Source organism: Mesorhizobium tianshanense, assembly GCF_007830515.1.
GTDB lineage: Bacteria > Pseudomonadota > Alphaproteobacteria > Rhizobiales > Rhizobiaceae > Mesorhizobium > Mesorhizobium tianshanense.
In genome coordinates this window covers 1-41,464 of record NZ_VLKT01000058.1, presented here as the reverse complement: position 1 = coordinate 41,464, position 41,464 = coordinate 1, and the positions used below count along the sequence as shown (strand labels likewise).

Annotated in this window: 35 protein-coding genes and 1 pseudogene; 16 read left to right on the top strand and 20 right to left on the bottom strand. The window is 63.3% G+C overall.

Annotation, left to right across the window (positions count from 1 at the left end; genetic code table 11):
• The 3 genes from IQ26_RS31900 to IQ26_RS31890 all read left to right on the top strand — a co-directional run.
• Positions 1-273, top strand: a 273-nt coding sequence (locus IQ26_RS31900) for an IS66 family transposase (RefSeq protein ID WP_145722359.1), incomplete at its 5' end; no start/stop codon positions are given.
• A gap of 259 nt (positions 274-532) precedes the next feature.
• The gene (locus tag IQ26_RS41145) at positions 533-667 is read left to right on the top strand and encodes a hypothetical protein (RefSeq protein WP_123152082.1); all 135 of its coding nucleotides are present in this window, start codon (positions 533-535) and stop codon (positions 665-667) included.
• Between the two features lie 291 nt (positions 668-958).
• Positions 959-1,960, top strand: coding sequence for a GlxA family transcriptional regulator (locus tag IQ26_RS31890; RefSeq protein WP_145722358.1), 1,002 nt, complete (start codon positions 959-961; stop codon positions 1,958-1,960).
• A gap of 146 nt (positions 1,961-2,106) precedes the next feature.
• On the opposite strand, the gene IQ26_RS31885 is transcribed toward IQ26_RS31890, so the two are convergent.
• From IQ26_RS31885 to IQ26_RS31840, 10 genes are all read right to left on the bottom strand, one after another.
• Positions 2,107-2,955, bottom strand: coding sequence for a DUF1194 domain-containing protein (locus tag IQ26_RS31885; RefSeq protein WP_145722357.1), 849 nt, complete (start codon positions 2,953-2,955; stop codon positions 2,107-2,109).
• 129 nt (positions 2,956-3,084) lie between these two features.
• Positions 3,085-5,646, bottom strand: a complete 2,562-nt coding sequence (locus IQ26_RS31880; protein ID WP_145722356.1) for a GcvT family protein — start codon at positions 5,644-5,646, stop codon at positions 3,085-3,087.
• A 230-nt stretch (positions 5,647-5,876) separates the two neighbouring features.
• Positions 5,877-7,112, bottom strand: a complete 1,236-nt coding sequence (locus IQ26_RS31875) for a hypothetical protein (protein WP_145722355.1) — start codon at positions 7,110-7,112, stop codon at positions 5,877-5,879.
• A gap of 40 nt (positions 7,113-7,152) precedes the next feature.
• On the bottom strand, positions 7,153-8,625 hold the full coding sequence (locus tag IQ26_RS31870) for an aspartate aminotransferase family protein (protein WP_145722354.1): 1,473 nt from the start codon (positions 8,623-8,625) through the stop codon (positions 7,153-7,155).
• Positions 8,626-8,665: 40 nt separating this feature from the next.
• Positions 8,666-9,673, bottom strand: coding sequence for an NAD-dependent epimerase/dehydratase family protein (locus IQ26_RS31865; protein WP_145722353.1), 1,008 nt, complete (start codon positions 9,671-9,673; stop codon positions 8,666-8,668).
• Positions 9,670-10,134: an EamA family transporter gene (locus IQ26_RS31860; RefSeq protein WP_145722352.1), complete on the bottom strand. Its 465-nt coding sequence runs from the start codon at positions 10,132-10,134 to the stop codon at positions 9,670-9,672. Before IQ26_RS31860 ends, IQ26_RS31865 begins: the two co-directional genes overlap by 4 nt.
• A 124-nt stretch (positions 10,135-10,258) precedes the next feature.
• Positions 10,259-11,611: an FAD-binding oxidoreductase gene (locus tag IQ26_RS31855; RefSeq protein ID WP_145722351.1), complete on the bottom strand. Its 1,353-nt coding sequence runs from the start codon at positions 11,609-11,611 to the stop codon at positions 10,259-10,261.
• A gap of 2 nt (positions 11,612-11,613) precedes the next feature.
• Positions 11,614-13,047 (bottom strand): UbiA family prenyltransferase, encoded by a 1,434-nt coding sequence (locus tag IQ26_RS31850; protein WP_145722350.1) that lies wholly within the window; start codon positions 13,045-13,047, stop codon positions 11,614-11,616.
• Between the two features lie 214 nt (positions 13,048-13,261).
• Positions 13,262-13,525, bottom strand: coding sequence for a hypothetical protein (locus tag IQ26_RS31845; protein ID WP_145722349.1), 264 nt, complete (start codon positions 13,523-13,525; stop codon positions 13,262-13,264).
• Positions 13,526-13,652: 127 nt separating this feature from the next.
• Complete coding sequence (locus tag IQ26_RS31840) at positions 13,653-16,142, bottom strand: mechanosensitive ion channel family protein (RefSeq protein WP_145722348.1); 2,490 nt, start codon at positions 16,140-16,142, stop codon at positions 13,653-13,655.
• Positions 16,143-16,340: 198 nt separating this feature from the next.
• On the opposite strand from IQ26_RS31840, the gene IQ26_RS31835 reads away from it, so the two are divergent.
• The 4 genes from IQ26_RS31835 to IQ26_RS31820 all read left to right on the top strand — a co-directional run bounded on the left by IQ26_RS31835 (position 16,341) and on the right by IQ26_RS31820 (position 21,550).
• Positions 16,341-17,600 (top strand): sarcosine oxidase subunit beta, encoded by a 1,260-nt coding sequence (locus IQ26_RS31835; RefSeq protein WP_145722347.1) that lies wholly within the window; start codon positions 16,341-16,343, stop codon positions 17,598-17,600.
• A 68-nt stretch (positions 17,601-17,668) separates the two neighbouring features.
• On the top strand, positions 17,669-17,965 hold the full coding sequence (locus IQ26_RS31830) for a sarcosine oxidase subunit delta (RefSeq protein WP_145722346.1): 297 nt from the start codon (positions 17,669-17,671) through the stop codon (positions 17,963-17,965).
• Positions 17,962-20,970 carry a sarcosine oxidase subunit alpha gene (locus tag IQ26_RS31825; RefSeq protein ID WP_145722345.1) on the top strand — a complete coding sequence of 1,003 codons (3,009 nt, stop codon included), beginning with the start codon at positions 17,962-17,964 and terminating at the stop codon, positions 20,968-20,970. Before IQ26_RS31830 ends, IQ26_RS31825 begins: the two co-directional genes overlap by 4 nt.
• The gene (locus IQ26_RS31820; protein ID WP_145722344.1) at positions 20,963-21,550 is read left to right on the top strand and encodes a sarcosine oxidase subunit gamma; all 588 of its coding nucleotides are present in this window, start codon (positions 20,963-20,965) and stop codon (positions 21,548-21,550) included. The genes IQ26_RS31825 and IQ26_RS31820 overlap by 8 nt, the downstream gene beginning before the upstream one ends.
• Positions 21,551-21,580: 30 nt before the next feature.
• Here IQ26_RS31820 and IQ26_RS31815 read toward each other — a convergent pair whose 3' ends face one another.
• The gene (locus tag IQ26_RS31815; RefSeq protein ID WP_145722343.1) at positions 21,581-22,285 is read right to left on the bottom strand and encodes a nitroreductase; all 705 of its coding nucleotides are present in this window, start codon (positions 22,283-22,285) and stop codon (positions 21,581-21,583) included.
• A gap of 314 nt (positions 22,286-22,599) precedes the next feature.
• Between IQ26_RS31815 and IQ26_RS31810 the strand changes: the two genes are divergently transcribed.
• The 5 genes from IQ26_RS31810 to IQ26_RS31790 are packed head-to-tail and all read left to right on the top strand — an operon-like array spanning position 22,600 to position 30,196.
• On the top strand, positions 22,600-23,193 hold the full coding sequence (locus tag IQ26_RS31810; RefSeq protein ID WP_145722342.1) for a helix-turn-helix domain-containing protein: 594 nt from the start codon (positions 22,600-22,602) through the stop codon (positions 23,191-23,193).
• Between the two features lie 16 nt (positions 23,194-23,209).
• Positions 23,210-25,663, top strand: coding sequence for a GcvT family protein (locus IQ26_RS31805; protein ID WP_145722341.1), 2,454 nt, complete (start codon positions 23,210-23,212; stop codon positions 25,661-25,663).
• Positions 25,660-26,559, top strand: coding sequence for a homocysteine S-methyltransferase family protein (locus IQ26_RS31800; RefSeq protein WP_145722340.1), 900 nt, complete (start codon positions 25,660-25,662; stop codon positions 26,557-26,559). Before IQ26_RS31805 ends, IQ26_RS31800 begins: the two co-directional genes overlap by 4 nt.
• Complete coding sequence (locus IQ26_RS31795) at positions 26,559-27,740, top strand: pyridoxal phosphate-dependent aminotransferase (protein ID WP_145722339.1); 1,182 nt, start codon at positions 26,559-26,561, stop codon at positions 27,738-27,740. Before IQ26_RS31800 ends, IQ26_RS31795 begins: the two co-directional genes overlap by 1 nt.
• Entirely contained in the window at positions 27,737-30,196 is a 2,460-nt protein-coding gene (locus IQ26_RS31790) for a GcvT family protein (RefSeq protein WP_162458129.1), read from the top strand. Before IQ26_RS31795 ends, IQ26_RS31790 begins: the two co-directional genes overlap by 4 nt.
• Before the next feature lie 43 nt (positions 30,197-30,239).
• Here the strand turns inward: IQ26_RS31790 and IQ26_RS31785 are convergent, their stop codons facing one another.
• The 7 genes from IQ26_RS31785 to IQ26_RS31750 form a co-directional block, all read right to left on the bottom strand.
• The gene (locus tag IQ26_RS31785) at positions 30,240-30,827 is read right to left on the bottom strand and encodes an NAD(P)H-dependent oxidoreductase (RefSeq protein ID WP_145722338.1); all 588 of its coding nucleotides are present in this window, start codon (positions 30,825-30,827) and stop codon (positions 30,240-30,242) included.
• The gene (locus IQ26_RS31780; protein ID WP_162458128.1) at positions 30,827-31,408 is read right to left on the bottom strand and encodes an NAD(P)H-dependent oxidoreductase; all 582 of its coding nucleotides are present in this window, start codon (positions 31,406-31,408) and stop codon (positions 30,827-30,829) included. Before IQ26_RS31780 ends, IQ26_RS31785 begins: the two co-directional genes overlap by 1 nt.
• The gene (locus IQ26_RS31775; protein WP_145722336.1) at positions 31,408-32,805 is read right to left on the bottom strand and encodes an FAD-binding oxidoreductase; all 1,398 of its coding nucleotides are present in this window, start codon (positions 32,803-32,805) and stop codon (positions 31,408-31,410) included. Before IQ26_RS31775 ends, IQ26_RS31780 begins: the two co-directional genes overlap by 1 nt.
• Positions 32,805-34,106, bottom strand: coding sequence for a cytosine deaminase (locus IQ26_RS31770; RefSeq protein WP_145722335.1), 1,302 nt, complete (start codon positions 34,104-34,106; stop codon positions 32,805-32,807). The genes IQ26_RS31775 and IQ26_RS31770 overlap by 1 nt, the downstream gene beginning before the upstream one ends.
• Positions 34,107-34,292: 186 nt before the next feature.
• Entirely contained in the window at positions 34,293-35,144 is an 852-nt protein-coding gene (locus IQ26_RS31760; protein WP_145722334.1) for an ABC transporter permease, read from the bottom strand.
• Entirely contained in the window at positions 35,131-35,961 is an 831-nt protein-coding gene (locus tag IQ26_RS31755; RefSeq protein ID WP_145722333.1) for an ABC transporter ATP-binding protein, read from the bottom strand. The genes IQ26_RS31760 and IQ26_RS31755 overlap by 14 nt, the downstream gene beginning before the upstream one ends.
• A 9-nt stretch (positions 35,962-35,970) precedes the next feature.
• Positions 35,971-36,975 carry an ABC transporter substrate-binding protein gene (locus IQ26_RS31750; protein ID WP_145722332.1) on the bottom strand — a complete coding sequence of 335 codons (1,005 nt, stop codon included), beginning with the start codon at positions 36,973-36,975 and terminating at the stop codon, positions 35,971-35,973.
• Between the two features lie 254 nt (positions 36,976-37,229).
• Here IQ26_RS31750 and IQ26_RS31745 point away from each other — a divergent pair, with 254 nt between their 5' ends.
• Positions 37,230-37,613, top strand: a complete 384-nt coding sequence (locus IQ26_RS31745; RefSeq protein ID WP_145722331.1) for a RidA family protein — start codon at positions 37,230-37,232, stop codon at positions 37,611-37,613.
• Positions 37,614-37,701: 88 nt separating this feature from the next.
• Positions 37,702-38,505: a creatininase family protein gene (locus IQ26_RS31740; RefSeq protein ID WP_145722330.1), complete on the top strand. Its 804-nt coding sequence runs from the start codon at positions 37,702-37,704 to the stop codon at positions 38,503-38,505.
• Positions 38,506-38,512: 7 nt separating this feature from the next.
• Here IQ26_RS31740 and IQ26_RS31735 read toward each other — a convergent pair whose 3' ends face one another.
• Together IQ26_RS31735 and cobD are read right to left on the bottom strand one after the other, a co-directional pair.
• Positions 38,513-39,022, bottom strand: a complete 510-nt coding sequence (locus IQ26_RS31735) for a tyrosine phosphatase family protein (RefSeq protein WP_145722329.1) — start codon at positions 39,020-39,022, stop codon at positions 38,513-38,515.
• A gap of 17 nt (positions 39,023-39,039) precedes the next feature.
• Positions 39,040-40,077, bottom strand: a complete 1,038-nt coding sequence (gene cobD / locus IQ26_RS31730; RefSeq protein WP_145722328.1) for a threonine-phosphate decarboxylase CobD — start codon at positions 40,075-40,077, stop codon at positions 39,040-39,042.
• On the opposite strand from cobD, the gene cbiB reads away from it, so the two are divergent.
• Positions 40,076-41,044 (top strand): adenosylcobinamide-phosphate synthase CbiB, encoded by a 969-nt coding sequence (gene cbiB / locus IQ26_RS31725; RefSeq protein ID WP_145722327.1) that lies wholly within the window; start codon positions 40,076-40,078, stop codon positions 41,042-41,044. The genes cobD and cbiB overlap by 2 nt on opposite strands.
• A gap of 257 nt (positions 41,045-41,301) precedes the next feature.
• Positions 41,302-41,464 (top strand): annotated as a pseudogene (locus IQ26_RS31720) (IS5/IS1182 family transposase); the annotation flags it as partial.

Sequence of the window (41,464 nt, the reverse complement as noted above, 5' to 3'; positions counted from 1 at the left end):
ACCGACCGCCAAAGCTTCCTGAAGATCCTCCAACGCCCGGACATTCCGCTCCACACCAATGGCTCGGAGAACGATATCCGCAGCGTGGTGACCCGGCGCAAGATCAGCGGCGGAACCCACAGCAACCAGGGCCGTGCCGCCCGCGACACCATGCTCAGCATGATGAAGACCTGCAACAAGCTCGGTGTCAGCTTCTGGGATTATCTCGGCGACCGCCTCGGCATCCCTGGCAGCAAGATCCTACCGCTTCCCGTTCTCCTCGCCGCGCGCTGAACCCCAACAGCAGATCGACGCGCCCAAACGCCGCCGCTTTTGCCCCGGTTACGACATTTCGAACTAACGCCTTGTAAATAATCGCAAACCTTGGGCAGAGTGCCCAAATTTGTTGCATTCCGTGTCGCTTTTCCTATCAAGTGCTTCGCTTTTGCGATTTAGTTTCCCCTCACGTAAGCCTATATCAACGCCAGCCAACGAGCTGCCCCACTCCATCAAGCGAAGGCGACCCGTCTGAGCAACCGAATGGAGATTGATCGTGAAGCTCTTTGCCCGCCTTTTCGCTCGCCGTGAAATGAACCTGACGACCGCGCTCGAGCGCCAGCGCCTTGCCAACACTATGCCGGGCCAGACCGGCGCAGTGGCCGCCGCGCGTCTCGGCTTCGTCGCCTGATCTGACAAGCTCGCAAGCGGCGCTCCCTGTGGCCGCTTCGTAGTTGATCAAAGCGCCGCTTCGGTCTTGCCGAGGCGGCGCTTTTGTCGTGCACCAACCACATGCGGCATGTTTTGCTCAATCCGGCAGCATGTTGGGTCCGTCACCGTATAACGATTGCCCATTTGCGACCCGTGTCGCAAATAAAGTCTTTCCGTTGCCATCTAGCCAATTGACAGGAAAGGTTTTTCCTGATGTCGCTATGCTGATCGCGACATCCTGTTCGCGCCATTGCAGCGTGAGGGTCTCCCTGTGAACGTCGTAAATCATCCGATCAGGCGATCGTTTGTATTCTTCCTGGTCCCCGATTTCACCATGATCGCTTTTGCAACGGCGCTCGATCCGTTGCGCTCGGCCAACCGGATGCTCGGCTACGAGGCCTACCGTTGGCGGCTCGCCAGCATCGACGGCAAGCCGGTGCGCGCCTCGAACGGCGTCGAATGCGCCGTCAACACCTCGCTGGAGGACGAACGCAAGAAGATGTCCGGCCCCGAACGGCCGAACATGGCGGTCGTCTGCAGCGGCATCAACGTCGAGCGCTACCAGAACAAATCGGCCTTCGCCTGGCTGCGCGAGGAATACAATCGCGGCGTCGCCGTCGGCGGCCTGTGCACTGGCGCACATATACTGGCCGCCGCCGGCCTATTGTCCAACAAGCGCTGCGCCATTCACTGGGAGAACCTGCCGGGCTTTTCCGAGGCGTTCCCGAAGGCCAATGTCTTCGCCGACCTCTTCGAGATCGACCAGAACATCTACACCTGCGCCGGCGGCACCGCGGCGCTCGACATGATGCTGAAGCTGATCGGCGACGACTTCGACGAGAGCCTCGTCAACCGAGTGTGCGAGCAGGTGCTGACCGACCGCGTGCGCAGCCCGACCGATCGCCAGCGCCTGCCGCTGCGCGCGCGCCTTGGCGTGCAGAACTCGAAGGTGCTGACCATCATCGAATTGATGGAAGCAAACCTTTCCGAGCCGCTGTCGCTGATCGAGATCGCCGATCACGTCGACCTGTCGCGCCGCCAGATCGAGCGCCTGTTCCGCACCGAGATGGGCCGATCCCCTGCCCGCTACTATCTGGAAATCCGGCTCGACCGGGCCCGGCACCTGCTGATCCAGTCGTCACTGCCGGTGGTCGAGGTAGCGGTCGCCTGCGGCTTCGTCTCCGCCTCGCATTTTTCCAAATGCTACCGCGAACTCTATGCGCGCTCGCCGCAGCAGGAGCGCGTCGACCGCAAGCAGTTGCTGGTCGCGTAAAGGCGGCACCTCGGATGCATAGCCTCTGGCGCGGAGTACCCGAAATCTAGAGCATCGGACCCAAAAGTGGGTACCGGTTTTGGGAAATCCAATGCTCAAACAAGAAGATAGAGCGGCGGTACGCTTCGATTGGAAAGTCCGCCGCTCTAGCGGCTGTCGTACATCCAGCTCCGGTCGCGCCACATTTTCTCACCGACCTGGCAGTCGGTGGCCGGCTTGTCTTGTGCCAGCACCACCGGCGGATGCGCCGCTTCGTCCGCCGCCCATTGCGGCGAGGCAGGCCCGGCAAGCTCGAGCACCAGCTTGCGCCGGATCGCTTCGGGAAACTGTGTCCACTCATTGACCGGGATCATGAACGCGCCGGGCCCACCGATGACGCAGTCGGTGTAGTAGCGGTCGAGATAATTGACGTCGTAGACACTGGTGAAGCCGCTTCGGGTCATCAGCGGCAGGCCATTGATGGTAATGCCTTGCTTGACCAGCCTGTCACGGGTGATGTCGACAGGAGCACCTTGATTGTTGGGGCCATCGCCTGAAATGTCGATGACGCGCTTCACGCCCTGGAATCCGCTTTCGGCGAAAAGATCGCTGCCGAATCCCAAGGCACCGGAAATCGAGGTGCGCCGGGCGCTATTGGGCGCATGGGCGGAGAGCCGTTCGACCACCCGCTCGGCGTCGGCACGATTGGCGATCACCGTCCACGGCACGATGACACGCTGCCAGGTCGTGCCGGCCCATTCGACGTAAGTGACGGCGATCTTGCCATAGGCCCCGTCGGCGATGGCCTGCAGCACCGTGTCGTGCGTCAGTGCCGCCACATAGCCTTGACGCTGGATTTCGAGTTCGGCCGGCGACATCGAGAGCGAAACGTCGACCGCCAGCACCAGTTCGATATCGACCGGCTCGGCAGCCAGGGATTCCGGCGCCGGCACGAGCATCGGCACCAGCACGGCGGCGCCTGGGAGGAGATGTCTTGCGCGGGCAAAAGCAGACATGCCGCAAGCTAAGCGAGAATTGTTGTTCCACAAAGCGAAAAGCCCGGCGCCGGACCAGGCCGTTGCGTCACATTTTTGCGAGTCCGCCCCTTACCCTCCGTTGTGGGAGGATCGGCAAGCAATCAACGTTCAGCTGCGCGGATTGAGGTTCTCCGGGTCGTAGAGCGGCCTGTAGCCGACAGCGGCCACTTCGACCGGGTACGTCTCGCCGAAATACTCGACAGTCAGCCTTCGGCCCTCCTGGCAATACGCCCAAGGCAAGTAGGCCAGCGCGATGTTCTTGCCGATGGTCGGGCCGTAGGCGACCGAGGTCGTGAAGGACCGACGGCCGAGTTCGTCGACCAGCGTTTCGCCCGTTCCCGGATCCATCACCGGCATCGTGCCGACCGGATAGCGGGAAACGCCCCTCGAATCGACATTGTTGGTCATCACGAGCGTGCAGAGCATGGCCGGCTGATGCGCGCGGGCGCGATATTCCACATGCTTTGCCTTGCCGCTGAAATCAGCCTCCTTGACCTTCGGTCGGGCAAGGTCGGCCTCCAGCAGATTGTACTCGGTCAGGAGATCGGCGTTCTGCAGGCGCAGGCTCTTCTCCATGCGGCGGCTGTTGGCATAGGTCTCGACGCCAAAAGCCATAACGCCGGTCGAACGCAACGCGTCCCAGACGACCAGGCCGTCTTCGTATCGCATATGCAGTTCCCAGCCCTGCTCGCCGACATAGGAGATGCGGAAAGCGGTCACGTCCTTTCCGGCTATCCTGACAGGCTTGATCGCAGCGAACGGAAAATTCTCTGGCGTCAGCCCGTCCGGGTTCTCAACGACCTTCTGCAAGGTCGCTCGCGCGTTCGGACCCCAGATGCCGATGGTCACGTATTTTTCGGTTACATCCGTGACAGTGGCATCGAACCCTTTATCTTGTGCCGTCCTGCGCATGTATTGGAAGTCGCGCGGGCCGGCATCGGCGCCGTCGATGACGCGGCAGCGGTCGGCCATGCGGATCACGGTCAGGTCGGCGCGCACCATGCCCTCGTCGTCGAGGAAGTGGGTATAAATGCCTTTGCCGATGTTGGTATCGCCGCCGATCTTGGCCGCGCACAGCCATTCCATCAGCGCGACATGATCCGGGCCTTCCACCTCGTACATCGCGAAATGTGACAGGTTCACGATGCCGCAATCCTCGCTCATGGCGAGATGCTCGGCATTGGAGACGCGCCAGAAATGGCGGTTGTCCCACTCGTTTTCGCGCACAGGCACCCGGTTGCCGTATTTCTCGAGCAGGTGCTCGTTGGCGGCATAGCCATGCGCGCGCTCCCAGCCGCCCAGTTCCATGAAATAACCGCCGAGTTCCTTCTCGCGCTCCCAGAACGGCGAGCGGCGCACATTGCGGCCTTTTGAGAAGGGCTCGCGCGGATGGACCGCCGGATTGTAGACCTTCATCGCCGTTTCGGTGCAGCGGTCCCAGATGAACTGCTCTTGCGTCTGGTGCGGATAGAAGCGCGAGTAGTCGATGGCGTGGTGGTCGATCGACGTGCGGCCGTCCGTCATCCAGTCGGCGATGAGCTTGCCCATGCCAGGACCATCCTTGACCCAGATCGCGACGGCATACCAGAGGCCCCGCACCTTCTGGCTCTCGCCCATCGAGGGGCCGCCGTCTGCCGTCACCTGCAGAAGCCCGTTGAAGGAATGGCTCTCATTGTAGCCCAGTTCGCCCAGGATCGGCGTCAGTTCCATGGCGCGCTCGAGCGGCGCCAGGATCTGTTCCATGTCGAGGTCGCGCTGCGACGGCGAAAGACGGGCCTGGTTCTTCTCCAGAAGGTCGCGCGGATGGCAAAGGCGCGGATTGGTCTCTTCGTAATAGCCCCACTCGATCTGCCCGCCTTCGGCGGTCTTGGGATCGCCAGTGTCGCGCATGTAGGCCGAATTGCCCTGGTCACGCAGCAGCGGCCAGCCGATCTCCTTGCCGGTGCCGGCGAACTCGGTATACGGCCCGAAGAAGGTGAGCGGGTGGTCGATCGGCATAACCGGCAGGTCCTCGCCCACCATTTCCGCGATCAACCGGCCCCAGATACCCGCGCAAACAATCACGTAGTCGGCTTCGATGGTGCCGCGGTCGGTCACCACGCCCTTGATGCGTCCGTTCTCGACGATAAGCGACTTGGCCGGCGTATTCGCAAAGGCCCTGAGCTTGCCGGCGGCTTCTGCCTGGTCGACCAGCGTGCCGGCGACCGTCTGCGAGCGCGGGATGACGAGACCGGCATCGGGATCCCACAACCCGCCCTGCACCATCTGCTCTTCGATCAGCGGGAACTTCTGCTTGATCTCGGCAGGATCGATCAGGCGCGCACGCGTGCCGAAGGCCTTTGCCGAGGCGATCTTGCGCTTGATCTCCTCCATGCGATCGTCGTCGCCGACGCGGGCGATTTCGAGGCCGCCGATGCGCGCATAATGGCCCATCTTCTCATAGAAATCGATGGAGTAGAGCGTCGTCCAGCAGGACAGGAAATCATGGCTGGTCGTGTAGCAGAAGTCAGAGGCGTGCGCTGTCGAGCCAATATCGGTCGGGATGCCTGATTTGTCGATGCCGACGATATCGTCCCATCCGCGCTCGATCAGGTGATGGGCGACCGACGCGCCGACAATGCCGCCCAGCCCGACGATGACGACCTTCGCCTTTTCCGGAAACCCTGCCATGCCCGCGACTCCAAAAGTGCTGTTGCGGGCGCCGGCGCCCGCTTGACCGGCGCACAATATGCAGGCGACGGCCATCGCGCTACCGCCTGTTTGCGACACGCTGCAGGTGCGCCGCGACCCCGGCGCACGACCCTGAAAAATCGGAACCGATTTTCGCTGGGGATCATCCGCGGAGAAAAGTTCTACAGCGTCCTTGCACGCAAAATGACGCGTGCCAGTTGGGACGGAGCTTATGGTTTATCGCCTGGAACGACGTGCAACGCTGCGGCGCGACGCCCTTTAATGCTCGCTGACGCCCACAGCGCCATGAATGGGCCAGCGAGCAGCAGGAACGGCGGGATCAGATTGGGAAAGTAGATGCGGGTGTCGTGGATCGGGAAGACGGTGAACTTCACCAGCGCGCCGAGCACCAACGCCGCAAACAGGATGCCGGCGCGGCGCTCGAGCTTGAAGCCGGCGCGGCTTGAGGCAAACCACCCCGCCAGCGCCAGCACCGAGACGCCGACCCAGCTGTTCAGACTGACGGCGCGGGCCATGGAGACGGCAAAGGCCCGGAGATAGGCGACAGCCGAGAACGGCGGATCGAAGCCGTCCATATTGTAGTGCTGCTCGATGCTGGAAAACCACAGATGCGGCCACCAGCCGGGATGCTGCGCCCAATGAGAAATGGCGAAATAGGCGGCCAGGGAGGCGGCAAAGCCGGCCAGCGCGCCCCACGCCTTCTGCCGGAAGGCGACCAGCAACACGGCGAAGACGGCAAGGAAGACAATGTTGTCGGGCCGCGCCATGAAGGCGAGGAAGAGCAGGATCGCCGTCGCCACTTCGCGACCGCGCACATAGGCAAAGAGCCCGCCGAGGAACAGGGCCGAGCATAGCAGATCCGGTGCCGCAGCCCGCGCCGCGTCGCCGAAATCGGCCATGATCAGCACCGCGCCGACGACCGGCGCCAGCGCCAGAGCGCCTTCCGACCGCAGCCAAAGCAGCGCGATCGCCCCGAACAACAGCACAGATAAAACAGAGACCGCGCGCATCGCCTCGACCGGCGACATCACGGAACTCATCGTCGAAAGGATCTCGGCGTAGAGGAACTTGATCCGGTACATGCCGAGCAGCGAATGGAAGTCGGCGGCATTCCCCGCCATATGGCTGCGGAAGCCGCCGCCATCGTCCGTCAGCGTCTTGTACTCATCAGCCGACACACCGGCCTTGACGGTGCCATAGGCATAGTCGTGCAGCGCCTGCACATCGGGATACGCGCCCTCCTCGGCGACCGCGAGATAGGGCAGCATGTCCCAATTGGCGTCGGGCATGAACCATGCCATCACGGCGGTCAAAAGGATGTAGAGCGCAAAGGCCGCCGCCCCGATCGGCGCGGCAAGACGCACATAGGTGCCCTCGCCCCATGCCAGGCCGGCCCCGGTGAGCCGGTCGAGCGGGTTCGTCGGAGCAGGAGGCCTGGTCAGCATGGTTTTCGCTTGGCGGACTTTGGCTCGGCGGATCTGGGATTCATCGGACCTGGCTTTTGACGAAATCCTTCACGATCGACACGATGCCGCGCGACAGCAGGCTGTCGAGCGCCTCGACGAAACGGTTGACATGTTCGCGCTGGCAGATCAGCGGCGGTTCGAGACGAATGACATTGCGGTTGTATTCGGTGAAGGCGACGAGCACGTCGTAGTCGCGCAGCAGCAAGGCACCGACGAAGCCCGACAGCGACCCCTTCAGCTTCTCGTCGAGCACGCTGACCACGGGCCGCAGCACCATCGGCAGGGTCTGCGAAAAGTCGTGGAATTCCAGCCCGACCATAAGACCCTTGCCGCGCACGTCCTTGATGATCTTGGGATATTTCTCCTTAAGCGCCTGCAGGCGTTGCAGCAGGTAGTCACCGGTGACAGTGGCGTTGTCGATCAGCCCCTCGTCGTAAAGCACGTTGAGCGCCTCGATCGAGGTGACGCAGGCTTCGCCCATGCCCCCGAACGTGGCCATGGCGTGGATCATCGCCGTCTTCGGCGTGCCATAGGCCTTCATGTAGATCGAGCGCCGGGCGATCATCGCGCCGACAGCCGCCTTGCCGCCGCCGAGTGACTTTGCCAGCGCCGTCACGTCAGGAATGACGCCGTAATGCTCGAAGGCATAGAAGCGGCCGGAGCGGCCATAGCCGCACTGCACTTCGTCGGCCACCCACAGCACGCCATACTGGTCGCAGAGCGCGCGCAGCTTCTGCCAGTATTCGACCGACGCCTGGATGATGCCGCCGCCACCCTGGATGGTTTCGAGCACGATGACGCCGATCTCCGGGTCGGAGCGGAACGCGCGCTCGACCGCTTCGATGTCGGCGAACGGGATGCGCACGACATTATCGGCCACCTTGAAGTCGGCGCGGTAGAGCGAGCCGTCGGTGATGGCCAGCACACCCTTGGTCTTGCCGTGGAAGGAATTCTCGGCATAGACGACCTTCGGCCGCTTCGGACCGGCGGCGCGCTCGGCAAGCTTCACCGCCGCCTCCATCGCTTCCGAGCCGGACGAGCCCAGAAACACCATGTCGAGGTCGCCGGGCGAGCATTTGGCGAGATTGTGCGCCAGCGCCGCCGCATATTGCGACATGAAGGCGATGGCGATCTCCTGCCGCTTCTCCTCCTGGAACTTTTTGCGCGCTTCGAGAAGGCGCGGATGATTGTGCCCGAAGGCCAGCGACCCAAAGCCGCCGAAGAAATCCAGGATCTTGCGGCCGCTCTGGTCGATGTAGAACATGCCTTCGGCACGTTCGATCTTGATCTTGTGGAAGCCGAGCAGCTTCATGAAATGCAGCTGACCGGGGTTGAGATGCGCCTTGAACAGGTCGGTCATGCGCGCCACGTCCATCGCCTTGGCCTGCTCGACGCTGATCAGATCGGGCTTGGCGGTGGTGGCGGGCGAAAGCGCCGGCGCGCTGACCGTGGCACGCGCAGTCGTGTGGTCTGGCTTCGTCATGACGGTCATCTCAAGAAATCTCCTATTGACCCTTTACTCGGCGGGCCTGTTATTCCGCGGGCACATGTTTTGCGGCGACGGCATGGCCGTCTTTCCCGGTGCGGTATTCGCTGTAGGCGGCGATCAGCATGTCCTCGTCGCGATGTTGCGGCACCCAGCCGAGCTGGCGTTCGGCCTTGGATACGTCGAGCACGCAGTCCTCATCGGCGATCAGATACTGCTCCGGATCCATGATCGGCATGTTCAAGAGGTCGAGCAGGTCGAGCGTGCGCTTGACCGCCCAGCCCGGTGTCGGGATCAGGATCGATTTCGAACCGGCATGCCTGATCAGGTCGCCGAGCAATTTCCGAACCGGCGGCGGGTTGAGCGAACCGAGATTATAGGCCTCATCAGGCACACCGGCCTTCCAGGCGGCGCGCGCGGCCTCGGCGCAGTCGAACACCGAGATGAACTGGTAGGGGTTCCTGCCCGAGCCGATCATCGGCACCGGGAGGTTCCAGTCGATCAGCTTGAACAGTTTTTCGAGGATACCGAGGCGGCCGGGGCCGATGATGAGGCGCGGCCGAAACAGCGAGATCGACATGCCGCGCTTGCGCCATTCGGCGGCAAGTTCCTCGGTCTTCTGCTTCGACCAGCCATATTCGCCGAGCGGCGAGACCGGATGCTCCTCGGTCATCGGTTGTGTGATCGTATGGCCGTAGATCATGTCGGTCGTATAGTGAACGAGCCTTGGTGCGCCGGCTCTGTCCATCGCCTGTATGATGTGCTCGGTGCCGTGGAAATTCACCGGGAAGAAGAAATCGTGGCGCTTTGCGCGCACCTGGATCGGCGACAGCATTTTCGCCGACAGATTGTAGACCATGTCGTCGGCCTTCAGCCCGACCGAAGCGACCGAGGCCGGATCGGTGACGTCGCAGCTGACATGGCGGACCGAGCGGTAATGCGGCAAGTCGCTCCTGGCGATATCGGCGACAACCACCTCCTCGCCGTCGGCCAGAAGTTTCGGTGCAAGGTGGCGGCCGACGAAACCGTCGCCGCCGAAAATCACATGTCTCATCGAACGATCCCGCTGGTGTGAATCTTTTCGGGGGAAAGGCCAGCCGTCTGGTCCTCATGTCCCCGGCCGCCCAAATCCCGGCTGCCCAAGTCCCGGCCACTTTGAGCGATCAGCACCGTACCGACGCAGATGAAGGCGATGCCGGCGACGCGCCAGGCATTGAGGTCTTCGCGGAAGATGATATAGGCGAAGATCGCAACGGCGACATAGGCGAGGCTGAGGAACGGATAGGCAAAGCTGAGCTCGACCTTGGACAGCACGTAGAGGTGCGACGCCATCGAGATGACGAAGGTGGACAGGCCGAGGAAAATCCACGGGCTGAAGACGATCTGCAACAGCTTCAGCAACGGATTGGTGCCCTCGAAGGAAATCGGGGCAAGCGACATCATACCCTGCTTCAGCATGAGCTGCGCGGCGGCATTGGTCATGACCGTGAACAGAATGAAGACGATGTACTTCATGTTTTCCCACCAAACCCTTCAGACGTCCTATTACAAACCTGCAAACATTTCGTGAAGCAGCAAGAATGTTTTGAGTAAAGCTGTACCTTATCGGTTCGTTAACCACGAACCATTCGAATTTCATCTATTCCGCGGCTTCGACGGTTCCGCGCCGCACCTCGAGCTTTTTCGCCGTTCGCGCCCAGAAGCTCGACATGAAGGCTGGGTCGCGGATGGCCTCGAGGCGCTGCCATTCCGGAAAGGACGCGGCGAAAATATCGGCACCCATGCGGGTGTCCTTGTAGGGATTGACCGCGCCACCGGCCCCGACCGTGATGTGGTCGAGTTCCTTCAACAGCGCCAGCGTCGCCCGGCCGCGGTTGGGGAAATCCAGCGTCAGCGTGAAACCCGGCCGCGGGAACGACAGCAGTGCCGGTGAACGGATCGAGTCGAAGCGCTTCAGGACCGTCAGGAACGATCCCTGCCCGGCCCGCTTGGCCGCCGCAAGCAAGGCCGGCACCGCCAGGCGCGCCACGTCTTCCGGCACCACGCTCTGGTGCTGGAAAAGCCCGTTCGGTCCGTAGAGCCGGTTCCAGTTGCCGACGCCGTCGAGCGGAAAGAAAAAGCCCTGATAGCCGACCTGGCGCGGTGTCGTAGACCAGCCTTTTTTCCACCTGTAGGCAGCGTTGAAGGCAGTGAGGAACGGCCGATTGAGTACGTTGAACGGCGGCTGGAACGGCACCGAAAGATTTCCGCCGGCACGCAAGGCCGCAGGCGAACCATGCTCGGCGTGATTGCCGGTGAACAGCAGCCCACGCCCACGGCTGTGGCCGCCGGCAAGCTGGTCGATCCAGGCGACGGCATATTCGTTGGCCTGGTCGGCCGCTTCGGCAAGCTCGAAGAATTCGCCGAGGTCGCGGAACGGCGCCGCCTTCTCGACGATGTCGAGCGATGGCACCCGCATCAGCCGGATCGATGCGGACAGGATCAGTCCGGTCAGCCCCATGCCGCCGATCGTCGCCGCAAACAGGCGTGCATTGTCGGCGGCCGAGCAGTGATGGGTCCGTCCATCCGATCTGAGCAGCGTGAAGGATTCGACATGGCAGCCGAAGGTGCCGCGCCGGTGATGGTTCTTGCCGTGAACGTCATTGGCGATAGCGCCGCCGAGCGTGACGAACTGCGTACCCGGAACGACCGCCGGAAAGAAACCGTGTGGCGCAGCATGGGCGATGATGTCGGACAGAAGCACGCCGGCCTCGGCCTCGATCACGCCGGTCTCAGCATTGAAGGCGCGGATGCGGTTCAGCGGCCGCATGTCGACGACCATGCCGGCCTCGTTCTGGCACGAATCGCCGTAGGAGCGGCCGTTGCCGTAGGCAAGCAAGGCATTTCTTGTCGCCTTGCCGCTCTTCAGCAATGCGACAGCGTCATTCGCCGGGATCACATCGTGTGCCGGCGGCGTGGCAAGACCGAAGCTCTGGAACCGTTCTTCCGCCATGCCTACCAGCCTCCGGCGACCAGAAACACGACGCCGATGAGCACGACGATCTGGCTGCGCCAGTCGCGGATGATGAAGACGACCGGATCGTCATGCATCTCGTCGCGGCGGGCGAGTATCCAGACGCGCATGGTCAGGTAAAGCACGATCGGGGCCAGCGGCCAGACCAGCCAAGGGTGCGGATAGAGTTCGCGCACCGCAACGCTGTCCATATAGAGCGCCAGCACCAATGCCGAGGAAAAGGCCGAGGCCATGCCCGCCTGGGCGACGATCTCCTGGTCTTCGGTGCGGTAGCCGCGGCCGGCGATACGCTCGCCCGCCGGAATGGCGGTCGTACGCAACTCGACAAAACGCTTCACCAGCGCCAGCGACAGGAAAAAGAAGATCGAGAAGGCCAGCAGCCAGAACGAAACGTCGACGCCGGTCGCCGCGGCGCCCGCCAGAACGCGGATCGTGTAGAGACCGGCCAGCGTCAGCACGTCGATCAAGAGCATGCGCTTGAACGACAGCGAATAGGCGGTGGTGATGATCACGTAGCCGAAGAGCACGCCGAGGAATTCGATCGGCAGCAGAAGCCCTGCGCCAACACCTGCTGCAAGCAGCACCACCATCGAACCGAGGCCGAACGGGATCGACAGCGCGCCGCTGGCGAATGGCCGGTTGCGCTTGGTCAGATGTTTGCGGTCGAGCGCGAGATCGAAGAAATCGTTGAGGATGTAGATGGCCGAAGCCACCGCGCTGAACGAGACGAATGCCAACAGGCATTTCCAGATCATGTCGACGTTGAAGTATTCGTGCGACAGCACCATCGGCACGGCGATGAGCGAATTCTTCAGCCATTGATGAACACGCAGCATCTTGACGATGGTTCTGAATGTCGGCTTCGGCGCCGGCATCATTTCGGCACTGTGCGCGGCCTGCCAGCGCGCGGCAGCGCGGTCGGGCGCGACGACGATTGCCGTGCGCGCGGCGTCGAATACCCTAAGGTCGTGCCGGCTGTTTCCGGCATAGTCGAAGCCGCCATCGCCATAAGCGGCGACAAGCGACGCGCACTTGCTGGCTGAGGTCATGTTGTGGGGGCCATCGGTCGCCAGGACGCGATCGAATATCCCCAGATGCGCGGCGATCGCCTCGGCGAATTTGCGCGGCGTGCCGGTCGCCAACACGATCTGGCGGCCCTCGCCATGTTCGGTGCGAAGGCGCTGAAGCAGCACCTCGCGGTAAGGCATCGATGCGGGATCGATGTCGATGCGTTGCGCGACGGCCTGCTTCAACCGCGCCGGTCCGCCCACGAGCCAGTACGGCACGAGGAAAATATAGAGCGGATTCTTCTTGAGAAGGATGAACAGCCCTTCCCACAACAGGTCCGTCGCGATCAGCGTGCCGTCGAGGTCGACCGCAAGCGGGATTGCGTTCCTGTCCGACCGCGCATCCATTTTCTTTGCCCTGCTTAAACCCGCCGCGCCGTGCTTCGGCGTCTTCGGCCCGATATAGCGGGGAACAGCGCAGCGAACGTTAAAACGCCAAGCCTGGCATGGTCAGCGTGACGGTATTTCCTCCTTCATCGTTAAGGTTCGATGACCCGAAACGATAAAAGGCCGGGCATTGCCCGGCCTCGAAAAACAACGCGTCAACGTTGCTTGATGCGGGTTACTTGATGCGGGCGACGCCATCCGAGATTTCGATCGTCTCCGAACCGGTCAGCGCCTCGAGGTCGCCATTCGGCATGGTAACGAAACACCCGTTTGGGCAGAATTCCGCGGTTTCGCCGGCGGCCAGCGCCAGCTCCGTCTTGCCACCGCCTTCGGTCACGACCAGCGTGCGGGTCTCGGCGTCCTTGTTGACCGCGCTGGCGGCGAAGGCCGAACCGCCCACGGCAAGAAGAGCGATGGCGGCGACGAGAGACTTCCACATGTGCAGTATCGGTGTTTCCACCGCCTCTGTTGCATTCGCAAGGCATTCTCGCCCTTTGCATGCAAGCTTATATGGGATGCAAGCTGAACGGCAACTGAATGCCGCATTCATGCCATTATTATTCGGATCAGGCCGGGTCCGGCCTGCGGGTTTTGCGCCGGCCTATCATGGGTTGAGGCACGGCGGCCTTTGCTCTGGCGTGCTCCCGCTCGGCAAATTCGGCTTCGACTTGATCGTCGTCCGTCGGCCATTTCGCCAGCGGGGCAGTTGATCTCATATGAATGTCCCGTTGCGGGAACGGGATTTCGATGCCTTCTGCCTTGAATGCATCGAGGATGGCGAAGCGGATGTCGTTTTGAACAAGGATGCCATTGCTGACATCGGCAAGAAAAACTCTGACTTCAAAATTCAGCGATGAGTCCGCGAATGCCGCGAACAGGACGAAAGGCTCCGGATTCTTGAGCACCAGCGGATGGTTGCGGGCGATATCAAGAAGGATCTCGTGAACGCGCCTGGCGTCCGAGCCATAAGCGACACCAATCTGAATTTCGATGCGCCCCAGCTTGTTGCGATGCGTCCAGTTTCCCACCGGTCCGTTGATCAGATCGGAGTTGGGCAGAATCACCGACTGCCGCTGGAAGGTCTCGATCTCGGTGGCGCGCACACTGATCTTCTTGACCGTGCCAGACACTTGGCCGGCAATGATCCAGTCGCCGACTTTGAACGGCCGTTCGGCCAGCAGGATCAGGCCCGAGACGAAATTGGAGACGACATTCTGCAGACCAAAGCCGATGCCGAGGGACAGGGCGCCGGCGACGAGCGCCAGATTGGAGAGGTCGATGCCCGCCGCCGAGACCCCGACGAGTGCTGCGAGCGCGACGCCGATATAGCCGACCACCAGCCGGATCGAGTTGCGCACGCCGGGGTCGACCTTGCCGCGCGCCATCACCGAGCCGTCGAGCCAGCCCTGGAACCAGCGTGTCAGGAAATAGCCGATGATGAAGACAACGATGCCGGTCAGGATGCCGGTCACCGAGATCGTCACCGAGCCGATGGTGAGGCCCGTAGCCAGCTTGTAGCCCCAAGCCTCGATGTCGCCGGGCTGAAAGCCCCACATCAACAGGATCAACGGCAGGAACACCAGCACGATCATCAGGTTGATGGCGACGCTGACGACAAGGCCGAGCTGGTCGAGTGCGGACTCCTCATAACTGGAATGGGCCGATAGCCAGCGCCCGATCGAGGTTTTGGCAAAGCTGCCTTCCTCGCTGACCGCTCGCGCCGACAGGAAGCCGATATACGCAGTGACCAGAACGGTGCCGGTGACCACGACCTGCCGCGAAACAAAGATGGCGAGGCCGATATAACCGAGCAGCGCCACCGCAATGGTGGAAAGGCCGAGCGCGACGGCGGTGTAGCGCAGCCAGGCCGGCCAGGGACGCCAGGTTCCGTCGGCGGCCCTGAACGGCTTCAGCAGCCCCATCAGGATCAGGATGACGCCAACGATGATTGTGGCGACAAAACTTCGGGCGATGGTCACCGACAGCGGCGATCCCACCGTGTCGTTGACGACCGACAGGAAATAGTTGATGCCGATGACCACCGCCATCGCGGTCGTCAGCCGCACCAGCCAGCGCGCCGGACCGGTTTCGACGGGAATGAGACGCCAGTTGGGCAGCCGTGGCTCCAGCGCCGCATTGGTCATCCGGTTGACGCAGAACACCACCGCGACAACCGCGGCCAGCGCATTCAGGAAAACGCCAATGTCACCGCGCAACACATTGTAATAATTGAAAAAGAAAACGGTCGAAACCAGGAAGACACCGACCGCCAACGTCGGCAGCAATGTCGACCAGAACGCCACCGATAGCCGGCTGAGATAGGACGGATCCTCGACGGAAGGATCCGCTTCGAACACACGCCCGAACAGGCGCCGCCCACCGACAAAAAGCACGGCCGCCAGTGAAAGTGCCGTCAAGGTCGCGGCCAACACGGCCTGGAACTTGAACTTGAAGGCGAAGGTCAGCCACGACGACACCGCTTTGTAGAGGCCTGCATATTCGTCGTTGGCATCGGAAATGACCTCAGGGCTCAGTGCATCGGACAGCACGTAGCGCTTGGTGAGCAGGTTGCGAAACAGCTCGCTGCGCATATTGGCGATCTTGTCAATGAGGCCGCTGATACCGATCGACAGATTTTGCGCCGCGGCGATGACCGCATTGATCTCGGCCTTTTCGGACGCCAGCGCCTGGCGTTCGCTGGTCACGATGTCGGGCTCGGGCGGCTGGCCCTCGGCCGGCGGCGCCCCGAGCTGCTCGAGCCTTGCGTTGATCTCCGTAAGGCGCGGGCGGAAGGCAAGCGCGCTATTCAGCGCACCTCGCGACATTTCCTCGAGCTGCAGGCGGATATCGACGAGGCTGGCGTCGTCTTCGCCGTCCTCTTGGATTTTCTTTTCGAAATTGTCGGACTTTGCCGTCAGGTCCTGCAGGATCTTCTGTTGGTCGGCGATCAGCCCGGAGGGAGCTTGGTCAAGCCGCTGCGCCACCGCACCAAGCGACAGTTGCGCCGAGGCAACGATCGCCAGGACCAGAACGAAGCGGAGCAGTCGGAAAAGCATGATTGTCTGGCGACTCACGGACGGCAAGGTGTTCTAAAGCTCGTCCTTGATAAAGACGCTCATACCACGGGGCAAGCCGTCCCGTTCCGCCGGCCCATTTCGAAGTCGGCCAGTCGAAAAGCGATGGCGCAATATTGGCTTTGCGGCGGAGGCCTGCTCTATAGTGTGCCGCATCGCCCGCAACGGATGACAAAAAGAATGGCGGAATATTCGGCCTTTTCGCTTCTCAAAAACGCGCTGACCGGCAACAGGGACTGGAAGCCGGCCTGGCGCAAGCCGGACCCGAAGGCGTCCTATGACGTGATCGTCATCGGCGGTGGCGGCCATGGCCTATCAACGGCCTATTATCTCGCCAAGGAGCACGGCATCACCAATGTCGCGGTGCTGGAGAAGGGCTGGCTCGGATCCGGCAATGTCGGCCGCAACACGACGGCTGTCCGCTCCAACTACCTGCTGCCTGCCAACACGCGCTTCTACGAACATTCGATGAAGCTGTGGGAGAACCTTTCGCACGACCTCAACTACAACGTCATGTTCTCGCAGCGCGGCTGCCTGAACCTGGCGCACACGCCTGCCCAGCTCGACGATTTTGCGCGGCGCGGCAACGCCATGCGCCATCTCGGCGTCGACGCCGAACTGATGACCACTGCTGAGATCGCACGTCTGATACCGGCGCTGGACGTATCGGGCACGGCGCGCTTCCCGATCATCGGCGGGCTTATGCAGCCGCGCGCCGGCACCGCCCGTCACGATGCCGTTGCCTGGGGCTATGCGCGCGGCGCCGACCGTCGCGGCGTCGACATCATCGAGAATTGCGAGGTTACCGGCTTCCTGCGCGATGGCGACCGTGTCACCGGCGTGTCGACTTCGCGCGGCGAGATCCGCGCCAAGAAGGTGGCGGTCGCGGTGGCCGGCAGCACCGGACGCGTCATGCAGCTTGCCGACATCGGGACGATGCCGATCGAGAGCCATGTGCTGCAGGCCTTCGTGACGGAATCGCTGAAGCCGTTCGTCGATACCGTCCTCACCTTCGGCATGGGCCATTTCTACATGTCGCAATCGGATAAGGGGGGCCTCGTCTATGGCGGCGACCTCGACGGCTACAACAGCTACGCCCAGCGCGGCAGTTTGCCTATTGTCGACGAGGTGATGAGCGAGATGCTGGCGCTGTTTCCAGGTCTCGCCCGCGTCCGCATGCTGCGTTCATGGGGCGGCCTCTGCGACATGTCGATGGACGGTTCGCCGATCATCACCACCGGTCCGCTGCCGGGCATGTATCTCAACTGCGGCTGGTGCTACGGCGGCTTCAAGGCGACGCCGGCCTCCGGCTGGTGCTTTGCCTGGACCATCGCCAAGGACGAACCGCACGACTTCAACGCGCCCTTCACGCTCGATCGCTTCCATCGCGGCCTGGTGATCGACGACAAGGGCCAGGGCGCGACGCCGCGGCTGCATTAGACCATGATCCCTAAAAGTGGAAACCGGTTTTCGGACAAGATCATGGTCAAACAAAAAGACACAATCCCATGCTGATCACCTGCCCCTATTGCGGCCCGCGCGACGTCATCGAGTTCAACTATCAGGGCGACGGCAACCGCCAGCGCCCTCAACTCGCCTCGCAGGACCTCGACGCCTGGAACGCCTATGTTTACGACAGGCTGAACCCGGCTGGTGACCACAACGAGATCTGGCAGCATTCCGGCGGTTGTCGCGCCCATCTCAGGGTCGTGCGCAACACGCTGACACACGAGATCTCCAGCGTCGCCTTCGCGCGCGGCGACCACAAAGCCGCCATGCGCCACAAGGCGGAGGGCAAGTCGTGAGCCCGCGCCGCATCGATACCGGCGGCCGGATCGACCGGCTGCGAACCATTCGGTTCACCTTCGACGGCGCGCCCTATACCGGCCATGCCGGCGACACGCTCGCCTCGGCGCTGCTGGCCAATGGCGTCACCCTGTTCGGGCGCTCGTTCAAATATCACCGCCCGCGCGGCGTGCTGACATCAGGCGTCGAGGAGCCGAACGCCCTGGTGACGGTGCTGCGGGGCGAGGTTCGCGAGCCCAACATTGCCGCAACCATGGTTGAGATCTATGACGGGCTGACCGCCGTCAGCCAGAACCGCTTTCCATCGCTGTCCTGGGATGTCAGCGCCGCCAACCAGCTCGGCGGCAAGCTTCTGTCCGCCGGCTTCTATTACAAGACCTTCATGGGACCCGCGCTCGGCCCGCTGAAGGGCACGCGTTTCTGGATGTTCTGCGAGCATTTCATCCGCCGCGCCGCCGGTCTTGGCCGCGCCGGGATCGCTGCCGACACGGCGCGCTATGAGCGCATGAACGCTTTCTGCGATGTGCTGGTGGTCGGCTCCGGCCCGGCCGGGCTGATGGCCGCCAAAGCCGCCGCCGATCAGGGCGCCCGTGTCATCCTCAGCGAGCTCGAACCGCATTTCGGCGGCTCGGCCAAATGGTCGGGCGAGACGATCGACGGCATGCCCGGGGCGGACTGGGCAGCGCGAACCGCCGGCCAGCTCGAAGGCCATGACAACGTCCGTCTGCTGCCGCGCACCACGGTCTGGGGCTATTACGACGGCAACACGCTCGCCGCGACCGAGAGGGTTACCGATCACAAGGAGAGGCCCGGCAAGGGCGAACCGCGCCATCGCTACTGGGCAATCCGCGCCAAATCGGTGGTGCTGGCCACTGGCTCTTTCGAGCGGCCGCTGGTGTTTCCGGGCAACGACCGGCCGGGGGCGATGCTGGCGCATGCGGCCGAGCGCTATGCCAATGAGTATGGCGTGCTGCCAGGCAACAGGATCGCGCTCTTCACCAACAATGACAGCGCCTATCGCTCTGCCCTTGCGCTGAAGAAGGCCGGGGCGGCGATCGTCGCCATCGTCGACGTACGGCCGGAGCTTTCGAGCGAGATGCGCAAGCTCGCCGATGAAGCAGAGGCCAAGAGCCTTTCCGGTCACGCCGTGGTCGCCACCGAAGGCGGCAAGGCACTGTCCGGCATCAAGGTGCAGCGCTTCGACATGACCAATGGCGCGCTTGTCGGCGACGCGCGCAGCATTCAAGCCGACTGCCTGCTAATGTCGGGAGGCTGGTCGCCGACCATCCATCTGGCCAGCCAGGCCGGCGCCAAGGCGGAGTGGAATGCCGCCAGACAGGCCTTCCTGCCGCCGAAGCCGACGCAGAGATGGTCAACACAGCAATGGATTGGCGCCGGCGCCTTCACTGGCAGCTTTTCCACCGCCGAGGCAATCGCCGAAGGCCGCGCCGCCGGTCTTGCCGCGGCGGGCGGAACGGGCACGCCGGCGGCCTTGCCGGTTGTCGAAGCAGCACCCGGCGATCCTGATCCGGCGCCGGTCTTCGAGATCAGGGCTAATGGAAAGAGCTTCGTCGATTTCCAGCACGACGTGACGGCGGACGATGTTCGGCTGGCGCATCGCGAAGGCTTCGTCTCGGTCGAGCACCTGAAGCGCTACACCACGCTCGGCATGGCGACCGACCAGGGCAAAAGCTCCAACATACCCGGCCTCGCCATCATGGCCGAGGCTTTGGGCAAGCCGATACCCGAGGTCGGCACGACACGCTTTCGCCCACCTTTTTCAGCGGTGTCGATCGGCTCGCTGGCCGCGGAGCGTTTCGGCGACCTGAAGCCAGAGCGGTTGACGCCGATGCATGACTGGCACATCGCCAACGGCGCGACCATGTACTCTGCCGGCCTCTGGTATCGCCCGATGATCTACGGGCTTTCAGGCGAAACGGTCGAGCAGGCCTATGTGCGCGAAGCCAAAGCAACCAGAGAGAGCGCCGGCATCGTCGATGTCTCGACACTGGGCAAGATCGCCGTGCAGGGTCCGGACGCGGCGGAATTCCTCGACCGGGTCTACACCAACATGTTCTCGACGCTGGCCGTCGGCAAGGCCCGCTACGGGCTGATGCTGCGCGAGGACGGCCTCGCCTTCGACGACGGCACGACGTGGCGGCTCGGCGAACAGGACTTTCTGATGACCACCACCACGGCCAATGCCGGCAAGGTGATGCAGCATGTGGAATATTTCCTCGATGTCATCTGGCCGGAGCTGAAGGTCCATGTCACCTCGGTGACCGACGAATGGGCGGGTGCGGCGATCGGCGGGCCGAAGGCCAGGGCAATTCTTGCCGCTTGTGTCACCGGCACTGCCGTCGATAACGCCACCCTGCCCTTCATGGGTATCGTGCGCGGCAAGATATCAGGCGTGCCGGTGATGATCTGCCGGCTGTCCTTCTCCGGCGAAATGGCCTTCGAAGTTTACTCTGGCGCCGGGTACGGGACCCATGTCTGGGAAGCGTTGATCGAAGCCGGCAAGCCGTTCGGATTGGTGACTTACGGGCTTGAGGCGCTGGGCACGATGCGCATCGAGAAGGGCCACGTCACCGGCGCCGAGATCGACGGCCGCACCACGGCACGCGACCTTCATCTCGACTGGATGCTGTCCAAGAAAAAGCCCTTCATCGGTTCGGCGATGATGGATCGCGAGGGCCTGATCGCGCCCGACCGCCTGGAACTCGTCGGCTTGATTTCGCTGGACAACCGGCCGCTCAACGGCGGCGCTCACATCGTCGAGACGCTTGACGAAGCCAACCCGCACGATTCCATCGGTCACATCACCGCTTGCTGCTATTCGCCGGCGCTCGGCAAATACATCGCGCTCGCTTTGGTCAAGGACGGCAAGGCCCGGCGTGGCACGCGCGCCCATATCTCCGATCCCCTGCGCAACCGGTTCGGTCCGGTCGAGATCGTCTCCAATCACTTCTTCGATCCGGACGGGAGCCGCATGCATGGTTGAGCGCCAATCACCGCTTGAGCTGGAATTGCGCACCGGCTCGCACGGCGACTTCGAACACGGCGTCGATGTCATCCTCTCCGAAACCAGGCCGGGATCGATCCTGCAGCTCTCTGCCTGGCCGGGCCAGGAGAAGAAGTTGATCGCCGGTATCCGCACCGTTACCGGCCTGGCTCTACCCGATGGAGCCGGCGCCGGCAGCACCGATGGGGTGCGGTCCGTGTTCGGCTTTGCGCCTGGAAAATTCACCGTGGTCGACGAGGCCGAGGGCTTGGCGGCGGCGTTTGCCGGTGTCGTCACCCCGGCCATCGGCACGCTGACCGACCTGTCGCATGGCCGCACCGCGATTCGCATCCATGGACCGAAGGCCGAATGGGTGCTGGCAAAATTTTTCGCCATCGACTTCGCGCTGCCGGCCTTCCCGATCGGTACAGGCCGCTCGACCATGCACCATGACGTCTTCGCGCAGATCCAGCGAACCGGCGCCGACCAGTTCGACATCTATGTGTTCCGCTCGTTTGCGCGGTCGTTCTGGAAGGCGCTCTGTCACGCCAGCGAAGAAGTCGGCTACGAAGTGCAGTAGACCGAGGCGGCCGGTCGTCACCTCACTTCCTCACTTGGCGAACGTCACCCACTCTTCCAGCGGCGCGCGATCGGTGCGGAACTCGTTTTCCGGCTTGGACGTATCCTCGTAACCGAGCGCCATGCCGCAGACGACGATCTCCTCGTCGGGAATGTTGAGCACTGGCCTGATTTGCCGGTGATAAGGCGCGAACGCCGCCTGCGGACAGGTGTGCAGGCCCCTGCCCCGCGCCGCCACCATGATGTTCTGCAGGAACATGCCGTAGTCGATCCACGAGCCCTTGTTGAGCCGCCGGTCGACGGTGAAAATCATGCCGACCGGGGCGTCGAAGAAGACGAAGTTGCGGTCGTGCTGCGCGCGCATCCTGTCCACCTCACGCCGGCCGATACCGAGCGCACTGTAGAGGCCGAAGCCGTTGGCCCGCCGCCGGGTGAGATAGGGTTCGAAGAACTGGTCTGGATAGTAGCGATACTCGTCCCAATCGGCCTTTTCGGCGCGGATGCCGGAATTGAGGATAGCGTCGGTGATCCGCTGCTTGACCTCGCCTTTGGTGACGTAGACCCGCCAGGGCTGCATGTTGGTGCCCGAAGGCGCCCGAGCCGCCACGGCGAGAATGGCGCGGATCGTCTCGTCGTCGACCATGTCGGACAGGAAGGCGCGCACCGAACGGCGCGATGTGATCGCCTCGTCGACGATCGCCGCATCCTTGGCGATCCGGGTGTTGTTTTCCAGCATGGGTCGTCCTTAGCGCATGGCCCCGGAAACCGGAATCGGTTTCCGGAAAGGATCATGCGCAGTCTAGAAAATGATAGAGTGTCCTTTGCGCGTCCAATTGGACGCGCGGCGCTCTATCGTGAGTCTCGACCGGACGTCCCTCACTCGCCGTTCGTGGCCGAGCCTTTGCCCGAACCGTGAGAGTGGCGCAAGCAAATCTTGTGGTCCTATGAAAATGCTCTTGATTTTTTCACGAGCTTGACCTCTCATGAAATTTGCCCCGAATTTTTCACAAAGGGGAATTTTTCACCAAGAGAAATTCTTCATCAAGAGAAATGGCTTTGCCCTCAACCGCCGTCAGATCCGAGCAGGAAAACCGCGAACGGCTGCTGGCCGGCGACATCAGGGCGCTGCGCAGGGCGCGCGGGCTGACGCTTGTCGAGATTGGCCTGAAGCTCGGCCGGTCCGTCGGCTGGGTCAGCCAGGTCGAGCGCGGCCTGTCGATACCATCGCTCAGTGATCTCAGGGCCTTCGCTGAATTGTTCGGCGTGCCAGTCAGCCTGTTCTTCAGCCACGATGTGCCCGTCGAGAAAGAGCGCGGCGTGGTGGTGCGCGCCGGCAGCCGCCGCATACTTGGCACAAGCGATTCCGGCCTGGTGGAGGAGCTTCTGTCGCCCGACCTCGGCGGTAGTTTCGAGATGCTGCGTTCGGTCTTCGCACCGGGTGCGGAGCTGAAGACCGAAGCGCGCCGGCCGACGGAGGAAGCCGGATATGTCGCCTCCGGCAGCTTCGACATCGAGATATCAGGGGTCTGGCACCAGCTTGGCGAAGGCGACTCCTTTCGCTTCGACGGCAAGCCGTTCCGCTGGCGCAATCCTGGAGCGGAGCCGGCGGTGGTGATCTGGGTGGTTTCGCCGCCTGTTTACTAGAGGTTTGGAGAAGAACATGGCCGGTTTGCCGACCACGGCACGCGTGGTGATCATAGGAGGCGGTGTCGTCGGCGCCTCCTCGCTCTATCATCTCGCCAAGGCGGGCTGGACCGATTGCGTGCTTCTGGAAAAGAACGAGCTAACGTCCGGCTCAACCTGGCATGCGGCCGGCAACGTGCCGACCTTCTCTTCGTCATGGTCGCTGATGAACATGCAGCGCTATTCGACCGAGCTCTATCGCGGACTGGCCGACGAAGTCGACTATCCCATGAACTACCACGTCACCGGCTCGCTCAGGCTCGCCCACACAACGGAGCGCATGCAGGAGTTCCAGCGCGCCAAGGGCATGGGCCGCTACCAGGGCATGGACATCGATGTGGTCGGCCTCGACGAGATCAAGCGCCGCTACCCGTTCATCGAAACGCATGAGCTGAAGGGCGCGCTCTACGATCCGAGTGACGGCGACATCGACCCGGCGCAGTTGACCCAGGCTTTGGCCAAGGGCGCCCGCGACATGGGTACGAAGATCATCCGCTTCTGTCCGGTCACCGGCGTGCGCCGCGAAAAAGATGAGTGGGTGGTCGAGACCGAGCAAGGCGAGATCCGCTGCGAAATCGTCGTCAACGCCGCCGGCTACCGCGCAGCCGAAGTCGGCAAGATGTTCGGCCGCGACGTGCCGATGATGGTGATGAGCCATCAATATATCCTGTTCGAGGAAATCCCCGAACTGGCCGCATGGTCGAAAGAACAGGGTAGGAAGCTGCCGCTGCTGCGCGACGTCGACACCTCCTACTATCTGCGCCAGGAAAAGAACGGCATGAATCTCGGCCCCTACGAGCGCAATTGCCGCGCGCATTGGGTCGGTCACAACGATCCGATGCCCGATGACTATTCGTTCCAGCTGTTCCCCGACGATCTCGTCCGGCTGGAGGACTATCTGGCCGACGCCGTCGCCCGCGTGCCGATCCTCGGCACCGCCGGATTGTCCAAGGTCATCAACGGACCGATCCCCTACGCGCCGGACGGCAACCCGCTGATCGGGCCGATGCCGGGCGTGCCCAATGCCTTCGAGGCCTGCGTCTTCACCTTCGGCATCGCCCAGGGCGGCGGCGCCGGCAAGGTGCTGGCCGAATGGGTGACTGAGGGCCAGACCGAATGGGACATGTGGTCCTGCGATCCGCGCCGCTTCACCAGCTTTGCCTCGGCCCCGGATTACTGCGTCGCCAAGGGCATGGAGATATACGGCAACGAATACGCCATCCAGTTCCCGCGCCATGCCTGGCCGGCTGGGCGCGACCGCAAGCTGTCGCCGATCCACGATCGCGTCAAGGCGCTCGGCGCCTGCTTCGACGCCTATAATGGCTGGGAGCGCGCCACCTGGTATGCGCAGGCCGGCGACGATGTTTCGGAATCCGCGACGCTGACCTTCCGCCGCGACGGGCCGTGGCAGCATCGCGTCCGCGAAGAGTGCCTCGCCGTGCGCGATACCGCCGGCATTCTCGACCTGCCCGGTTTCAGCCGTTTCAACCTCGACGGCCCTGGCGCCGCCGAATGGTTGAGCCGACAGGTCACCGGGCTGGTGCCAAAACCCGGCCGCATCGGCCTCGTCTATTTCGCCGACGACAAGGGCCGCATCGTCACCGAAATGTCGGTCGTGCGCCACGACGAGAACCTGATGACGCTGATCACCGCGGCGATAGCGCAGTGGCATGATTTCGAGTGGCTGAAATCGCGCATGCCCAGGGATGCGACGTTCAAGCTGATCGACCGGACGGAGGAATACGCCACGCAGATCCTCGCCGGACCCAATTCGCGAAAAATCCTCGCCGATGTCTGCGCCGCCGACCTCGCTCTGCCCTGGCTGACGCACCAGGAGACGGCAATCGCCGGCCGTTGGGCAAAGCTGGTGCGCGTGTCCTTCGCGGGCGAGCTCGGCTGGGAAATCCACACCAAGGTCGATGATACCGCCGCGATCTTCGACGCCGTCTGGGCGGCCGGCCAGAAGCATGGCCTGAAACCGTTCGGCATGTACGCGCTGGATTCGCTCAGGCTCGAAAAAGGCTACCGCGCCTGGAAGGGCGACCTGTCGACCGACTATTCGATCCTGCAGGGTGGGCTGGAGCGTTTCGTCAAATGGGACAAGCCTGACTTCCGCGGTAAAGCGGCGCTGCAAAACGAGAAGCAGCAGGGCATGAAGAAGCGATTCGTCACGCTGGTCGTCGAGAGCCCCGGAGACTGTGATGCCCCTTACATGTCGACGCTGTGGCATGACGGCAAGATCGTCGGCGAGACGACATCCGGCGGCTGGGGCCATCGCATCGACAAGTCGATCGCGCTCGGCATGCTGCACGCCGACCTGACCGAACCGGGAACCGCGGTCGAGGTCGAGATCTTCGGCGAGCGCTTCAAGGCGGTCGTGCAGAAGGACGAGCCGCTGTGGGATCCGAAGAACGAAAGGTTGCGCGCATGAAGTCCGTTATCCTCACAGACGGCGGCATGGGCCAGGAGCTGGTACGCCGCAGCAGCTCCGAGCCGACGCCGCTGTGGTCGGCCAGGGTGCTGATCGACGAGCCTGATCTGGTGCGCGACCTGCATGCGGAATTCATCCGGGCCGGCGCCCGCGTCATCACCATAAACACCTATTCCGCAACGCCCGAGCGGCTGGCGCGGGAGGGCGCGGAAGAGCTGTTCAAGCCGCTGCAAAAACGCGGCATAGAACTGGCACGGCAAGCTCGCGACCACGCCGGCGACGCGGCGGTCGCCGGCTGCCTGTCTCCTTTGTTCGGCAGCTATGCGCCGGCACTGACGATATCCTTCCAGGATACGCTCGACATCTACCGCCGCATCGTTGCCGAGCAGGCTGACGGCGTCGACCTGTTCCTGTGCGAGACCATGGCGTCGGCCGAGGAGGCGCGCGCGGCTGTCACCGCGGCATCGGAAAGCGGCAAGCCGGTGTGGGTGTCGTGGACGCTCGCCGATCACGGCGCGCCACGGCTGCGCAGCGGCGAAGCCATTGCGGCAGCGGCGAGCGCTCTCGACGGCCTGCCGGTGGCGGCACGGCTGATCAATTGCTGCCGGCCCGAAGCGATTGCTGCGGCGCTCCCCGAACTGATCGATCTCGGCAGCCCGGTCGGCGCCTATGCCAACGGCTTCACCTCGATTGAGGCGCTCACACATGGCGGCACCGTGGACGTGCTGCACGCCCGCCACGACCTCGATCCGGATGCATATGCCGAGCAGGCGGTCGGCTGGGTCGATGCCGGCGCCGACATCGTCGGCGGCTGCTGCGAAGTCGGACCGCCCCATATCGCCGCCCTGCGCGACCGTCTCGAACAGGCCGGCTACGAAATTTCGGGAGTAGCATAATGCCCAGACCATCATCGCGCATTTCCGGCATCGTGCCTTCCGGCAAGGATGGCTGGGAGGTTCATTTCGCGGCCTGGACACGCAAGGAGGCCGGCGAGGACATCATCGTCCTGTCGGTCGGCGACCATGATTTCGACACGCCGGCGCAGACGATCGAAGCCTGTGTGACGGCGGTTCGCGCCAGCAACCACCACTACACCCCTCTTCCCGGCCTTCCGCGCCTGCGCAAGGCAATGGCGGCGGCCTCGACCGCGTGCTCCGGCGTTGCGACCAACCCCGACCAGGTCATCGCCACGCCAGGCGGACAGGCAGCGCTGTACGCGGCGGTGCAAGCCGTTCTCGACCAGGGCGACCATGCCATCGTGGTCGCGCCCTACTACGCGACCTATCCCAACACGTTCAGCGCGGCCGGCGCCGATTTCACCGTGGTCGAGACACCCGCCGAGGATGGTTTTCAGCCGCGGGCCGCCGACATTCGCGCAGCGCTTCGGCCGAACACGCGCGCCATCCTCATCAACACCCCCAACAACCCGACGGGTGCCGTCTATTCGCGCCAGCGTCTGGAAGAACTGGCGCATATCTGCCGGGAGCATGACCTCTGGCTGCTGTCGGACGAGGTCTATTGGACGCTGGGCGGCGGCGAGCACATCTCGCCGCGCGCGCTGCCCGGCATGGCGGAACGCACACTGGTCATCAATTCGATGTCCAAGAGCCACGGCATGACCGGCTGGCGCATGGGCTGGCTGACCGGGCCCGAAGAGATGATCTCGCTGCTGACCAATCTCAATCTGGTGACGACCTACGGCCTGCCGGCTTTCATCAGCATCGCTTGCGCCGAGGCGCTCGAAAACGGTTACGGCGTCAAGGCAATCGCCGAGCGCTATGCCGCAAGGCGCACCGTCGTCGTCGATGCCATGCGCGGCATGGACAACGTCACCGTGCGCGGCTCCGAAGGCGGCATGTATGTCATGCTCGACATATCGGCCCTCGAGCCGGACGACGAGAAATTCGCCTGGGCGCTCCTCGACAAGGAAAAGGTCGGCGTGATGCCTGGCTCGAGCTTCGGCGAGGCCGCCGCCGGCCACATCCGCGTTAGCCTCTGCCAGCCCGAGGCGGTACTTCTGGAAGCAGCCCTTCGCCTGCGCCGCTTTGCTTCCACCTATCGCCGTGAGGCGGCATGAGCGCCCTGCCCCAAAAGACCATTCCCGACAAGGCAAGGGCCGTCATCATCGGTGGCGGCGTCTCCGGCTGCTCGGTCGCCTATCACCTGGCCAGGCTCGGCTGGACCGACATCGTTCTGCTCGAACGCAAGCAGCTGACATCGGGCACGACATGGCATGCCGCCGGCCTCATCGGCCAGTTGCGCGGTTCGCAGAACATGACGCGGCTGGCGAAATATTCGGCCGACCTCTACGTCAAGCTGGAAGCCGAGACCGATGTCGGCACCGGCATGCGGCAGGTCGGCTCGATCACCGTGGCGTTGACCGAGGAGCGCAAGCACGAGATCTACAGGCAGGCGTCTCTCGCCCGCGCATTCGATGTCGACGTGCGCGAGATTTCACCTGGGGAAGTCAAGGAGATGTACCCGCATCTCAACATTTCCGATGTGGTCGGCGCCGTGCATCTGCCGCTCGACGGCCAGTGCGACCCGGCCAATATCGCCATGGCGCTGGCCAAGGGTGCCCGCCAGCGCGGTGCGACGATCGCCGAGAATGTGAAGGTCACCAAGGTCCATACCAGGGATGGCCGCGTCACCGGCGTGTCTTGGGCGCAAGGCGACGAGCAAGGCATGATCGAGGCCGACATCGTCATCAACTGCGCCGGCATGTGGGCGCGCGAGCTCGGCCGCCAGAATGGCGTCACCATCCCACTGCACGCCTGCGAGCATTTCTATCTCGTCACCGAGCCGATCCCCGGCCTTTCCCGGCTACCGGTGCTGCGCGTGCCGGACGAGTGCGCCTACTACAAGGAAGACGCCGGCAAGATGATGCTCGGCGCCTTCGAGCCGGTAGCAAAACCCTGGGGCATGGACGGTATCCGCGAGGATTTCTGCTTCGACCAGTTGCCGGAGGATTTCGAGCATTTCGAGCCGATCCTCGAAATGGGCGTCAACCGCATGCCGATGCTGGCCAGCGCCGGCATCCACACTTTCTTCAACGGTCCCGAGAGTTTTACTCCCGACGACCGCTATTATCTCGGCGAGGCACCGGAGCTTTCCGGCTATTGGATGGCGACCGGCTACAACTCCATCGGCATCGTCTCCTCCGGCGGCGCCGGCATGGCATTGGCGCAATGGATCAACGACGGCGAAGCGCCCTTCGACCTTTGGGAGGTTGATATCCGCCGCGCGCAGCCCTTCCAGAAGAACCGCCGCTATCTCAAGGAGCGCGTCTCCGAAACGCTCGGCCTGCTCTATGCCGACCATTTTCCGTACCGCCAGATGGCGACCTCGCGGAACATAAGGCGCTCGCCTCTCCACGACCATCTGAAGGCACGCGGCGCGGTCTTCGGCGAGGTCGCCGGCTGGGAGCGCGCCAACTGGTTCGCCCGCGAGGGCCAGGAACGCGAGTACCGCTATTCGTGGAAGCGGCAGAACTGGTTCGACAACCAGCGCGACGAACATCTGGCGGTCAGGAGCGGCGTCGGCCTGTTCGACATGACCTCGTTCGGCAAGATCCGTGTCGAAGGCCGCGACGCCTGTGCCTTCCTGCAGAAGCTTTGCGCAAACGACATGGATGTCGCGCCGGGCAAGAGCGTCTACACCCAGATGCTCAACCAGCGCGGTGGCATCGAGAGCGACCTCACCGTCTCGCGGCTGTCTGAAACGGCCTACTTTCTCGTCGTGCCCGGCGCGACGCTGCAGCGCGATCTGGCCTGGCTGCGCAAGCACCTTGCCGACGAGTTCGTCGTCATCACCGATGTCACCGCTGCCGAAGCCGTGCTCTGCCTCATGGGTCCGGATTCGAGAAAGCTGATTCAAAAGCTGAGCCCCAACGATTTCTCCAACGAGGCCAACCCATTCGGCACGTTCCAGGAGATAGAAATCGGCATGGGGCTGGCTCGCGCCCACCGCGTCACCTATGTCGGCGAACTCGGCTGGGAGCTTTATGTCTCGACTGAGCAGGCGGCACACGTCTTCGAGGCGATCGAGGATGCCGGCGCCGATGTCGGCCTAAAACTCTGCGGCCTGCACACGCTGGATTCCTGCCGGATCGAAAAGGCCTTCCGGCATTTCGGCCACGACATCACCGACGAGGACAATGTGCTGGAAGCCGGCCTTGGTTTCGCGGTGAAGACCGCGAAGGGCGATTTTCTCGGCCGCGATGCCGTGCTGAGGAAAAAAGAAACCGGATTGAACCGGCGGCTGGTGCAATTCCGCCTGAAAGACCCGGAGCCGCTGCTCTTTCACAATGAGGCGATCCTGCGCGACGGCAAGATCGTCGGCCCGGTCACATCGGGCAACTATGGCCATCACCTGGGCAGCGCCGTCGGCCTTGGCTACGTGCCGTGCCAGGGTGAAAGCGAGGCGGACGTGCTGGCGTCGTCCTACGAGATCGAGATCGCCGGCGAGCGCTTCGCCGCCGAGGCATCGCTGAAGCCGATGTACGACGCGAAGGCGGAACGGGTGAGAATGTAGGGCACCTTCCCTTCTCCCCTGGGAGAAGGGAATTTCCGCCGGCTCAAAACCGCTCCAGTTTCGCCCGCACTTTCGCGAGAAACGCCGCCCTCGTCTTCGGCGTGGAGGAATCCATCAGGTAGTGCGCCAGAAAGAACGTCCTGCAGCGGGTGGAGCAGAGCGCTCGCATGCCGCGCAGGTTTGTCTTGCGTCCCGGTTGGCCGACGACGACGCTCCACCAGGTCGGTGCGCCGCAGGTCGTGATCACCCCTATCTTCGTCACATGCCTCATCAGCGACTGGATCCGTCCCTTGCCCGCCGGCAGCTTGAAGGCGACATCCGTCGCCCACACCCGGTCGAGCCAGCCTTTCAGCATCGCCGGCAGTCCGTACCACCATGTCGGATAGATGAAGAGGATTGCCTGGGCCCAGTCGAGGTGGACGATGTGCGGCTTGAGCTCCGGGTCCTGCGGAGCGTGCTCATTGTAGGAACGCCGCTCTTCGCAGCTCATCACCGGATTAAAATTTTCGGCATAGAGGTCGAGCAGCCGCACCTCCCAGCCCCTCGCCTTAAGCACCTCGATGGCACAGTCTCGGATCGAGGCGCAAAAGCTTTCCGGGACCGGATGGCAGTAAACCACCAGGACCAGCATCAGAATGCATCCATGCTGGCGGCGACCTTCGCCACGAATCTCTTCCGCGTTTCGTCGGTCGACAGGTTCATCGAATAATGCGCGAGGTAGGACACGGAGGCGCCAGGCTTGATGGTGGCGCGCAACACACGGTTGACCAGCTTGCGCGGCGGGTCGCCCATCAGCATGGCGCGGAACCGGCTGCCGCCATAGGTGGCCACCGCCGCCAGCTTGCGAATGTTGTGCAGCGACGGCTGCACCTTGCCGTTGACCAGCTTGAACGACACCCCGGGCAGGAAGACGCGGTCGAAAAAGCCTTTCAGGATCGCAGGATAGCCGAAGTTCCACACCGGAAACGACAGCACCAGCGCGTCGGCCTTTTGCAGCCTCTCGACATAAGGAGCGGCCGGATCATCGGCGCCGCGCGCATCGTGATAGCCGAGCCGTTCGGCCCGCGTCAGCCGCGGATCGAAATTCTCGGCATAGAGATCACAGTCGTCGACCACGTGGCCGGCGGCTGTCAGCCGCTCGACGATCGTCCGGTGCAGACCGGCATTGAAGCTGGTCTCGACCGGATGGGCGTAGAGAACGAGGATATTCATCACCCCGCCTTCTGCAACCCCTTGAACAGGAACGACTTGCCCGAGCGATAGTCGTAATCCGGGTTCTCCCAGGCGATCATCTTGCCGGGATTGAGCAGCCCTTGCGGATCGGTCTCGCGCTTGAAGGCGAGCTGCACCTCATCCGTCTGCTTCATGCCGCCCTCTTCCAGCGTGTAGCGGTGCGGGTTGAAGACCCAGCAGCCATTGTCCTCATGGATGCGGATGATCTCGTCCAACCGTTCGGCCGTGGTGAAGCGGACCAGCGGCAGTCCGGCCACACCGATCGCGCCATCGAAGCGGATGAATTCGAGATGCACCGGCACTTCTTCGCCGAAGCGGTCGATCATCGCCTTGACGTGAGCCAGATGATCCGGCGAGGGATAGCGGGTCTGCAGATAGGTGATATTGGGATCGACCCTGATGGCGCGCAGCGTGGTGTGGTTCCAGGTCAGCTCATAGGCCGGCGGCAGGCCCTTGAGATCGGCCTCCTTGTCGGCGCGGAAGACGATCTCGCCCTTGCTGCGTGCGGTGAGGGCGACAAAGGCGTCCATCGCATGCGGCGCGATCATGCAGACGACAATGCTCTGCTCGCGCCTGAAGAATCTCTGGTGGCGCTTGAAATAGTCATAGGGAATCGGTGCTGCGATCGGCGTGATCAGTTTCGCCAGAATGCCGTCCTGGATGGCGAGATCGTTGCCGAAGCCGGCTGCATCCATGAAATCATCGAAGCCGACGATGACATCGATCCAGTCGTAAGCCGCGGTCAGCGGCATCTCGACCTCGGTGATGATGCCGTTGGTGCCGTAGGCATGCATCACCTTCAGCACCTCCTCGCCGGTAAGGTCCATGATGCGAGGCTCCGCCTCCATCGTCACGGTCCTGAGCCTGATGACATTGCCGAGGTCGCGCAGCCCGCCCCAGCGGATCGAGCCGACGCCGCCCGATCCGCCGGCGACAAAGCCACCGATCGATGCCGTGTTGTAGGTCGATGGCGACATCCGTAGCTCCTGGCCGGAATGCGCACGTGCCGCTCTGTCGATGTCGGCAAGCACGGCACCCGGACCGGTCACGACGCGGCCGGGCGCGATCGTCTTGACCGCGTTCATCTCGGCGAGATTGAGCACGACGCCGCCGGACAGAGGCATCGCCTGCCCGTAATTGCCGGTGCCGCTGCCGCGCGGCGTCACCGGAATGCCGTGCCGGTGGCAAGCGGCAAGCACGCGGATCACCTCGTCTTCCGTCTTCGGCGTGACGATCAGGTCGCCGGTCACATGGTCGAGCTGTTGCTTCAGCACCGGGCTGTACCAGTAGAAGTCACGGCTCTTCTGCTGGACGATCGCCGGATGATCGTCGATCTTCAAACCGTCGAGGTCGCGCTTGAGCGCCGCAATATCCATTACTTCACCATCAGCTCGTCGAGTTCGGCATAGTCGGGCAATTGGCGCTCGATGGCGCGACCCTCGCGCACGACGATGCGATCCGATTCGGGCCGCGACAGCAATTCCGTCCAGTTCCGGCCTTTGAAGACGATGAAATCGGCAGCACCGCCGGCGGCAAGCGTGCCGAAACCGTCGAGCCGCATCACCTTGGCTGGCGTGGACGTCACCGCTTGCGGCCAGTCGCCGACCGGGTGATCGAAATGCAGGATGCGCGTTGCCATGCGATAGACCTCCAGCATGTCGAGGTCGCCATAGGCGTAGAACGGGTCGCGGGTGTTGTCGGAAGCGACGGCCACCGGGATGCCGCGCGCCTTCATCTCGTGCAGCAGCGTCACGCCGCGCCAGCGCGGCGTTGTGCCGTCGCCGCGACGGTCCTGCAGATAGAGATTGCACATCGGCAGCGACACCACGGCAAGCCCCGCCTTTGCCACCTTGTCCAGCGTGTCGAGCGCGTCGAGATCGGGCTGGCGCGCCAGCGAGCAGCAGTGGCCGACGAGGATGTTCCCGTCAAAACCGTTCCACAGGGCCGCCTCGGCGATCTTCTTCAGCGAGATCGCGGAAACGGCGTCGGTCTCGTCGGCATGGAAATCGAGGTCGAGACCGTGCTTGATCGCCTGCGCGAACACTTGATCGAGAAGCTCTTCCAGGTCCGGCACCATGTAGGTGACCACGCCGAGCACGCCCTTGGCCGCAGCCACGCGTTTGGCCAGCCTCTCGAACCATTTCGTGTCGCGCACGCCTTCGACGCCGAGCAGGCAGGCGGCCTGCAGTTCGATGCGGCCACGCCATTTCTCCCGCATCGTCTCGAACACCGGCCAGGAGATCTCTTCCTGCGGCGCGACGCTGTCGAGATGGGTGCGCAAAGCCCTGGTGCCGTGCGCGTAGGCGGAGCGCAGTGAAAAATCCATGCGGCGGGCGACGTCGTCGGCGCTCCAGCGTGCGGCCCGGTCGGCGCCGGTTGCGTTCAACGCGCCCATGAACGTGCCGTCGGGATTTGGGTTTCGAGGCCAGATATGGCCCTTGTCGATATGGGTGTGGCAGTCGACGAAGCACGGCATGACGATGCGCCCGCCAAGGTCGACGGCACCTGCCGGCGTGTTGGACTGGCGATGCGCCACGATGCTGGAAATCTTGACGTCGGCGACGGCGATGTCGGCGAGCGCAAAGCCATCGCTGTCATACGCCGCGGCAAGGTCGGACGTGAGCGACTGATGAACACGGACGTTGGCAAGATGATAAGGGCCAGAGGCTGGTATCAAGCCGCACCCCCCTCTGCCCTGCCGGGCATCTCCCCCTCAAGGGGGGAGATCGGCAGCTTCACCCGTGGCGCACGTCTTGCAACTTCTGTGGTTGGCGAAATCCGAAATGACATCCAATCTCCCCCCTTGAGGGGGAGATGTCCGGCAGGACAGAGGGGGGTGCTTCGCGCAGACATTTCACGCATCCTACCGCTCCTGCTTCAGGGCGCTTTCGTGCCAGCGCCGCAGGATCAGATGCGAAATCAGCGACAGCACCAGGAAGATCAGAATGCCGGTGAACGAGATCAGGATCAGCGCCGCGAACAGCCGCGGTGCGTTGAGCCGGTAGCCGGCCTCGATGATGCGCGAGGCAAGGCCGGACGACTGGCCGGTGGCTCCGGCGACGAACTCCGCCACCACCGCGCCGATCAGCGACAGGCCGCCGGCGATCTTCAAGCCCCCGAGGAAATAGGGCATTGCCGCCGGCAGCCTGAGATAACGCAATTGCTGCCAGCGGGTCGCGCCGTTCAGCTTGAACATGTCGCGCAGATTGCGGTCGACGGAATTGAGACCAAGCGTGGTGTTGGAGAGGATCGGGAAGAAGGCGACGATCCAGGCGCACAGCAGAAGCTTCGTCGTCTGGTCGTCGACATAGATGTTGATCAGCGGGAAGATCGCGACGATCGGCGTCACCTGCAGAACGATGGCAAACGGGAAGAACGACATCTCCACCCATTTCGATTGCGCGAACAGCACCGCCAGCCCGACCCCGCCGATGACCGCGAGAAGCAGGCTGAGGAAGGTGATCTTGAGCGTCACCAACAGCGAGGAGAACAGCAGCCCGGCATCGTCGAAGAGCGTCTTCAGCACCACACCGGGGCGCGGCAGGATATATTTCGGGATGTCGTTCCAGACGCAGATGCGGTCCCACAGCCAGATGGCCAGGATCATGATCGCCAGCGGCAGCACCCATCGGCCGATCCGTTCGAGCCGCTCCTGGCGTACACGACGCGCCTCTTCGGGGTCGAGTATCGGTGCGTGTTCTTCAATGGCCGTCATGGTGTGGCCCAGCAGTTGAGTTGATGGCGCCGATCAGCACATCGGACGCCTGGCGGCAGAGCGCGGCATAATCGGGCGAGGTGCGGAAGGTCTCGTTGCGCGGATAGGGCGCATCGACGGCAAGTTCCCTGAACACCCGGCCTGGTCGCGCCGCCATGACGACGACGCGGTTGGAGAGGAAGACGCTTTCGAAGACGCTGTGGGTAACGAAGACGACGGTGAAACGCTCGTCCTGCCACAATTCGAGAAGATCGTTATTGAGCTTGAAACGGGTGATCTCGTCGAGCGCCGCGAACGGCTCGTCCATCAACAGAACGCGCGGCTTGGTCACCATGGCGCGGGCGATCGAGACGCGCATCTTCATGCCGCCGGACAGCTCGCGCGGCACGGCATTCTCGAAGCCGGTCAGGTGAACCCGCGCCAGCATCTCCATCACCGCCGGCGCAGCCTTGGACCGCGACACGCCCTTCAATCGCAGCGGCAGCCAGACATTGTCGAAGACATCGGCCCAAGGCAGCAGCGTCGGTTCCTGGAAGACGAAGCCGATGTCAGGGCGGTCGAGGGCGCTGCTGCCGCGCCAGTCGAGCAGGCCGGAGGTCGGCGTCGCCAGACCGGCGATGAGGCGCAAGGCGGTCGACTTGCCGCAGCCGGACGGGCCGAGAAGGCTGAGGAAATCGCCTTCTCTGATCGTCAGGTCGACGTCGCTGAGCGCTGTCACGCCATTGGAAAAGACCTTGCCGACCCCGCGCAGCGCCAACAGCATCGGACCTTTGCCCGATGCGCTTGCCGGCGCTTGCGCCACTTTCTCCTGCATCATGCCCGGGTGCTATTTCTTCAGGTCGATCCCGACGCCCTTGTTGACGAAGGCCAGCGTGTAGGACTTCTTGATGTCGACGTCAGCCGGCACGACCTTGGCCTTGACCATCTTGTCGTAGAAGCTTTGGATGCGCGCGTCGGTCATCGCGCCGATGCCGAGCTTTTCGGTATCGCCGGAATCGACGATGCCGAATTTCTTCATCTGCTCGATCGAAAACGCGATTTGCTCGTCGCTGATGTCGGGGTTGTCCTTCTTGATCGCCGCGTTGGCGGCAGCATTGTCGCCGTAGAGATAGTTGTACCAGCCCTTGGCCGAGCCATCGACGAAGCACTGAACCACTTCCGGCCGCTTGTCGATCGTGGCCTGCATGGTCTCGATCGTCGTCGCATAGGTATCGAAGCCATAGTCGGCGAGCAGGAACAAATTGGGCTGAAAGCCGCCTTCCTTGGCGACCGCATAAGGCTCCGAGGTCACGTAGCCTTGCTGGATCGACTTCGGATTGGCGATGAAAGGTGCGGGGTTGAAGGTGTAGGGCACGCGCTTGGCCGGATCGAAGCCGAACTCGGTGATCATCCACTGGAAGAAGCTCTGTGCCCCTTCGTCACCGATGATGTACTGATCCGCGTTCTTCAAATCCTCCCATCTGTCGAGCCCCTGACCTGGATGAGCCATGATCACCTGCGGCTCTTTCTGGAACGAGGCGGCGACCACGCGCAGCGGAATGTCCTGCTGGACGGCGTCGAAGGCCTGCAGCATGTTGCCGCCCATGTAGAAGTCGATCTTGCCGGCGAGCAGCAGCGGCCGGCCGCTAACCTGCGGGCCGCCCTGCATGATCGTCACGTCGATGCCGCACGCCGCATAGGTACCGTCCGCCACGGCCTGATAGTAGCCGCCGTGCTCGGCCTGGGCGAGCCAGTTGGTGCCGAAGGTGACTTTTTCGTTCGCTGCCGCACCAAATGTGCTTGCGGCAAGCAGCATGATCGCGCTCGCCGAGATCTTAAATCTTCCGTCCATCCACACCACCCTTTGTTGGCTCCGGCGCGCCACGCCCCGGGCTCGACACCATCGATTCTAGAAGCAAGACACATGCCACCGCCGCGCCCCGCCGCTTGCGCAAGAGCCGCATGCGAAAGCCGGGCGGGTCATGCTGTACCGAAGGCATCGTGCCTATTTTTTGAACGCCTGTCCATAATCGCCCTGATAACATGCACTGCAACTTGAAGGCTTACCCAATCCAGCCTTACGCTGACGGCAGACTGGAGATTTTCATGTTCAAATTCCTCACGCCGAAGTCGATCAAGCCGCCTTTCGCCCGCTACAGCCATGGCGTCGAGGTACCGCCCGGCAAGAGGCTGGTGCTGTGTTCGGGCCAGGTTGCCATCACCGCGGACGATCAGATCCCGGACGATGCCGGCGCGCAGGCCGAACTCTGCTTCACGAATATCGCCGTGATTCTCGGCGAGGCCGGGCTTGGGCTCTCCGACATCGTCCGCATCAACGCCTATGTCACCGACCGCGCCTTCCTGCGGCCCTATATGGACGTTCGCGACCGCCTGTTCACCAGCCCGGCACCCGCCTCGACGCTGATGATCGTGTCCGGTTTCGCGCGGCCGGAATTCAAGGTCGAGATCGAGGTCGTCGCGGCGGGGTGATCGACAGGCGAGCCTTCCCGCGCTAGGTCTGGCCATGCATCGAAGAGGCCACTCTATCGAAAAGGCCACTCTATCGAAAAGGCATGACATGACCGTTGCAGACAAACGCGTGTGGTGGGGCGACTATCGGACCACCGAATACGCTACCATCGATCCGGAGGCGACGATCGCCGTGCTGCCGGTGGCGGCGATCGAACAGCACGGCCCGCATCTGCCGGTCTCGACCGACACCTCGATCATGAACGGCATGCTGGAGACGGTGATCGCCCGCCTGCCCCACGATCTCGACATCCGCATCCTGCCGGTACAGGCCGTGGGCAAGTCGAACGAGCACCTGCATGCGCCGGGAACCCTCACCCTGCCGGCGGCAACCCTGATCGAGGCGTGGACCGAGCTTGGCCTGTCGATCGCGCGCGCCGGGTTGAGGAAACTGATCGTCGTCAACTCGCATGGCGGCAACGAGGAGATCATGGGCATCGTCACGCGCGAATTGCGGGTGCGCGCAAAGATGCTGGCGGTCAAGACCAGTTGGCAGCGCTTTGGCCGGCCGGCCGGCATGTATACCGAGCTTGAGGACCGCCAGGGCATCCATGGCGGCGATGTCGAGACCTCGTTGATGCTGCATTTCCGGCCGGATCTGGTCGACATGGCAAAGGCCGACAATTTCGTGTCCAACGTCGCCCGCGCCGAAAACGAATTTGCGCTGCTGCGCCACACCGGGACACACGCCTTCGCCTGGATCGCCACCGACCTCAACCCGAACGGCGTGGTCGGCGATGCCAGTATTGCAACGGCCGAAAAGGGCAGGCTGACGGCTGAGCATCAGGCCGACGGTTTCATCAGCCTGTTGAAGGATGTGCGCAAGGCGAAGCTGGCCGACTGGCTGGCCTAGACTCTTGTCAAGCGTCGATCTTCAGCGCGAAAGGCGTGCCCTCGAAGGCGTCCGCTCCGCGCCCGATCGCCTGGATCGCGCGGGTCATGCGGCCATTGCGGTCAAGCAGTGCATCGGCAACAGCAATCAGTCGCGGATTGGGTGTCGCCGTCGGCGACAGCGCGCGCAGCGTCTCGGCCAACTCGACCTCGTCACGCTTCGGCGCCAGTGCGGCCGCAATGATGTAGGCCGAGGCCGTCGAACGGCTGATGCCGGCATAGCAATGCACGATCAGCGGCCTTGCACGATCCCATTGCCGCGCGAAATCGAGCAGGTTGCGGACATGCGTCTCGCCCGGCATGGTCATGCCCTCCTGCGCCACGGCAATGTCGTGCATGACCAGATGCAGATGGTTTTCCCGGGCGATAGACACCGGGCGCGTCACCTCGGTGCCGGCGGCCAGCAGGGAAAGCAGCCGCTCCGCGCCGGTTCTCGCAACCGTTTCCTCGACCTTCGACAGCGAACAGACATGGATCATTGCTTGATCTCCTCGATCTAATAGCCGTCGCGCTGCTGCGCCCAGTCGGCAAGAGCCGATTCGAGCCGCTGCCATTCCTCGCCCTCGCCCGGCAGCCCGGCGCGCAGCACATCCGGCCGGCCGGAAAAATGACGAAGCAGGATGCCACGCTCGCCGAGCGCCGAAAACAGCCCGGCGGCGTCTGCCAGCCTGATATAGCGGAACAGCGTGGTGCCGCCGGCGACAGCCACACCGAAGCGACCGAATAGCGCATCGAGCCGCGCCGTATCCCCGGCGAGACGGCGCCGCATCTCGACCTGCCAGCCGGTATCGCCAAGCGCGCGGATACCATATTCCAGTGCCGGTCCGGCGACCGCCCACGGCCCGAATTGCGCCTCCAGCCGTTCGACCGTCAGCGCGTCGGCTATTGCAAAGCCAAGCCGCAGGCCGGCCAGCCCAAAGAACTTGCCGAAGGAACGCAGCACGACGATGCCGCCCCGGTCGACGACGCCGGCAAGGCTTTCGCCAAGCGGGCCAACATCCATGAAGGCCTCGTCAACGACCAGCAACCCGCCTCTGGCGTGCAATTTTCCGGCAAGCTCAAGCAGCCTCTCGCGCCCGACAATACGCCCGTCTGGATTGTTGGGGTTGACGACGATGGCGAGGTCGGCTCCTGCCAAAACCTCGAAATCGTCGACCTCCGTCACCGCATGGCCGGCGATCGCCGCTGCCCGCTGATGTTCGGCATAGGTCGGCCCGAGCACCAACGCCTTGCCGGGGCTCGCCAGCGAGGCGACGCACGGCAGCAAGATCTGCGTGCCGGGCGCCGCCGCCACATTCGCCGCTGAAGGCGCGCCATAGACGCTCGCCGCGACATCAGCCAGATCACGGACCCGCGCGGCTTCCGGCAATCTTGACAGAGCGGTGGCGGGCAGCTCGAAAAAAGGGTAGGAGTGCGGATTGATACCGGTCGAGAGGTCGACGAAGGGTTGTGGCGCATGGGGGAAAAGCCCTCTCGCCCGGCCAAGGCTTCCGCCGTGATCCACCATTGCCGCCGCGCCATCAAGAAGCTTCATGTCAATCCTGATCGCTTTCCTGTCACTGGTCGTTGAACTCGCTGTTGGCTACCCAGCCTGGCTGTTTGGCGCTATCGGCCATCCCGTCACCTGGTTCGGCAGCCTGATATCCTTTCTCGACCGCAGGCTCAACCGCGCCACTGATTCCGACGCTGTCCGTCGTCGGCGCGGCGTTGATGCCCTGCTGATCATCGTGCTGGTGCCGGCCACCATCGCTTTCGCGGTGGACACCATGCTTTCGGGCATTCCCGCCGGATTGATCCTCACGGCGATTCTGGCGACGTCGCTGCTGTCGCAGAAGAGCCTGGCCGAGCATGTCGAGGCGGTGGCCGACGGACTCGACAATGGTGGACTCAGCATCGGTCGTGTTGCCGTCTCACGGATCGTCGGCCGCGATCCGAAGAAGCTCGACAGGCCTGGGGTCTGCCGCGCGGCGATCGAAAGCCTGGCCGAGAATTTTTCCGACGGCGTCGTTGCGCCCGTCTTCTGGATCGGCGTCGGCGGGCTGGCCGGCGGCGTCGCCTACAAGGCCGCCAACACAGCCGATTCGATGATCGGCCACCGCACCCCGCGCCACGAGGCCTTCGGTCGGGCGGCGGCGCGCTTCGACGATCTGATCAACCTGCCGGCGTCGCGGCTGACCGCGCTGCTCATCGTGCTGGCCGCCTTCCTCGTCAAAGACGCCGATGCCGGCAACGCCTGGCACATCATGCGGCGCGACGCGAAGAAGCACCGTTCGCCCAATGCCGGCTGGCCCGAGGCAGCGATGGCCGGCGCGCTCGGCCTGGCGCTCGCCGGGCCGCGCTCCTATGACGGCGTCATGGTCGATGATGCTTTCATGGGCGAAGGCGGTCGCCGCGAAGCGGAAAGCGCCGATATCAGGCGGGCGCTGAAACTCTACCGCGTCGCCGACTTTCTGCTGATCGCGCTGTTCGGCTTGCTGTCGGTGATCGTTATCTTGGTGTGAACGTCCGTATGGTCGCAAAAATCCCACTTACCAAGTAACACGGACTTCCTTTGCGCCTGAATCTGCGGCCTCGCCAGTCGACCGTGAACTATCCGCAAGCCATTGATCTGGCATGTTGATTGAGGCGGATAGCGGCTTTGGAATTGCAGGATTGGCGGTTTATGAGCGCTGTTTTCCTGCAATTTGGTTTTGCGATTCCCTTGTGCTGCGGAGCGTGATTCACTCGGTTCGGCGGCGGCGAATCGAGGGGACGGCGAATGTCCAAGCCACGCGAGAAGCGCGAGACGGGAGAGCAGGATCTGTTCCGCTCCAGGCTCGATCAGATCATCAACATGAAGCACGAGCTGGTGCGGCTGGCGCAGGCGATCGACTGGCCGGTGCTGGAGGAGCGTTTCGGCGCCGTCTATTCGGACGGCTCCG

Excerpts from the sequence above, each read along its gene's own strand:
- IQ26_RS31885 (WP_145722357.1), bottom strand. The coding sequence starts at position 2,955 with ATGTCTGCTTTTGCCCGCGCAAGACATCTCCTCCCAGGCGCCGCCGTG.
- IQ26_RS31880 (WP_145722356.1), bottom strand. The coding sequence starts at position 5,646 with ATGGCAGGGTTTCCGGAAAAGGCGAAGGTCGTCATCGTCGGGCTGGGC.
- IQ26_RS31875 (WP_145722355.1), bottom strand. The coding sequence starts at position 7,112 with ATGCTGACCAGGCCTCCTGCTCCGACGAACCCGCTCGACCGGCTCACC.
- IQ26_RS31870 (WP_145722354.1), bottom strand. The coding sequence starts at position 8,625 with ATGACCGTCATGACGAAGCCAGACCACACGACTGCGCGTGCCACGGTC.
- IQ26_RS31865 (WP_145722353.1), bottom strand. The coding sequence starts at position 9,673 with ATGAGACATGTGATTTTCGGCGGCGACGGTTTCGTCGGCCGCCACCTT.
- IQ26_RS31860 (WP_145722352.1), bottom strand. The coding sequence starts at position 10,134 with ATGAAGTACATCGTCTTCATTCTGTTCACGGTCATGACCAATGCCGCC.
- IQ26_RS31855 (WP_145722351.1), bottom strand. The coding sequence starts at position 11,611 with ATGGCGGAAGAACGGTTCCAGAGCTTCGGTCTTGCCACGCCGCCGGCA.
- IQ26_RS31850 (WP_145722350.1), bottom strand. The coding sequence starts at position 13,047 with ATGGATGCGCGGTCGGACAGGAACGCAATCCCGCTTGCGGTCGACCTC.
- IQ26_RS31845 (WP_145722349.1), bottom strand. The coding sequence starts at position 13,525 with ATGTGGAAGTCTCTCGTCGCCGCCATCGCTCTTCTTGCCGTGGGCGGT.
- IQ26_RS31840 (WP_145722348.1), bottom strand. The coding sequence starts at position 16,142 with ATGCTTTTCCGACTGCTCCGCTTCGTTCTGGTCCTGGCGATCGTTGCC.
- IQ26_RS31835 (WP_145722347.1), top strand. The coding sequence starts at position 16,341 with ATGGCGGAATATTCGGCCTTTTCGCTTCTCAAAAACGCGCTGACCGGC.
- IQ26_RS31830 (WP_145722346.1), top strand. The coding sequence starts at position 17,669 with ATGCTGATCACCTGCCCCTATTGCGGCCCGCGCGACGTCATCGAGTTC.
- IQ26_RS31820 (WP_145722344.1), top strand. The coding sequence starts at position 20,963 with ATGGTTGAGCGCCAATCACCGCTTGAGCTGGAATTGCGCACCGGCTCG.
- IQ26_RS31815 (WP_145722343.1), bottom strand. The coding sequence starts at position 22,285 with ATGCTGGAAAACAACACCCGGATCGCCAAGGATGCGGCGATCGTCGAC.
- IQ26_RS31810 (WP_145722342.1), top strand. The coding sequence starts at position 22,600 with ATGGCTTTGCCCTCAACCGCCGTCAGATCCGAGCAGGAAAACCGCGAA.
- IQ26_RS31805 (WP_145722341.1), top strand. The coding sequence starts at position 23,210 with ATGGCCGGTTTGCCGACCACGGCACGCGTGGTGATCATAGGAGGCGGT.
- IQ26_RS31800 (WP_145722340.1), top strand. The coding sequence starts at position 25,660 with ATGAAGTCCGTTATCCTCACAGACGGCGGCATGGGCCAGGAGCTGGTA.
- IQ26_RS31795 (WP_145722339.1), top strand. The coding sequence starts at position 26,559 with ATGCCCAGACCATCATCGCGCATTTCCGGCATCGTGCCTTCCGGCAAG.
- IQ26_RS31790 (WP_162458129.1), top strand. The coding sequence starts at position 27,737 with ATGAGCGCCCTGCCCCAAAAGACCATTCCCGACAAGGCAAGGGCCGTC.
- IQ26_RS31785 (WP_145722338.1), bottom strand. The coding sequence starts at position 30,827 with ATGCTGGTCCTGGTGGTTTACTGCCATCCGGTCCCGGAAAGCTTTTGC.
- IQ26_RS31780 (WP_162458128.1), bottom strand. The coding sequence starts at position 31,408 with ATGAATATCCTCGTTCTCTACGCCCATCCGGTCGAGACCAGCTTCAAT.
- IQ26_RS31775 (WP_145722336.1), bottom strand. The coding sequence starts at position 32,805 with ATGGATATTGCGGCGCTCAAGCGCGACCTCGACGGTTTGAAGATCGAC.
- IQ26_RS31760 (WP_145722334.1), bottom strand. The coding sequence starts at position 35,144 with ATGACGGCCATTGAAGAACACGCACCGATACTCGACCCCGAAGAGGCG.
- IQ26_RS31755 (WP_145722333.1), bottom strand. The coding sequence starts at position 35,961 with ATGATGCAGGAGAAAGTGGCGCAAGCGCCGGCAAGCGCATCGGGCAAA.
- IQ26_RS31750 (WP_145722332.1), bottom strand. The coding sequence starts at position 36,975 with ATGGACGGAAGATTTAAGATCTCGGCGAGCGCGATCATGCTGCTTGCC.
- IQ26_RS31745 (WP_145722331.1), top strand. The coding sequence starts at position 37,230 with ATGTTCAAATTCCTCACGCCGAAGTCGATCAAGCCGCCTTTCGCCCGC.
- IQ26_RS31740 (WP_145722330.1), top strand. The coding sequence starts at position 37,702 with ATGACCGTTGCAGACAAACGCGTGTGGTGGGGCGACTATCGGACCACC.
- IQ26_RS31735 (WP_145722329.1), bottom strand. The coding sequence starts at position 39,022 with ATGATCCATGTCTGTTCGCTGTCGAAGGTCGAGGAAACGGTTGCGAGA.
- cbiB (WP_145722327.1), top strand. The coding sequence starts at position 40,076 with ATGTCAATCCTGATCGCTTTCCTGTCACTGGTCGTTGAACTCGCTGTT.
- cobD (WP_145722328.1), bottom strand. The coding sequence starts at position 40,077 with ATGAAGCTTCTTGATGGCGCGGCGGCAATGGTGGATCACGGCGGAAGC.